Source organism: Achromobacter sp. (assembly GCF_036567245.1).
GTDB lineage: Bacteria > Pseudomonadota > Gammaproteobacteria > Burkholderiales > Burkholderiaceae_B > Achromobacter.
In genome coordinates this window covers 1-49,031 of record NZ_DATCUY010000200.1, presented here as the reverse complement: position 1 = coordinate 49,031, position 49,031 = coordinate 1, and the positions used below count along the sequence as shown (strand labels likewise).

Sequence of the window (49,031 nt, the reverse complement as noted above, 5' to 3'; positions counted from 1 at the left end):
CGCCTGCCTGGGGCGGTGTGCGGCGCAGCACGCGCGGCGGCGTAGAATATTCGGTTACCGAACCCCGAGAACACGCTGATCATGAATGCTCCCCTGCACGCTGAAACGTTGCGCCGCCCGGTGCCGGCCGCCTGTCTGGATGCCCTGCGCGCGCGCTTTGGCGACCGCCTGTCCGAGTCCTCCGCCGTGCGCGAACACCACGGGCGCGACGAGTCGCCGTATCCGCCCATGCTGCCCGACGCCGTCGTCTTCGCGCACACCACCGAAGAAGTGGCCGAGATCGCCAAGCTGTGCAACACGCATCATGTTCCGCTGATACCTTATGGCGCGGGCTCTTCGCTGGAAGGCCACGTGCTGGCGATCCAGGGCGGCATCAGCCTGGACCTGTCGCAAATGAACAAGGTGCTGGCGATCAACGCCGAAGACCTGACGGCCACGGTGCAGGCAGGCGTGTTGCGCAAGCAGCTGAACGAAGAGATCCGCAGCACGGGCCTGTTCTTCCCGATTGATCCGGGCGCCGACGCCAGCCTGGGCGGCATGGCCGCCACGCGCGCCTCGGGCACCAATGCCGTGCGCTACGGCACCATGCGCGAAAACGTCATGTCGCTGACGGTGGTGACCGCCGATGGCCGCATCATCCGCACCGCGGGCCGCGCGCGCAAATCGTCGGCGGGCTACGACCTGACGCGTATCTTCATCGGCAGCGAAGGCACGCTCGGCATCATCACGGAAGTGACGGTGCGCCTCTATCCGCAACCCGAGGCGGTGTCCGCGGCGGTCTGCAATTTCCCCACGCTGGACGATGCGGTCCAGAGCGTGATCGAGATCATCCAGATGGGCGTGCCCATCGCGCGCGTCGAGTTCATGGATGCCGCCAGCGTGCGTTCGGTCAACCAGTACAGCAAGCTGACCTTGCGTGAAACGCCGCTGTTGGTGTTTGAGTTCCACGGCAGCCCTGCCGGCGTGCAAGAGCAGGCCGAAACCGTGCAGGCGATCACGGCCGAGCATGGCGGCATGGATTTCGAATGGGCCGAGCGCCCCGAAGACCGTAGCCGCCTCTGGACCGCGCGCCACAACGCTTACTTTGCCGGCCTGCAATTGCGGCCCGGCTGCCGCGCCAGCACCACCGACGTTTGCGTGCCGATCTCGCGGTTGGCGGATTGCGTGCGCGATACCGTCGAGGAACTGGACCGCGCAAGCTTCCCGTACACCATCGTCGGCCACGTCGGCGACGGCAATTTCCACGTGCTGATGCTGCTGGATGCCGATAGCCCGAAGGAATGGGAAGAGTCCGAAACGATCAACCACAATCTGGTGCGCCGCGCGATCGCCGCGGATGGCACCTGCACGGGCGAACACGGCGTGGGCCTGCACAAGATGCAGTTCATGGCCGAAGAACACGGCGAGGACGCGCTGGACCTGATGCGCAGCCTGAAGCATGCGTTTGATCCGAACAACATCCTGAACCCGGGCAAGATCGTGTCTTGGTAAGCCCCGCGCGGCGACTGCCGCGCTTGCCTTTCCCCAAAGCCGACGGCATCGACCGTCGGTTTTTTTTTGGCTCGCGCGGTCGGAGCGCGTATCGATTTCCAGTGACACTCGTCCGTAAATCCTTTACGCTTATTTTTCGTAGACAAATGTCCACATTGTGGATATCTGAAAAATAGCCTCTGCGAAAAGCCAAGAAAACAGACGATGCCTCGGCAGAAGGCACGTCGTGAACCAAGGAGACAAGGATGTTGATGAGACAAGGTCTGATGGTGGCCGGCCTGCTTGTGGCTGGCCTGACGGCGACGCTGCCTGCGCACGCGCAGGCGGACAGCTATCCGAACCAGCCGGTCACGCTGGTGGTGCCGTTCCAGCCGGGGGGCGGCACGGACGCCGTCGCGCGCACGTTCGCGAAGGTGTCGGCACAGTACTTCCCCAAAGGGATGGTGGTGCTGAACAAGGCCGGCGCCGGTGGCGCGGTGGGCTGGAAATACGTCCTGAACAGCAAGAACGACGGCCACACGTTGACCGTCGTGACGGCGGAGTTCGTGATTCTGCCGCTGCTGGGCCTGTTCGACCACACCTATAAGGACTACACGCCGCTGGTGCAACTGAACGCCGACCCCGCCGCGATCGTGGTGCCGGCCAATTCGCCCTACAAGACCCTTGAGGAGTTCATGGCGGCCGCCAGGAAATCGCCGGCCACGCTGAACGTGGGCACCTCGGGTACCGGCTCCATCTACGACGTGGCGCTGAGCGCCTTCGAGGTCAAGTCGGATACGCGCTTCACGCACATTCCGTTTCCGGGTTCCGGGCCGGCCCTGCTGAACCTGCTGGGCGGCCAGCTGGATGCGGTGGCGACAAGTCCCGCCGAGGCATCCGAGTACGTGCGCGCCGGCAAGCTGCGCCTGCTGGTGCTGATGAGCGACAAGCGCGTGCCGGAATTCCCCGATGTGCCGACGGCCAAGGAGAAGGGGTTGGATGTGGCGTATGGCACCTGGCGTGGCATCGCCGGCCCGAAAGGCATGCCGCCTGCCACCGTGGCCAAGTTGAAGGAAGTGTTCGAGAAAGTGGCGCAGGACCCGCAGCTGATCTCTGCGATCAAGGCCCAGAACCTGGGTTACGTCTACGCCGATGGCGATGCCTTCGAAAAGAAAATGGCCGCCGAGACCGCCGATTACGCGCAAGTTCTGAAAACCCTGAGCATCAAGTGAGCCATGAGCCAGACAAACGCAGTGCCTACCCCCTACCGTTACCCCAACCCCAAGGAAGCGCTGCCCGACATCGTCGTGCCGCAAGCGGTTCCGCATGACGAACGCGTCTGGGTGCCGCAAGCCGAGCAAGTCTGGTTCCGGCCGCTTTGCCTGAACGTGTCGCAAGGGTATTGGATGAACCTGCTGCGCGTGCGCAGGTCCGGCGTGCTGAGCTGCCACCGCCATCCGCAGGCGGTGCACGGCTATGTCATCAAAGGGTCCTGGCGTTATCTGGAACACGACTGGGTCGCTCGCGAAGGCAGCTACGTGTTCGAACCGCCAGGTGAAACGCATACCCTGTATGTGCCGGAAGACGTGGAGGAAATGATCACGATGTTCCAGGTCAACGGCGTCATGTACTACTGTGACAGCGAAGGCCGGCACACGGGCTATGAAGACGTGTTCACCAAGCTGGACATGTGCCGCAAGCACTACGAAAGCGTGGGACTGGGTTCGGATTATGTCGACCAGTTCATCCGCTGAGGACGCCGCCATGAGCTTTCAGGCAGGACTGTTCGACAACAAGACCGCCGTCGTCACGGGCGGCACCCAAGGCTTGGGCCGAGGCGTCGCCGAGGCGCTGGCGCGTCTGGGCGCGCGCGTGATCGCGGTGGGCTTGCCCTCCCTAGAGGCGCCGCCCGCGGGCGTGGAGGTGGCCACGCTGGACGTCACGCAAGACGACGAAGTTGCGCGCTTCGCCGCCACGCTTGCGCACGTGGACATCCTGGTCAACTGCGCGGGCGTGATTTTCCGGCAAGAGGAATTCAAGCTGCCGGTGTTCGAGCGTGTGCTGGACATCAACCTGACGGGCACCATGCGCGTTTGCGAAGCACTGCGGCCGCAACTGGCGCGCGCCAAGGGATGCATTGTGAACACCGCGTCGATGCTGAGCTTCTTCGGGGGTGGCCTGGTGCCGGCGTATAGCGCCAGCAAGGGCGGGGTGGCGCAATTGACCAAGTCGCTTGCTATCGCCTATGCCGAGGCGGATATCCGGGTCAACGCGGTGGCGCCGGGGTGGATCGCCACGCCGTTGACGGAAGCCTTGCAGAAGGACCCGGCACGCGCCTCGCGCATTCTGGAGCGCACGCCGCTCAAGCGCTGGGGAACGCCGCATGACGTGGCGCAGGCGGTCATGTTCCTGTGCTCGCCAGCGTCGGCTTTCATGACCGGCGTGGTGATGCCGGTGGATGGCGGCTACATGGTAACCTGACCCGCGCGCCGGCTTGCCGGCGCGCTTTCTTCGTCACGGAAACCGTTCATGAAAGCCCCCCGCGTGAAGCTTCCCCGCGCCGCCCGGCCTGACGCCGCGCCGACCTCGTCGGCTGCGGTATCGGCGGCGCCTCCCGTCGCCGGCACCGCCTCGTTCTCCAAGTTCATGCGCGTGCTTGACGCGATCGCGTCGGGTGACGACACCGCCTGGACGGTGAACGCGCTGAGCACCAGGCTGGGTTATCCGCGCCCGACGATCTACCGCATCGTCGAGGCACTGATCGCCGAACAGTTGCTGGTGCCCAAGCGCAATGGGCAGTCGTTCGGGCTGGGGCCGCGGCTGGTCAGCCTGGCCAGCCGCGCGCTGGAAAGCTCCGACATCCGGCAGCTATGCAAAGACCACTTGTTCGACCTCAGGGCATTGACGCAAGAGACCGTGCATCTGGCCGTGCCCGACCGGTCCGAAATGACTTATATCGACAAGCTTGAAAGTCCCAAGGCCGTGCGCATGAATTCGCGGCTGGGCAGCCGCGTGACCCTGTACTCCAGTTCGGTCGGCAAGGCGTATCTGGCGCAGCTGCCTGTGCCCAAGCGCGACGCGCTGATCCAGGGGCTGGATTTCAAGGTGTTCACCGACGCGACGTTGCGCACGCCGCAAGCCTTGCGCGCAGAGCTGGAGCAGGTACGCCGGCAGGGCTACGCGGAGGACCGCGAGGAAAACGAGAAGGACATTTTCTGCTTTGGTTGCGCCATCACCGACAAGCAGGAAGCGCCGGTCGCCTGCGTCAGTTTGAGCATCCCCGCGTTCCGCATGAGCGCCGACCGGACGGCCAGTTATATCCGCCCGTTGGTCGAGACGTGCGCCGCCATTTCCAGAAAGCTGGCGTTGCTGGATTTCTCGGGCTGAACCTGCGGCTTTTCAACGACAATCGCCGTCTGGAATTACGGCTGGTTACGTGTGCGTAGCAGGGATCGTCGACAGGATGCGGGTAAATCCCGGCCTGTTTTAAGGGACTGGTCGCGCTATTGTTGCGCTCATGAATTCACTGGTCGAAACCGGCCTGGCACAAGTGCAGGCGCCTTATTCGTTGCAGCAGCTCATCGAGGCGTTGTCGGCCGCGTTGCCCGCGCACTGCGTATTATTCCGCGAAGAAGACACGCGTCCCTACGAGTGCGACGGCTTGTCGCTGTATCGCGCGCTGCCCGCCGTGGTGGCACTGCCCGAAACCGAAGAGCAGGTGCAGGCGGTCATGCGCATCTGCAAGCGCTTGAACGCCCCCATCGTTGCGCGCGGCGCCGGCACCGGCCTGTCCGGCGGCGCCATGCCGCACAGCCAGGGCGTGCTGCTGGGCCTGTCCAAGTTCAACCGCATCAAGCATATCGATCTGGCCAGCGCCACGGCAATCGTGCAGCCTGGCGTGCGCAACCTGGCCATCTCGGAGGCCGCTTCGCCTTACGGGCTGTACTACGCGCCCGACCCCTCTAGCCAGATCGCCTGTTCGATTGGCGGCAACGTCGCCGAGAATTCCGGCGGCGTGCATTGCCTGAAGTACGGGCTGACCGTGCACAACGTGCTGCGGGTGCGCGTGGTCACGATCGACGGCGACGTTGTCGAGCTGGGCTCCGAAGCGCCGGACGCGCCGGGCCTGGACCTGCTGTCCGTTTTCGTCGGGTCGGAAGGCATGCTGGGCGTGGTCACCGAAGTGACGGTCAAGCTGATTCCCAAGCCGGCTTGCGCGCAGGTCGTGATGGCCAGTTTTTCCAGCGTCGAGGCAGCCGGCAACGCGGTCACGCAAGTGATCGCCGCGGGCATGATCCCGGCAGGATTGGAAATGATGGACCGCCGCGCCACGCACATGGTCGAACCCTTCGTGCGCGCCGGTTACGACATGGATGCGCAAGCGATCCTGCTGTGCGAGTCCGACGGCACGCCCGAGGAAGTGGCGCACGAGATCGCCCGGATGGAAGCGGTATTCCGCGCCGCCGGCGCCACGCGTTGCCAGGTGTCCACGTCCGAGGCCGAGCGCCTGAAATTCTGGGCCGGCCGCAAGAACGCATTCCCGGCCGCGGGTCGCGTGTCGCCGGATTATTACTGCATGGACGGCACGATTCCGCGCCGCCATCTGGCGCGCGTGCTGGGCGCCATTGAACAGATGGAAGATGAATTCGGCTTGCGCTGCGCCAACGTGTTCCACGCGGGCGATGGCAATCTGCATCCGCTGATCCTGTTTGATTCGAACAAGCCGGACGAGGTGGAACGGGCAGAGAAGTTCGGCGCCGCCATTCTCGAGCTGTGCGTGCAGGTAGGAGGGACCGTGACCGGAGAACACGGTGTGGGTATGGAGAAAATAAATCAAATGTGCGTGCAATTCTCTCGCGAAGAACTCGACGCGTTCCTGGCGGTCAAGCGGGCGTTCGACCCCCCGTGCCTGCTGAATCCTGAAAAAGTCATTCCCACGCTGGCCCGCTGCGCCGAATACGGCAAGATGCACGTCCATGCGGGTGAGCTGCGCTTCCCCGATCTCGCCCGTTTCTAGGACGCATTCCTTATGGATTTTGTCCTGTCGGAATTGTGCGACCAGGTCATGACGGCCCGTGCCGGCCACAAGCCGCTGTTCGTGATGGGCGGAGGCAGCAAGGCGTTCTACGGCAATTACCGCCCGGTAACGCCGCAAGACGGCCACTGCTTGCTGGACATGACGTCGTATCGCGGCATCGTCAGCTACCACCCGTCCGAATTGGTGGTGACCGTTCGCGCGGGCACGCCGCTGGCCGAGCTGGAGGCGGCGCTGGCCGAAAACGGTCAGATGCTGGCATTCGAACCGCCGCATTTCGGCGCCTCGGCGACGGTGGGCGGCTGCGTGGCCGCAGGCCTGTCCGGTCCGCGCCGTATGAGCGCGGGCGCTTTGCGCGACTTCGTGCTGGGAACGCGCCTGCTGGATTCGGAGGGGCGCATCCTGGCGTTCGGCGGAGAAGTCATGAAGAACGTGGCCGGGTACGACGTGTCGCGCCTGCTGGCCGGTTCGCACGGCATTTTCGGCGCGCTGCTGGAGGTCTCGATGAAGGTTGTGCCGCGGCCGATGGAAGAGCTGACGCTGGTCTGCCCCGCCACCCAGGCCCAGGCGCTGACCAGCTTCGCGCTATGGCGCGGCAAGCCGCTGCCGATCTCGGCCACCAGTTGGACGGGCGCGGACGAGCACGGCGAGGGCGCGATGCACGTGCGCTTGTCGGGGGCGCCGCCTGCCATTGCCAGCGCACGCCACGTGATTGGCGGCGACGCCCTGGACCCCGGCGCCGCGGTGGCCTGGTGGCGCGCACTGCGCGAGCAGACGCACGCCTTCTTCACGCCTGGTCAGCCGCTATGGCGACTGGCCTTGCCGCCCACGGCCGCCGTGTTGGGCATGGGGCCGACACTGATCGAATGGGGCGGCGGGCAACGCTGGTTGTCCGGCGCGCGCGACGCCACCGAACTGCGCGAGGCCGCGGCGCGGCTGGGCGGGCATGCCACCCTGTTTCGCGCAGGCCATGGCAAGCCGCCGGCGGACGGCGTGTTCCATCCGCTGGCGCCCGGCATCGCGTCGATTACACGCCGCCTCAAGCAAGAGCTTGATCCGGCCGGCCTGTTCAACCCCGGCCGCCTGGTCCTGGAGCTATAGCGCATCATGCAAACCAACCTGGCATCCTGGGCGCGCGATACCGAACTGGGCAAAGAAGCCGACGCTATCCTGCGGCGTTGCGTGCACTGCGGCTTTTGCACGGCCACCTGTCCGACCTATCAGGTATTGGGCGACGAGCTGGACAGCCCGCGTGGGCGCATCTACCTGATCAAGCAAGTGCTGGAGGGCGCCGCGCCCACGCAGTCCACGCAGCAGCACCTGGACCGCTGCCTGACCTGCCGCAATTGCGAAACCACGTGCCCGTCCGGCGTTGAATATGGCCATCTGATCGATATTGGCCGCAAGATCGTGGACGAGCGCGTGCCGCGTTCCTGGACCGAAAAGGCCAAGCGCAATTTCCTGCGCCGCGCCATGCTGTCGCCGATGTTCGCACCGGCGATGCGGGTGGGGCAGGCCGTGCGGGGTTTCCTGCCGGAAGCCCTGAAGCGCAAGGTGCCCGAACGCCGCGACGCGGGCTTGCTACCCGCGGTGGCGGGTCATGCGCGACAAGTGCTGATGCTGGCGGGCTGCGTGCAACCCGCCATGATGCCCACCATCGACGCGGCCACCATCCGCGTGCTGGACGCCGTCGGCATTGGCGCGCGCATCGCGCCTGGCGCCGGTTGCTGCGGGGCGGTCAGCTTCCATCTGGACGCGCAGGACGCGGCGTTGGCGCAGATGCGCGCCAACGTCGACGCCTGGTGGCCATTGGTCCAGGACGGCGGCGTCGAGGCCATCGTCATGAACGCGTCCGGGTGCGGCGCGATGGTGAAGGAATACGCGCATCACCTGAAGCATGATCCGGCATACGCCCAAAAGGCCGCGGATATCGTCGCGCTGGTCAAGGACGTGGCCGAGATCGTGGCGCCGCATGCCGACCAACTGCGCGCGCGCTTGCCCGTCGGCACGCGCGCCGCGTTCCATCCGCCCTGCACCTTGCAGCACTGGCAAGGGCTGCGGCCGTTGTCGGAGCAGCTGTTGGTGGATCTAGGGTTCGAATTGCTGCCGTTCGCCGACAAGCACTTGTGTTGCGGGTCGGCGGGCGCTTATTCGGTGCTGAATCCGGAGATTGCGCTGGAACTGCGTGACCGCAAGCTGGGCGCCATTGCGGCGGGCGGGCCGGATGTGATCCTGTCCGCCAATATCGGCTGCATCGGCCACCTGCAAAGCGGCACCGACACGCCGGTTCGGCATTGGGTGGAAGTCGTGGACGAACAATTGCGCAAGACGGCTGCCGCATAGCGGCAGGGCGCGCCCACGAACGCCCGGTACGGGGCATTCGTGGGCGGGTGGCTACTCCACCGCCTTGACCATGTCTTCCAGCACTTTCTTCGCGTCGCCGAACACCATCATCGTGCGATCCATGTAGAAAAGCTCGTTGTCCAGGCCCGCATAGCCCGAGGCCATCGAGCGCTTGTTCACGATCACGGTGCGCGCCTTATAGGCTTCCAGGATGGGCATGCCGGCGATGGGCGACTTGGGGTCGTTCTTGGCGGCCGGGTTGACCACGTCGTTCGCACCCAACACCAGCACCACGTCGGTCTGGGCGAACTCGCTGTTGATGTCTTCCATTTCGAAGACCTGGTCGTAGGGCACTTCTGCTTCGGCCAGCAGCACGTTCATGTGGCCGGGCATGCGCCCGGCAACCGGATGGATGGCGTATTTGACCGTCACGCCGCGCTCGGTGAGTTTGGTCGCCAGTTCTTTCAGCGCGTGCTGCGCGCGTGCCACCGCCAGGCCGTAGCCCGGCACGATGGTCACGCTTTCGGCGTTGGTCATCAAGAAGGCGGCGTCGTCCGCGCTGCCTGATTTGACGCTGCGCTGCTGGCCCGCGCCGGCATCCGCGCCGCCGCCCGCCTGGCCGCCAAAGCCGCCCAGGATCACGTTGAAGAACGACCGGTTCATCGCCTTGCACATGATGTAGGACAGGATGGCGCCCGAAGAGCCCACCAGCGAGCCGGCGATGATCAACATCGGATTGTTCAGCGAGAAGCCGATGCCGGCCGCCGCCCAGCCCGAGTAGCTGTTCAGCATGGACACCACCACCGGCATGTCCGCGCCGCCGATCGGGATGATGATCAGCACGCCCAGCACGAAGGCGACCAGCGTCATGATGACGAAAGGCGTCCAGTCCTGGGTCAGCATGAACCACACGCCGCAGCCCAGCATCACGAGCGCCAGCGCCAGGTTCAGCATGTGCTGGCCGGGGAACACGACCGGGGCGCCCTGGAACAGCCGGAACTTGTACTTGCCCGACAACTTGCCGAAGGCAATGACCGAACCCGAGAACGTGATGGCGCCTACGAAGGTGCCGATGAACAGCTCGAAGCGGTTGCCGGTGGGGATCATCGCCCCGGCCGCGACGATGCCGAAGGCGTGTGGCTCGGCCACCACCGCGACGGCGATGGCCACCGCCGCCAGGCCGATCATGCTGTGCATGAAGGCCACCAGTTCCGGCATCTTCGTCATTTCGACGCGGCGGGCCATCAGCGTGCCGACGGATCCGCCGATCAGCAGGCCCAGCAGCACCCAGCCCAGGCCGATCGTGGCCGTGCCTGTACGCGCCAGGCCGACGATGAGCGCCGCCGTGGTCAGCACGGCGATCGCCATGCCGGCCATGCCGAAGGCGTTGCCCAGCCGCGACGTGGTGGGATGCGACAGACCCTTGAGCGCCTGGATGAAGCAGACCGAAGCAACCAGGTAGAGCAGGGTGACGAGGTTGAGCGAGATCATTTCGCTTCCTCCTTGCCCGGCTTGCGATCCTTTTTCTTGAACATCTCAAGCATGCGCCGCGTGACCAGGAAGCCGCCGAACACGTTCACCGCGGCAAGCGCCACCGCGAACACGCCCATGCCGCGGGCCAGTCCGCCTTCGGTCAGGGCCGCCGCCAGCATGGCGCCCACGATGATGATGGCCGAGATGGCGTTGGTGACCGCCATCAGCGGCGTGTGCAGGGCGGGGGTGACGTTCCACACGACGTGGTAGCCGACATAGATGGCCAGCACGAAGATGATGAGGTTCATCAGGGTGGGGTTGATCGCTTCCATGTTCAGGTCCTCCGCGTCACATTGCCGCCTTCGCACACCAGGCAGGCCGCCACGATTTCATCGTCGCGCTGGATTGCCAGCGCGCCGTCCGCATTGATGATGAGCTTCAGGAAGTCCTGGATGTTCCGCGCGTACAGCGCTGACGCATCCGTGGCCACCAGGCCGGGCAGGTTGGTCAGCCCGATAATCGTCACGCCATGCTTTTCCACGACCCGCCCTTTTTCGGACAAGGGGCAATTGCCGCCGCGTTCGACCGCCAGGTCGACCAGCACCGAGCCGGGCTTCATGGCCGCGACGGTTTCGGCGGACACCAGCGTGGGGGCGGGGCGGCCGGGAATCAGGGCGGTGGTGATGACGAGGTCTGCCTGCTTGCAGCGCTCGGACACCAGCGCCGCCTGCCGCGCCATCCAGCCGGGCGGCATGGCGCGCGCATAGCCGCCCGTGCCTTGGGCGATCTCGCGTTCCTCATCGGTTTCGAACGGCACGTCGATGAACTTGGCGCCCAGCGATTCCACCTGTTCGCGCGCGGCGGGGCGCACGTCGGAGGCCTCGACCACCGCACCCAGGCGCTTGGCCGTGGCGATGGCTTGCAAGCCGGCCACGCCGGTGCCCAGCACCACGGCGCGCGCGGCTTTCAGGGTCCCGGCGGCGGTCATCATCATCGGGATCAGGCGGCCGTAGTGATGCGCGGCCAGCAGCACGGCCTTGTAGCCCGCCAGGTTGGCCTGCGAAGACAGCACGTCAAGGCTTTGGGCGCGGGTGATGCGGGGCGCGGCCTCAAGGGCGAATCCGACCAGCCCCGCGGCGGCCATTTGCGCCAGGCCGTCGGCGTCGAACGGATCAAGCATGCCGATGACGACGGCGCCCGGTTTCATTTGCGGCAATTCGGCGGGGGAAGGGGCGCGTACCTTCAGAACGAGTTCGGCGCCCAAGGCATCCTGGGCGGAGCCGAGCGTGGCGCCCGCTGCCTCATAGGCGTCATCAAGATAGCGAGCGGCGGTGCCTGCGCCACGCTCCACGACAACGGTGTGTTTGCCGCCTACGTACTTCTTGACGGTTTCTGGTGTTGCTGCGACACGGGTTTCCCCGTCTCGGGTTTCTTTTGGTATCCCGATGTGCATCGACGCCTCTCCTGGAAGGTTCGCCGTAGTTATACACGGGAATGACAAAAAAAAGCCCCATGGCGAACCATGGGGCTCGGGTCTTTCAACCCACTTGCTCCGGCCAGTCTTACCACGCCGCTGGCCGGTTACCTGCGTGCAAACGTCCGGCGTCAGGCCGTTTGCGCGCGAGTCCAGTTGATCAGCGCGGCGGTGAGGTCGCGCAGATCGGCCTTCAGGCGGCCATAGTTTTCCGTGGGACGCAGCGTGGTTTCGTCCATATACAGCTTGCGGTTGATTTCAATCTGCAGGCTGTGGCGACCCTCTTCGGGGCGGCCGAAGGCGCGCACCAGTTCGACGCCCTTGTAGGGATCATTCACCGTGACGTCGTAGCCACGTTCGCGCAGCCAGGCCGCGATGAATTCGCGGAAGGCCGGGTCGCTGGTGCTGCCGTCGCGATCGCCCAGCACGAAGTCGGGATGGACCAGGCCGGGGCGGTCGGTGGCGAAGGCGCCGGCGACGCTGGGCATCGAGTGGCAGTTGATGTGCCAGACCTTGCCGAACTTCTTGTGGGCGGCGTCCAGCACCTGGCCCAGCGCGGCGTGATAGGGCTTCCAGCAGGCATCGATGCGGTGGCGGACTTCTTCGATCGTCAGCTTGCGGTCGTACAACGGGGTGCCGTCATCCAGCATGCGCCAGATCAGGCCCTTGCCCAGCTTGACCTTCGGCGAGGCGTTGATGGCGTCGGGCCAGGCGGCATCCAGCAGCAGTTCGTCGATCTCGTCGGGCGCGCGGTTGGCGTCGATGTAGGCGCGCGGAAAACCGGCGGCAATCATCGGCACGCCCATTTCCATGGCGTCGCCCCACAGATCGTCAACCCAGGTGTCTTCCGCAGTGCGCAGTGCGCCAAAGTCCACCGCGGCCGCGAAATCGGGAGGGTAGGCGGTGCCGCTGTGCGGAGAATCCAGCACAAGCGGGGCCGAGGTTTCCGAATCCGGATATTGCTGCGGAAGGTCGAGCCGGTAAGACAGGGGTTGGGTAATTCGCATATAGAGGTGTTGCGTTCGTGATTCGAAAGGCCCGCGCTGCCCGTGATGGCGCGGCGCGGGCCGAAGATCGCTTAGTCGATCTTCACGTTGGCTTCTTTGGCGATGCGCTTGTTCTTGGCGATTTCAGCGGCGATCTGCTTGCCGAAGTCGGCCGAGCTGTTGGCGGCGGGTTCGGCGCCCAGGGCTTCCAGGCGCGACTTCACGTCGGCGTCGGCGCTAACCTTCTGCACGGCGGCGTTCAGCTTGGCCAGGATGGGTTCCGGCAGCTTGGCCGGGGCAACCAGGCCAAACCAGGACGCATCGTTCACGGCCGGCAAGCCGACTTCGGCGAACGTGGGCACGTCAGGCAGGCTGGCCACGCGCTTGGGCGAGGCAACGGCCATGGCGATCAGGCGGCCGGATTGCACGTGCGGCAGAGTGGAGGGCAGGTTGTCATACATGACGTCGACCTGGCCGGCCAGCGCGTCGTTCAACGCCGGGCCCACGCCACGGTAGGGCACGTGCATCAGATCGGTGCCCGATGCCATCTTGAACAGTTCGCCCATCATGTGCGAAACCGAACCGTTGCCGGCCGATGCATACGTCAGCTTGCCCGGCTGGCTCTTGGCCAGCTTGATGAAGTCGGCGATGTTCTTGGCCGGAACCTTCGGGTTGATCGTCATGATGTTCGGCACGGCGGCCAGGTTCGAGATGGGCGTGAAGTCCTTCTCGCCATCGAACGGCAGGTTCGGGTAGATGGCCGGGTTGATGCCGTGGGTGCTGACGGTGGCGATGCCCAGCGTGTAGCCGTCAGGCGCGCTGCTGGCGACGAAGGCGCTGCCGATCGAGCCGCCGGCGCCGCCGCGGTTTTCCACCACCACGGTCTGGCCCAGTTCCTTGCCCAGCTTGTCCGCGAACAGGCGGCCGACGATGTCGGTGGTGCCTCCGGGCGGGAACGGAACGATCAGGCGGATGGGCTTGGTCGGATACGCGTCTTCGGCGTGCGCGATGCCCGAGGTCAGCGGCGCGGCCAGGGTCGCGGCGGCGACACACAGGCCCAGTACTACGTTACGGCGTTGCATGGATTCCCCTATGAATTGGAAAGCGGATGCGCAAAGGCAGACGCAAACGCAACGATTCTTTCCTGGCGGTCGGGTTTGCGCAAACGAAAGTTTCTCCGTAAGCTATGAGTTTTTTTCATGCCTCTTTTCGCGGCGGCCCGGAACAGGGCTGTTTCGACTGCGCGGCCTGAAACAATTTGCGTACCCCATCCATGCGGCGTTTCTGTCCTTCTCTTACGGATCTCCAGGCGTTTGAAGTCGCTGCGAGACATAGCAGTTTCACGCGCGCAGCCCAGGAGTTGTGTGTCACGCAGGGCGCAGTCAGTAAGCAGGTGAAACATTTGGAGGAGTTCGTCGGCATCGAACTATTCCTGCGGATCAGGCAAGGCCTGGTCCTGACCGAGGCGGGACGCAGCTATCTGACCAAGATCCAGGCCGGCCTGGGGCAGATCGAGGCCGCCACCGTGGAACTGATCGCGCACCAGGGGCAGGGCGGCACGCTCAATCTGACCTGTATGCCGACCTTCGGCGCGCGTTGGTTGATCCCGCGCCTGACCGCCTTCATGCGCCTGCGGCCGGACATCCACGTCGAATTCCTGCCTCACCGGCAGGGCTATGACTTTTCGACGCCCGAGCTGGACGCCGCCGTGCGTTTCGGCGAGGGCATCTGGCCGGGCAGCGGGGCGGACTACATCGTCGGCCGCGAAATCCTGCCGGTCTGCAGCCCGCGCCTGATTCCGGGCGGCTGTGCGGCGCCGGCCGACCTGCTGGCCTATCCGCTGCTGCACCACACCTCGGCGCTGGACGGCTGGCGCGACTGGTTCGAGCAGGCCGGCTGCGATACCCGGCGCAGCCTGGAAGGCGCGCGCTTCGACCAGTACGCGCTGCTGTCGCAGGCGGCCGCGGCCGGCTTCGGCGTGGCGCTGATTCCGCGCTGCCTGATCGAGGACGAGCTGCGCGACGGCAAACTGGCCGTCGCGATCCAGCTGCCGATCCGGGCGCGCATGGGCTACTACCTGTGCTACCCGGAGCAGAAAGCCAATCTGCCCACCTTGCAGGCGTTCCGCACCTGGCTGATGGAAGTGTCACGGGCGGCCGAGCCGCAGCCGCGGGAAGATGCCCTGTCCGATTTAAAATAAATCCATCATGAGTCAAACATCCACCAAGAAGGGCCGCGTCGTCGTCGGCATGTCCGGCGGGGTCGATTCTTCGGTCACCGCCTGGCTGCTCAAGCAGCAAGGCTACGAGGTCGTCGGCCTGTTCATGAAGAACTGGGAAGACGACGACGATTCCGAATACTGTTCCACCCGCCAGGATCTGCTGGACGCCGCCAGCGTCGCGGACCTGGTCGGCGTCGAGTTCGAGTTCGTCAATTTCGCCGCCGAATACAAGGACCGCGTGTTCGCGGAGTTCCTGCGCGAGTACTCCGCGGGCCGCACGCCCAATCCGGACGTGCTGTGCAACGCCGAGATCAAGTTCAAGGCCTTTCTCGACCACGCCATGGCGCTGGGCGCCGAGCATATCGCCACCGGCCATTACGCTCGGGTGCGCGAGGTGCCGGCCGAGGGCGGCGGCACGCAGTTCCAGCTGCTCAAGGCGCTGGACGCGTCCAAGGACCAGAGCTACTTCCTGCATCGCCTGAACCAGGCGCAGTTGTCGCGCACCCTGTTCCCGCTGGGCGAGATCCACAAGACCGAAGTGCGGCGCATTGCCCACGAGATCGGCCTGCACAACGCTGCCAAGAAGGATTCCACCGGCATCTGCTTCATCGGCGAGCGGCCGTTCCGGGAGTTCCTGAATCGCTATCTGCCGACCGAGCCGGGTCCGATCATGACGCCGGAAGGGCAGAAGGTCGGCCGCCACGAAGGGCTGTCGTTCTACACGCTGGGCCAGCGCAAGGGCCTGGGCGTGGGCGGGGTGAAGGGACGTCAGCGCGAGGACGGCACGGCCGAAGCCTGGTACGTGGCGCGCAAGGACCTGGAACGCAATGTGCTCTACGTGGTGCAGGGACACGACCACCCCTGGCTGCTGTCGGGCGAATTGCGGGCGCAGGACGCCAGCTGGGTCGCCGGCCACGCGCCGGCCGCCGGTGCGTACGGCGCCAAGACGCGTTACCGGCAGGCCGATGCGGCCTGCAAATTGGACGGTGCTGCCGACGGTACTTTCAGCCTCAGCTTTACCGAGCCGCAGTGGGCGGTTACCCCCGGACAGTCCGCCGTGCTTTACGATGGCGAGGTTTGCCTGGGCGGCGGCATCATCCTGTAGGCGTTGCGCCGGCATCCGCCGTGCGGCGTGCGCAGACTTCAATCAAAGCCCCTCGGGCGCGGCCCGTGGGGCTTTGTTCATTACCAAGAAGAAAGAGGAGACAGTTGTGGATGTAACGATGGTGATTTGCCTGCTGGTGCTGGGCGGCGTGGTGGGTTTTGCCGCGGGCCTGCTGGGCATAGGCGGGGGCATGCTGCTGGTGCCTTTCCTGACGATGCTGTTCGCGTGGAAGGGCATGCCTGCCGATCTGGTGGTGCACGCTGCCATCGCCACGTCGATGACGTCGATCCTGTTCACTTCCATTTCCAGTGTCCGGGCGCACCAGCAGCGCGGCACGATCAAATGGAACATCGTCTGGGCCATGGCGCCTGGCATCATCATCGGTGGCCTGCTGTCCGGCGGCGCGGTGTTCGCCGCGCTCAGCACGCTGTGGCTGTCGCTGTTCTTCGCGCTGTTCGTCGGCTATTCCGGCTGGAGCATGCTGCAGAACAAGAAGCCCAAGCCCAGCCGCCAGATGCCGGGCGTAGTGGGCACCAGCGCGGCGGGGGCGGGCATCGGCTTTCTGTCAGGCCTGGTGGGCGCGGGCGGCGGCTTCCTGTCGGTGCCCTTCATGGTCTGGTGCAACGTGGCCTTGCACAACGCGGTGTCGACCTCGGCGGCGCTGGGCTTTCCCATCGCGCTGGCCAATAGCGTGGGTTACGTGGTGTCGGGGTTGAACTCGGGCGAATCGCGTCCCGGCATGCTGGGCTACATCTACTGGCCGGCGTTGATTGCGCTGGTGTGCACCAGCGTGCTGACGGCGCCGCTGGGCGCGCGCATGGCGCACCGCCTGCCGGTGCAGACTCTGAAGCGCGTGTTCGCCTGCCTGCTGTTCGCGCTGGCCGCGTACATGCTGTTCAAGGCCTGGCAGACGTTTACTGCTTAAGCCGGGCAGGGCTGTGTCGATGGAATGGCGCAGCCAACGCAGAAGCGCCGCCGATGCAGAAGCACAGGCGGCGCGGAAGCAAAGGTAAAACAGAAACGCAGGCGGAGCAGAAATGCAGCCAAGCAGAAGCGGGGCCGCACGGATCCGGCTCCGCCGGTCCGTAGCGGCGCACCCTGGGGGGAGGCGCGCAGCGCCTCGGGGGGGGCTACACCCGCGGTGCTGTGTCGACGAAGGACTGGCGTTGCGACAGCTTGTCGTACAGGCGGGCCAGGTTCTGGTGGTTGGTGCGCCAGTCGAGAGAGGCGAAGCGCAGGTCCAGGTAGCCCAGCGCGCAGCCGACGGCGATGTCGGCCAGGCTGTAATTGATGCCCATGCAGTGGGCGTTGTCGCCCAGGCTCTTGTTCATCGCGTCGAGGCTGGCGTGGATCTTGGAGTACTGGCGTTCGATCCATTCGGGGCTGCGCTGGGCCTCGGGACGCTGGTTTTCCTTGACGATGGTCACGCAGGCGTCGAGCAGGCCGTCAGCGATGGCTTCCCAGCACTTGACGGCCGCACGGTCGCGCCCCGGCTGAGGAATCAGGCGGGCGACAGGAGACAGGGTGTCGACGTATTCGACGATGACGCGCGAATCGAAGAGGGCGCCGCCATCTTCCATGACCAGGCAAGGTACCTTGCCCAGCGGGTTGTACGTTTGGATCTGCGTGTCGGCGGACCAGACGTTTTCGAGTTCAAGCCGGTAGTCCAGCTTTTTCTCGGCCATGACGATACGCACTTTGCGCACGTAAGGACTGGTAAGCGAGCCGATCAGTTTCATGGAGTCACAAGCGGAGTCGGAAAGCGGCCGAAGTATAGCAGGCCGCATGACGGCAGACGGCCAAGAGGCCGGAATCTTCGTCAGTTTGCCACAATGTTGCGTGCTTCCGGATGATAAAATCGCCGGATTCGCTCATTCCCCGCTTTTTCTCCTCCACACCATGCAAATCGCCGATCAGCTCAGCCAACTCAACGCCCTTTCGCCATTGGATGGCCGGTACGCTTCCCGGGGCGACGCGCTGCGCGGCCTGCTCTCCGAAGCCGGCTTCATGGCCCACCGCGTCGAAGTCGAGGTGGCCTGGCTGATCGCGCTGTCCGACGCCGGCCTGCCGGAACTGCCGGCCTTCTCCGAAGCTGCCCGCGCCCGCCTGCAACAGTTGGTGCGCGACTTCTCGGAAGCGGACGCCGCCCGCATCAAGGACATCGAACGCGTCACCAACCATGACGTCAAGGCCGTCGAGTACTGGCTGAAGGAAAAGGTGGCCGACGACGCCGAGCTGGCCCGCGCCGCCGAGTTCATCCACTTCGCCTGCACCTCCGAGGACATCAACAACACCTCGCACGCGCTGATGCTGACCCGCGCCCGCAACGAAGTCGTGGTGCCGCGCCTGCGCGAACTGGCCGCCAAGCTGAACGACATGGCCGTGGCCCAGGCCGACCAGCCCATGCTGTCGCGCACGCACGGCCAGCCGGCCAGCCCGACGACCCTGGGCAAGGAATTCGCCAACGTGGCCGCGCGCCTGAACCGCGCGATCGCCGCCGTCGAGGCCGTCGAACCGCTGGCCAAGCTGAACGGCGCTACCGGCAACTACAACGCCCACCTCTCGGCCTACCCCGAGATCGACTGGCCCGCCTTCAGCCAGCGCGTGCTGGCCGGCCTGGGCCTGACCCAGAACCGCCACACCATCCAGATCGAACCCCACGACTGGATGTCGGCCCTGTTCGACGCCATCACGCGCGCCAACATCATCGTGCTGGACCTGGACCGCGACATCTGGGGCTACGTGGCGCTGGGCTATTTCAAGCAGCGCCTGAAAGAAGGCGAGGTCGGCTCCTCCACCATGCCGCACAAGGTCAATCCGATCGACTTCGAAAACTCCGAAGGCAATCTGGGCCTGGCCAACGCCGTGCTGCGCCACCTGGCCGACAAGCTGCCTATCTCCCGCTGGCAGCGCGACCTGACCGACTCCACCGTGCTGCGCAACCTCGGCGTGGGCCTGGGCTACTGCCTGGTGGCCTGGGATGCCTGCATGCGCGGCCTGGGCAAGCTGGAAGTCAACACCGCCGCCATCGACGCCGACATCGACGCCTGCTGGGAAGTGCTGGCTGAACCGGTGCAGACCGTCATGCGCCGCTATGGCCTGCCGCAGCCGTACGAACAGCTCAAGGCTTTGACGCGCGGCAAGGGCATTACCGAGGAACGTCTGCGAGAATTCATCCAGGGCCTGGCCCTGCCCGAAGAGCCCAAGGCGCGCCTGCTGGCGATGACCCCGCGCTCCTATATCGGGCTGGCCGCCGACTTGGCCCGGGCGGTATAGTCGCCTTGCCGCGCGCCTGGGGCGCGCGGCCTCTGTTGACCTTACGGGAGATTGCAATGAAGAAGTTGTCCACGCTCGCCGCGTTGGCCTGTATGACGGTTGGGCCGCTGCTGGCGACGAGCGCGTCCGCGCAGTTCGCCAAGCCCGAGGACGCGGTCAAGTACCGCCAGTCGGCGCTGACGCTGATGGCTTCCCATTTCGGCCGCATGGCGCCGGTGGTCAAGGGCCAGCAGCCCTACGACGCCGCGCAGATCAAGGCCAATGTGGAAGTGCTGAAGACCTTGTCGGCCTTGCCGTGGACGGCTTTCGGCGCGGGCACCGAGGGCGGCGATGCGCGTCCTGAAGTCTGGAGCGACGCCGCGGGCTTCAAGCAGAAGCAGCAAGCCTTCCAGGACAACATCGTCAAGCTCTCGGCCGCCGCCGATGCCGGCGATCTGGACAAGCTGCGCGCCGCGTTCGGCGATGTCGGCGCAAGCTGCAAGGCCTGCCACGACTCGTACCGCAAGAAGAAATAAAGCGCCGGCCGTCCGCGGGCGGCATGTGGGCAAAGAGGCGCCAGCGGAATCGTTGGCGCTTTTTTTCGTCATGGCAGGGTGTGGCCGCGGTCCTCGGACCGTGGGCGCGTCCGGTTCAGGGGAGATCGAATGAAGTCCTTTGAAAATCTGGTGGCCGAGGCCGAAGCTGCCGACGTGAGCGGTTGGGGCTTCGACTGGCTCTCGGGAAGAGCCTCCGAGGAACGCCCGCCTTGGGGCTATGCCAGGCGGCTGGCGCAGCGCCTGGCCAACGTGCAGTCGGCGCTGGACCTGGACACGGGCGGTGGCGAGGTGCTGGCCGAGGCGACCAGGTTTCCGCCGGTAATGCATGCGACCGAAGCCTGGTCGCCCAATGCCAGGAAAGCGCATCAGCGCCTGGCCCCGCGTGGCGTGCAGGTGGTGCAGACCGAGCACGGCGCTGCGTTGCCGTTCGCCGACGCCTCGTTCGAATTGGTGACGTCCAGGCATCCCGTGAGTCCGGACTGGGCGGAGATCCATCGCGTACTCAAGCCGGGCGGATCTTATTTTGCACAGCACGTGGGGCCGGCTTCAGCCTTCGAGCTGATCGAGTATTTTCTCGGGCCATTGCCGCAGGAACGGCGCCTGCGCGATCCGCAGGATGAAGCCGCCGACGCCGCGGCGGCAGGCCTGACCGTGATGGACTTGCGCACGGCGCGCTGCCGGATGGTGTTCCATGACGTGGGCGCCGTGGTCTGGATTCTGCGCAAGTGCGTGTGGTGGGTGCCGGGCTTTTCGGCGTGGAAGTACCGTGATTCGCTGCTGGCGCTGGATGAAAGCATGCGCCGGGGAGAGCCGTTCGTGGCGCATTCGGCCAGGCACTTGATCGAAGCGCGGCGTGGGGCGGGTCCGGTCCGCGAGCAGTGATGCTGCCTGCGGACCGGGGATGATTCAATCACGCTTGCCGGCGCAGGACAGGCAGAGTACCGCTGCGGCGAGGCTCAGGCCATAGGCGATGATGGGCCAACTGGTCCCGCTCGGAAAGAGCGTGATGGCGAGGGTTCCAAGACCACCCAGTATCAGCCCGCCCAGGCAGAAGTAGACCGCAGTGACGGTTCCCGCCATCTGGTCGAAACCCTGAAGTGCGCCGTTCGGCGCCACTGAGACTGCCGAGGCGATGCCGGCGCCGACCAGCCACATCGGGGCGATCAGGCCCAGCGCCGAATTGGGCGCCCACAGCTCGGTGAGGGTGAGGGCGAGGGCTCCCGAGATCAGGCAGCCCATTCCCATCCTCAGCGTTTTCAGGCTCCCCCAGCGGGGGATCAGCCGGCCCATGAGTCGCGCCGTCACCATCATTGCAATCGCTACGGTCGCGAACAGCAGGCTGAAGCCAAGCTGTGACAGCCCTTGGCGGCCCATCATCAGCCAGGGCGCGGTCGAGAAAAAGACAAAGAAGCTGCCCATCCCGGCGCTGTAGCACAGCGTGTAGAGCCAGAAGCTCCGGCGTCTGAGGGGCGAAAGGAGTCGCGACCACTGTGGATCTGCGTCTCCTTGCCGTCTGGTCTCGGGCCATAGCAGCCAGGCCGCGATGATCGCTCCGGTCATTGCTATTCCCAGCAGGCCGAAGATGGCGCGCCATCCCAGCCAGGCGCTGACCAGCGCGCCCAGTAGCGGGCCCGCCGCAGGCACCATCGCCAGCATGGACCCGAGCAAACCGTAGATGACGTGGCTTTCCTTGCGGCCCGAGTAAACGTCGCGCACGGTGGCGAAGGTGGCGACGAGGCATGCCGCGGCCCCGCAGGCTTGGAGGATGCGCAGGCCCAGGAACAGGTCTGGGGACGAGGCGGCGGCGAGGCCGAACGAGGCGGCGATGTAGGCCAGGCCGCCGCCGAGCAAGACAGGGCGGCGGCCCAGCCGGTCCGACAGCGGGCCGAAGACAAGCTGGCCGGCTCCAAGCAGAACCAGGTAAGCCGTCAAGGTCCATTGGACCGTCGCGGCGCCGGTGCCGAGCGCATCGGCCATGAAGGGCACCACGGGCAAGTACATGTCCATGCCCAGAGATGCCAGCAGATCGAACGGCGACAGCAGGAAGAGCGTGGCGGCAAGGGAGAGCCGCCAGGAAGAATCATTTGAGCGCACGAAACCATCTCCTTCAGGAAGGATCAGGCGGCGCTCTTCTTGAGCGGATGGAGTCTCGAGAACGCCGCAACAACCGAAAAAAGCGAGTTGTTGCGGCTTACTTGTCTGCTTGCTTGGCGGTGCTCATGTGCGTCAGGAAAAAGACATATCGGCCGCCACTTCCAGCGACCGGATCCACAGTACCAGGCCCGTGACACAGGCGCCCAGCACCAGGGCGCGCAGCCAGACGGCAAAGCCGTCCTGCGTGGGCGGCGTGCCAGCGGGCACGTCCTTGGCGTCGACCTTGCCCGTGATGATGGCGCGCACCAGGCGCTTGCGGCGCACCAGCGCGTACCAGAGCACCGCGGCGAGATGGAGGGCGACCAGGGTCAGGATGACCCACTCATTGAGCTTGTGCCAGGAGGTCATGGCGGCGGCAACGGTTTCGCTGACGTGCCCGAACAGCGGACCCTGCGTCATGATGTCGTCGGTGGTGAACAGGCCGCTGACCGCCTGGGAGCCGATGACCAGCAGCAGCGCCAACACCGATAGCGCGCCCAGCGGATTATGGCCGGCGGGCGCTGCTGCGCCCTTCAGGTACCGGGCCACGGCGGCCGGCCCGCGTACGAACTGTGTGAAGCGGGCGTAGCGGGGGCCGAAGAATCCCCACAGCAGGCGGAACAGGATCAGGCCCAGCGCCGTGCAGCCGAAGCGCACATGCCAATCCATGTACAGACCGCCCAGCTTGACGCTGACGAATGCGCCGACGATACAGGCGACCAGCGCCCAGTGGAATAGACGGGTGGGGAGGTCCCAGATATGGACCGCGAGACGATTATTCTGCATGGGGGGATCGCCAGGACTGTATTGCCGGGGACTTTATCACGCACAAATTGCCCCGTTGCGGGAGCAACGGGGCGGGGTACTGCTTCAGTGGGTATTGCGGCGCGCGGGCACGATGCGATGCACGTGCTCATGGCGGAAGCGGATGCGTTGGCCAGGAGCCTCTTGCGCAGGCGCTCCGCAGGGCACGACTTCGGTCGTGTAGGTCGTCGTGCCGTTGATCGGCGCGTTGTAGATGACCTTGGCGCGGATTTCCGGGCCATTCGCGGGTTGCAGGTAAACGATGTCGCCGATATGGATCGGCGTGTTGTCCAGCATGGTGTGGGCCGGACGTCGGATCAGGTCCGAGGTAGTGAAACGAGTATTCATGGTGTTTGTTCTCTTGGTTTCTAGTTATGTGAAAAGCCGCGTCAGGCCACGTGACGCGCGGCAATCTTGCCGCATGCCGCTGCCAGCCGTATCGAGTCGGGCGGGCGTGTGGTGACACTAACGCATATCTGCCGCCGTCCCTTTGCGCATTCTCATGTTTTTGCGCGCACGGGCTGACGGCGCGACGCTGTCCATCAGTCCGGGACGGCATCATTTCGGGCTGTGCGATGCGCAAGGCATCCAGGGGTCCGAGGATTCATGCAGGGCATGCAGGCCCTGGCGATTGCGGCGCGTTTACTAGTACTAGTCGCTTGCGCGTGTTGTGGGCGCCGCTGATTGTCTGGTTGCTTCTTGCCAAGCCGGACTGGCGGTTTGGTGAAGGCGTTTTGTTCCAGGCCACGATCCGGATTTGCGTTCTTCGCAAACGGGATGGAATGCTCGGGCTTGGGTGTTTTGTTGAGGGTCTGCCTAGTGTTTGGGGGAGGGCTGATGCTCAGCCTTCAGGACCCGCGCCGTTTTATTTTCGAATGGAAATTGGCGCAAACCGCAGAACTCAACCGCTGATGATACTGGCGGTCAACGCTTTTTGCAAGCGTTTTGTGATAGGGGAGGAAGATATCTCCCCTTATCTGTCCCTTAATGTGCAGTCGGGCGGGCCTGGCGCTGGGCTTCGATGATGAGGCCTTCCAGGCGCGCGGACATGCGCAAGGCGACCTGCGCGCTGGTCTGGCCGTCGGGCTGGGTCTCGGTCTCCAGCGCAAGTTCGATTCGCTCGTTGTCGAAGGCTTCGGGGGCGGCCTGGATTTCCACGTAGCGGGCCAGCAAGGCGTCGACCGCCTTTTGCGCGTCAGTCAGCGCTTCATCGGACAACTGGCCCGGGCTCAGATACTGGTTGACCACCCGCGCCAGGTCGTTCATGAAGAACAGCAGGGCGGCCGCGCCGCGGCAATCGGGATGGGCAAAGCCCCAGGTATCGGAAGTGGCGGTTTGAGTCATGGTTTGGGGCTAGCCTGTGTTGCGGGGGCCGTCGTGGCCGAAGACGCCATTTTATGGGATCGGGCAGCGGGGCCGCATGAGGCATACTGCCATGCCTATGATCAGACTCGCTCGACCTTCAGACTTGGCCAGCCTGGCCGATATCGAACGTTCCGCCGCGCGGCGGTTCCTGGACACGCACATGGCCTGGGCCGCCGGCGATGATACGGCGCCGCAGGCCGAGCTGGCGCAGGCGCTGGCGGCCGGCCTGCTGTGGGTCGCGGAGTCGGAGGGTCTGCCCGCGGGCTTTGCGCTGACCCGGCCCATGGACGGCGATCTCTACCTGGCCGAGATGGCGGTCGCCTTGCCGTGGCAGGGGCGCGGCCTGGGACGGGCGCTGCTCGGTGCCGTGTGCGCCCACGCCCGCGCTGCTGGCCGCTATCGGTCCGTGGTGCTGACCACCGACCGCGAATTGTCGTGGAACCGGCCGTTTTACCTGCGGCAAGGCTTTGTAGAAATGCCGGCGGCGGACCTTACGCCGGGGCTGCAGGCGCGTTTGCGCCACGAGGCGGCCATCGGCTTTGACCCCGCGCGGCGCTGCGCGATGACGTATTCCCTGGCGCCATGATGGGGGCGGCGGACCCTGTGTCAACACGCTTCGATAGCAACAAAATCCGCCCGCTGGAGGCGGCGGGAAGCGCCTTCGGGATAATCTGCCGGAGGGCGGCCGCCCTGATGGTGGGCGGCGGCGGTTTTGCGAACCCGCATGCAAGGAGGATGGGCATGGCACTGCTGCGAGCTTGCCTGCTGGGCCTGGTGACGGCGTCGATGCTGTTTTTGTCCGCGTGCGTCAATAAGGAGCCCCAGGAGCGGGTTGCGTTCATCCAGCTGCTGCAAAACCGGATGAGCAGCGCGTCGCTGTTGCCCATAGGTATCCTGAGCGAGCCGGAAAAGGAAGCCGTAGGCGGCTATGCCGATGCCTACGGCGTGATCACCGATTTCCAGGAGACCATGGCGCAGGCGGCCCTGTCCATGCGCGATGTACTGGAAATCGAGACCATCCGCTCGGTTGCCGAGATCGTGGAACGGCGGGCCCGCTTCGAGGCGGCGCGCAAAACGCTGGCCGAGCAGGCCGCCGAAGTCCAGCAGGCCCAGGCCAAGGCGGACAAGGCGCGGGCAGCGCTGGCGCTACCGGCCGATCTCGCGCCCGTCTATGACGGTGTCTATGACGAAGCCGTGACGGCGCCGGGGGCCGAACTGCTGGATGCCGCGGCCGCCATGGACGCGGTGGCGCGCGATGCGCTGGGCGTCGCGGATTTCGTGGCCGCCCATGAGCAGGACATCCAGCTGGCGGACGGGCAGGCGCGCGTCGCGACGCTCACGCTGCAGCAGGAGCTGAACCTGCGCCTGCAGGGCTTGAACGCGCAATCGGACGTCCTGGAGCGCGCGCGCGCCGTCTTGCTGCAGGTGGCCGGGCAAGCGCCGGACGCCCGCTGAGCGGCGCTTTGTACAATGCGGGTCTCGCGGCGTCAGCCGAGCCTGGGACGGAATATGAGCCAATCTTCCAGCGTGCACTACAGAACCTTTCTGCTCCTGCTGGTGGTGGTCACCATCGCATTCGGCTGGTTGTTGTGGCCCTTTTACGGCGCTGTGTTTTGGGGCGCCGTTCTTGCCATCATCTTTGCGCCGCTGCAGCGCCGGCTGGTGCAGCGCATCGGCGGACGGCGCAATCTGGCCGCGCTGATCACCTTGCTGCTGGTGCTGCTGTTGGTGATCCTGCCGCTCATCGTCATCAGCGGATCGCTGGTGCGTGAAGGGGCGAATCTCTATCAGAGCGTCAAGTCCGGGCAGATCAACTTCGGCGCCTATTTCCAGCAGGCCATGGCGGCCCTGCCGCCGTCCGTGCATGATCTGCTTGCGCGCTTCGACCTGACCGACATACCGAGCCTGCAGGAAAAGCTCAGCGCCGGCGCAATGCAGGCCAGCCAATTCCTGGCGACCCAGGCCTTGAATATCGGACAGGACACGTTCCAGTTCGTGATCAGCTTCGGCATCATGCTGTATTTGCTGTTCTTCCTGTTGCGCGACGGCCCGCTGCTGTCGGCCCGGCTCAAGCGCGCCATGCCGCTGAGCGACACGCACAAGCAGCATCTGCTGCGCAAGTTCACAACCGTCGTGCGCGCCACCGTCAAGGGCAACGTTGCCGTGGCGGCGGCGCAGGGTGCGCTGGGCGGCATCATCTTTTCGATCCTGTCGATCCAGGGCGCGCTGCTGTGGGGCGTGATCATGGGCTTTCTGTCCTTGCTGCCCGCAGTGGGTGCGGCGCTGATCTGGGCGCCGGTCGCGATCTACTTCCTCTTGACCGGCGCCACGGTCAAGGGCGTCGGGCTGATACTTTTCGGCGTGCTGGTCATCGGCATGGTGGACAACGTGCTGCGGCCCATCCTGGTCGGCAAGGACACCAAGATGCCTGACTATGTGGTGCTGATCTCCACGCTGGGTGGCATGGCCTTGTTCGGCCTGAACGGTTTTGTGATCGGCCCGCTGATCGCCGCATTGTTCATGGCCAGTTGGGACCTGTTTGCGCCGCCGGTGGACGGATTGGCGGACAGCGCCGAGGACAAACCGCGCGTTGAGAAGTAAGCGCTGAGGGCCGCCCGATGGCCCGCTCCTACCCGGCGGGTGTATGGTGTAGCAGCGTCGGCCCCCATCGGGGACCGGCCTTTCGTATCAACCTCGACTATTCGGGAGCGCGTTGGATATGGAATGGAAACTGCATCGATCGGGCTGGATCGAAGAACGCAACTTCGACATCGAATTCGCCGAGACCCCTGAGGGCTATCACGCCCGGGTGCGGGTCTTCGGATTTCCGGTGCTGGAAGATACCAAGCACGTATTCCCCAATGAGGCGCTGGCCGAGAAGGGGGCGCTGACACTGATCAAGACCCAGTTCACCGGTACCCCGGATCTGGAAGACCAGTAGGCGGCAGGCGCCGCGCGTCCGCAATAAATTGGGGACGCGCTATTTCCACCACATCTGTATCGACGCGGCGAGGGGATTCCCATGGCGCGGATTGTGCGATTGCGAACTTCTGCAATAATTTCTGACGTTCGTTCGTCCTCTGGCCGTGGGCCGAGTGGAACGTATCGGGAGGCGCATGGGTCCAGAGGTGTGGTTTCGATCGGCAGGCCGACGCTTGCGGACTTCGCAGGGCGAGGTTCCCGTGGCTGACGCCGAAAGCCTGGCCGGCACGCGGGTGCGCCGGCCGCGCCGCTATTCCATGCGCACAGGACTGCTGACGCTGGTATTCGCCTGTATCACGCCCGCTTTGATCATGGCTTCGGTGGCGGTCTACGAAAGCTACGTCATCCAGAAAGAGCGGATCTTCCGCGACACGATTTTCCTGGCGCGCAATCTCACCGCGATCCTCGACCGCGAACTCACCGGCGTCGAGGCCGGCTTGCAGATGCTGGCCTCGTCCCCGGATCTGGTGGCTGGCGACCTGGCCGGTTTCCACCGGCGGGCGCGCGAATCCGTGCGCTTCCAGATCATCGACAGCTATGCGCTGACGGATAAGGACGGCCGTCAATTGATCAACACGTCCGTGCCGTTCGGCAACGCCTTGCCGCTGACCGGCGCGTCCACTCAACTGGCCGAGGTATTCCAGACGCGTGCGGCGGTCTTGACGGGCCTCTTCACCAGCAAGGTCAACCCGGGTCCGCTCATTGCGCTGGGCGTGCCGGTGATGCGCAACGGCGAGGTCGTCTACAGTCTCAACGTCGGCATCCTGCCCGAGCGCATCGGCAACCTGCTGGGCAGGCGGGCCTTGCCGGACGGTTGGGTGGCCGCCGTGCTGGACGACAGCGGCACCATCCTGGCGCGCACGCGCGATACCTCGAAATTCGTGGGCCAGAAGGCCGTTCCCGAGTTGGCGCGGGCGGTGCAGCAGGAAAGCGAGGGCTCGCTGGAAACCGTGACCAAGGAAGGCACACCCGTCTATACCGCCTTCAGCCGTTCGTCCTTGTCCGGCTGGACGGTCGCGGCCGGCGCGCCGATGAGTTTGCTGACCACCGACCTGTACCGCTCGATCGCCTGGATCGCTCTGGGTACTTTGCTGGCCTTCGGACTGGGCCTGCTATTGGCCTTGCGGCTTGCCAGCCGCCTGACGTCGGCCGTGCAGAGTCTGGTTGCGCCCGCGCTCGCGCTGGGCAAGGGGCACGCGGTGACGGTGCCTGGCACGCGCGTCAAGGAGGTTGCGGAAGTGGGCGGCGCGCTGGTGCAGGCCTCGCGCATGCTGGCGCATGCCCAGCATCTGGCTCACTACGATCCGCTGACCGGCCTGTGCAATCGCGTGCTCTTCAACGAACTGGTGTTGCGCGAGCTGGCGGTGGCACAGCGCAGCGGTGAATCCTTCGCCATCCTGGCGATCGACCTGGACGGCTTCAAGGCGGTCAACGACCTGCACGGCCATGCGACCGGCGACGCGGTGCTACAGGAAGCGGCGGAGCGCATGGCCGACGCCATTCGCGTATCGGACGTGGCGGCGCGGCTCGGGGGTGACGAATTCGCGGTGTTGTTGCTGGGCGCGGGCGCGGACGACGCGCGCCGTGTTGCGCAGGCGCTGGTGGAAAGCCTGTCCTTGCCGTATCCCGAGGTCAGCGTCTCGGTTTCCGCCAGCGTGGGCATCGCCGTGTATCCGCAGTCCGGCGTCGCCGTGCGCGAGCTGCTGGAACGCGCCGACATGGCGCTCTACAAGGCCAAGGGCCAGGGCAAGCGCAGGGTGGAGGTGGATCAGTGACCCGGCCCTCCGTACACCGTCAGACGTCGTGTCGCGGTGGCGCCAAGGCGGTAAGTACTTCGCCCGATTTCAGCCTGTACCGGTTCCGATCCAACGGCAACACGCGCTCCCCCTCCGTGGTGCGGAGTATGTAGCGGGCCGCGTCAGGCCGCGCCGCGTCAGGCCGGGCCGCGTCAGGCCGGGCCGCGTCAGGCCGGGGCTCGGCTCCCGGCTCTTCCGCCTTCAGGAACACTTCAATCCGGTAGAGCCGGCCCGATTCCGTGCTGGCCAGCACGTCGCTCAATCTGCGTGTGGAGATGGTCATGCGGCGCTTGCTCCTTGTTCTGCATTGTTCTGGCGGGCATTCCGGGGTGGGGCGCCGACGCTGCCGATGCCGGAGGCTGGCCGCGGCTCGCGCAGGTTTTCGCTAAACTGCCCGGCTTGGCGCCCCGAAGCGGGCAATCGGAATCGGTAATGCAACTTTCCCTGAGCCGGAACACGGCGACTTCACTGGGCTTGCTGGCGGTGCTCCTGTGGGGCACTGTCGTCGGCCTGATCCGCGGTGTCAGCGAAAGCTTCGGCCCGGTGGGCGGCGCTGCGCTGATCTATACGACGGGTTCCGCGTTCCTGGTGCTGCTGTTGGGCTTCCCGAAGCTGCGGACCTTTCCGCGCTCCTATCTCATCGTTGGCAGCCTGCTGTTCGTCGCCTACGAGATCTGCCTGTCGCTCTCTTTGGGCTACGCCGCCAATCGCGGGCAGGCGATCGAATTGGGCATCGTCAACTATCTCTGGCCCTGCTTCACCGTGATTCTCGCCATGGTCATCAATGGCCAGCGGGCCAGCGCATGGGTGGTGCCGGGCATACTGTTGTCGCTGTGCGGCATCGTCTGGGTCTTGGGTGGATCCGGCGGACTGTCCTGGGATCGCACCATCGCCAATGTCTCCAGCAATCCCCTCAGCTACGGACTGGCCTTCAGCGGCGCCATCATTTGGGCCGTCTATTGCAACGTGACCACGAGATTCGCCGACGGCAAGAATGGCGTCGCCTTGTTTTTCATGCTGACCGCGGTCGCACTTTGGATCAAGTTCCTGCTGGGCGCTGAGCCTGCCTTGACCTACACCTGGCCCGCCACGTTGGAGCTGCTGGTGACTGGCGGCGCCATGGCGGCAGGCTATGCGCTATGGAACGTGGGAATACTCAGGGGCAATCTGACCTTGCTGGCCACCGCGTCCTACTTCACTCCGGTATTTTCGACATTCTTTGCCGCCGTGTGGCTGTCGACCCGGCTGACCGCGTCGTTCTGGCAGGGCGTGGCCATGGTGACCGCGGGCTCGCTCTTGTGCTGGGCAGCGACCCGCGGCAAAGCCGCCCGGGGCGCATAGCCCCAGGCGTGTGTGCCGTAATAGAGGAGTTATTCGATCAGCACGGTCTGAGCGACCGCGTATCCGAGCGGAATCAACAAGAGTGAAGCAAATAAGGAACTGACGATCGCCGCCGAGATTTTCAGCCAGGGTTCGGACCCTGCGCTTCGAACCGTTTGAATCACCAACGCGACGATGCCCACAACCATCAAACAGCTGATTACCACTGCTACATAAGTCATGTTGTCTCCGTCCTCGCCTGATTAAAGGGGTGCGGCTGCCGCTGGGCGGTCTAGATGTTTGTATTGATTGTGCGCCTGTATTTGAGTAATAGGCCCTAGGGTTTTCCTGACGGGATATTTGGTTTGTGGCGTTTTTGCCGCGGGGTGTGCAGCATGAATTCTTGTGCGGACGCAGCATTTTCGCCCGTGTTTGCACCGACGCGTTTGCGTCGGCGCGTTTGCGCTACGATGGCGGCGTCGAACCACGCTAAAGGCCGTCCTATGCCGCAACTGCGCCCAGGCACGCGCGCCACGTTGCAAGTCAGGCAACTGATGCCGGGAGAATTCGCCTGGATCATCACCCTGTTCGATCCGGAAAGCGGCAATGTGCGCAGCACCAATTATTCGCCCAGGCGCTACGCCAGCCAGGACGAAGCTTCCATGGCGGGCAAGGCCGCCGTGATTGAATTCCTCGGTAGCGGCGGCCAGAAGGCCGCTGAACCGGGCAAGGACGTCAAGAACAAGTCCTGACCGCACCCGGTCGCGCACGCCAGCAAGCCCTCGCAAGAGGGTTTTTTTACGTCCTCGGGAACGCCGCTTGCTGGTGGGGTGGGCGGCGCATTTGGCGCCGCTCGAGGAGAAAACCATGTCCCAATCCATGCATCGGGAGCCCGGCGGGGGCGACAAGCCTGAGCCCGACGATCCCGCCTTCCCGAATAATCCGCCGCCTGACGACCCGCCGCTGGACCCGAATCGGCCTCGCAACGATCCCGACGCCATTGATCCCGTGCCGCCGCCGAACCCTCGCGCGCCGGGCACGATCGATCTGGCCTGAACGCTGCGCAAGGCGCAGGACATCATTCAAGGAGGTTTTATGCGTTCCATTTTGTTGTGGCTGCTTGGCGTGCCCATTCCCATCATTATCTTGCTGGCGCTTTTCTGGCATTGACTGCGAGATTTTCCTGCCGCGGCGGCGGATGTCGACGCGGTCGCGATGAACCATGAACAAGGAACCTATCCATGGAAAACGCATCTTCATTGAGTCAGCCGTACGCGGGTGGCGTGCCGCCGAGAGAATCCGCCGTGTCCGCTGTGTCTTGGGCCGCCGTGATCGCCGGCGCGGTCATTGCCGCAGCGCTTTCGCTGGCGCTGTTTGCCGGCGGCACGGGTCTGGGCTTCCTTTCGGTTTCGCCCTGGAGCGGCGAGGGCGTGTCGGCGCCTGCGATAGGCGTCGGCCTCATCGTGTGGCTGCTGGTGACGCAGATTGTCGCCTATGGCATAGGTGGCTACGTCACGGGGCGGCTGCGCACCAAATGGGTCGACGTGCATTCGGACGAGGTCTATTTCCGCGACACGGCGCACGGCTTTCTGGTGTGGGCGTTGAGCGCGGTCGTCAGTGCGGTGCTGTTGGGCGCGTCCATCGCGACCCTGGCTTCCGGCGTGGCGAAGGCGGGTGCTTCCGTTGCGGCGGGGGCCGGTACGGCCGCGACGGCCGCGGCTGCGGCAGGCGGGGGCGATGGAATGGCGCAGGTCCGTGGCTACTTCTCGGATGCCTTGTTGCGTCCGGAACGGCCCGATGCCGGCGCTGATCGCGGCGGAGCGAGGGATGAGGTGGCCCGCATCGTGGCGATGAGCGTGGCGCGCGGCTCCATGACGGGCGATGACCGCGACTATGTCGTGAAGGTGGTGGCTGCGCAGACCGGCATGGAGCCGGCAGCGGCGCAGCGCCGCGTCGATCAGGCCGTGCAGAACGTGAAGCAGGCCGCCGACGACGCCAGGCAAAAGGCCAAGGAGGCCGCGGACCAGGCGCGCAAGGCCGCGGCCGCATTCGCGCTGTGGGGATTCGCCTCAATGTTGATCGGCGCCTTCGTGGCCAGCCTGGCGGCGACCTGGGGCGGCAGGCGGCGTGATGCGGTGCGCTTGCCTTGATGCTGGGATGGATTGGTCAGCGCGCCCGAGCCGCAAAGCAAAAGGCCCTCGCCGAAGCGAGGGCCTTTCTTGATTCTGGTGGCGTATCCAGGACGCGGACAATGGAGCTATTGATCTGCTTTCGTGCAGGTCCAATCGGGTTGAGCGATCCGTTCAGGCTGGCGTTGCGTGTAGCCGCAGGCCCAACGCCCGCGACACCTTCAGGATGGTCGAGAAACCGGGATCACGATCCCCTGAAAGCGCCTTATAGAGGCTCTCGCGCGACAGGCCCGCATCCTTGGCCACCTGAGTCATGCCCTTGGCGCGCGCGATGTCGCCCAAGGCCTTGGCAATGAACGCGGCGTCGCCTTCGCTTTCCTCGATGCAGGCGTCAAGGTAGAGGGCCATTTCCTCTGGCGTACGCAGCCGCTCGGCGACATCGTACTCACGTGTGTTGAGTTTCATGGCGTATTGCTCCAGTGGATTCGCGTAAGCGGTCACGTTCGGCGGCAGAGGGAGCCTACTGCTGAACGTCACCACATTTGCAGCTGCTCTGCCAACGCGTAGGCAAGGTCTATATCCCGCTGTTGGTTGGATTTGTCACCCCCAACCAACAAGATGATGATTGTGCAGTCTTCGCGCTCCGTGTAGTAGACCCGATAGCCGGGTCCGACATCGATGCGCATCTCAGACACCCCTTTCTTCAGATTGCGGTGGTCACCGGGGTTACCGCGGGCCAGGCGCTGGATGCGCGCTTGAATTCGGGCGCGTCCGGATAAGTCCTTCAGCGACGATTCGAAATCGTCGTAGTTGACTGTGGTGCGAATAGCTTTCATGCGGAGCATCCATAGATCCTCACGCGAAGCTTCGGGCTGTCACTAGTGTAGCCAATGGGCTACGCTCTTTCAATCGGTATGTAAAAGCCAGCGTGATCCTCGATGGGTACGTGCATCGACCTACTGCAATCGTCATTTCTGTCAGTGCATGAGGGGGGGGCTCGAGTGCACAGAGATATGCAGGCGCCAGAACGAAAAAGCCCGGAACCACCTAGGTGGTTCCGGGCTTTGAATTCCTGGTGGCGCATCCCTGATTCGAACAGGGGACCTGCGGATTATGATTCCGCTTCCAACGTGTGCTTTATTGATGCTTTTTCTTAGCAATCAATGGCTTATCTTGAATTGGATGCGCTTTAGGTGCGCATAGCCTAGCTATGCCGTTGACACTTGGTTGACGGCTTTGCGAAGACGCTAGTTGAACAAAGCTTGGCGGCCCGCACATTGGAGGATTAGGAACCTTCCTTTAACCCTCGCCAATTCTTCATCGCTTCGAGGCGTTGTTCCAACGCTTCGACAGCAATCCCCGAGGCTATTAGGGGCCAAATGGTGCCACCATCCTCCCGCTTCCCCGCCACGAATGCGACCCACGCATCTGAGTACGCCTGCCACCTCTCATGTGAAACGTTGAAGCAGGCGAGGTCAGCATCGTCCAAGCGCAGCCTTATTGCTGTTGCAATGTCATCAACTCGAGCTTTAGCATCTGCAATCGCTTGTGCTGCTACGTCATTCATCTGAAGCTGCGTTAAAGGCGCGCCAGGCTGAAGCGTTTCAGAGATCAATTCATCAGCGGCCTTCAAGAAAGATACGCAGCTTTCTAGGCATCGCCCCACTTCTTCAAAGCCAATTTCATAGGCCGACGCCATCTCGTGACAGATGATGTGTCTAAGCTCAAACGTTCGCGCCATGTCTAGGTAGACTTGATCGGGATCCTTGAGAATAGGGAGCGTCGGCTTACCCATGACTTCATGAGCAAAGCGATCCGTGACTTTTCGTAATTCGTGTAGGAACCCGAAGCCAAGCAGGTTAGACATGATGCTATCGATGTGATCAAGCCTACTCAACGAGACGCCATGGGCCACTAACTCTCCAACGGTTATGGTTTTGCCATGGACTGCCCTGATGATTGAAAAATCAAGCTTTATTGAAGCGGCGGGCTTCTCCGCGTTGCTGAGGTACGGTTCGCCAGCATCAATAAGATCCTTGACCGCCAGTCTGAAGTACCCCTCCACGCAAGCAATTAGCGCGACTGGGAAATATCGAATAAGTTCGTGCTGCGAAGGATCGTGCTGAGAGAATGCTTGTTCGAGGGAAAACAGTCGGAGAGGTAACTCAGACATTGCAGAGCCAAAGCGCCGACGTTTTCGAACGTCTGCTATCTCTTGGATCATGTCTCGCGTGCGGCTCATGACGGGCGGGCCTATTGGTTGCGTCGAAACTGCGATATTCGCCGATGGCCTTGCCACAATCAATGGTGGATGCGCTGTTGTTCAGCGAATTTACTTCGCATTTGCTACTAGGGATGGCATTCGGCTACGCTCGCACGGTTGCCATTGTTGGTAAATTCCAATGAAACCTCGACGTTCCTTTGTAGCTAGATCTTTTCCCACTCGAGGGGACGTTACCCAAGAGATACGACCCTCGGGCCGAGCGGACGTATCTTCTTATTTGTCCTATGCACTTTTGATCCTGTATGTGCTTGCCAGTGTATCGGCTACCAAGGACCAGATGTTGTTGGTCCCGAACAATGGGGTCCAACTCCCCTTGGTTGGTGTCACCGTTTCTGTTGTTGGTTTTTATCTACTGAGCCCACTGATTGTTCTGGTGGGTCATCTGGTAACGCTGCGAAAAATTCCTCAAACATTTCCGAACATTACCCTTGTCCGGGTTCGTTCGAAATACGAGCAGCTTAACCGTAGTAGTGACTACATCATGTGTATCAGCCTGCTCTTTGCCGGGCCGATCACTCTTTTCTTCATTACCTACAGATTTGCCGCCTATCAAAGCCCGCTTCTTTTTCTTCTTCAGGTAGCTGCCCTGGTTTACGCATGCTACGCATCTGCGGTGCGCTATCAAGAGATTCTGCATAAGAATCGTCCAGTAGGTGCAATCGTTCGATGGACGTTCTGTATAGCAAGTGTCCTCTTGAGCGCGTGGGTCCTTCTCGCCGCTGACGTGATCCTCGCGCCCGCTAAGTACTCCATAACTCTTTGGCTCAAGGCGCGTACAGCTTGGTTGAGCGATGCGGACGGTGGGGCTGCACCATGGATACCGCATATTCGCATCGACCGCGCAACGCCCATCTGGACGGGAAGCGTTAAAGGCGATGACAGTCTTGCGCAGTACAGTGGAAGCGTTGACTCAGATGATCTGTTTATGACGCGTGGGGTAGCTTTGGATTTGCGTTCCAGAAATCTCAGATTCCTGGATCTCAGCCAGCAAGTCATTCCTAGAATTTGGGCTCACGGTGCCGATCTGTCAGGAGCCAACCTTTCATTTACGCGGTTGTATGGATCTGTCTTTGTTGACACTAACCTTCGCGGAGCCAATTTTGATATGGCGTCGCTGGACGGCTCGTCGTTCATGCATATGACGATCGATGGGGCGAGTTTCCGACATTCGCGATTGAGGGGCACCATCTGGGATAGCGTCGTAATCAACGACGCGGCTTTCGAGTTCGCCGAGCTTTCTCTCGCATCGCTGTATGGTGTAGAGCTCAACCGTGTCCTTATCAAGGGTTCAAACCTTACCGCCATTTCGTTTTTTGAAACCAAGGCTGAAGAACTTGCGATTGGCTACCGCGAGCCATACAAAATTGTCATGGCACGCGAGTCAGATTCGCTGATGCGGGATACTGCGCCAATTTTCGATGTGTCTCCTCAAGCTGCTTTGGCCGAAATCGCAAAGCCTTTGTGTCGGCCGAACATTGATGTTGGTTGGTCATATGCGTGGCTCAACTTTGAGCGGCTCAAAAGCATGACCCAAGATGTAGAGCCCGAGGTGGCATCCGCGTTGCGATGGCTGTTAAAGCAAGAACAATGTAAAGACCTGCCACGTCGTGAATGGCGCATTTCGGCTGATGAGGATGCTGGAGCAGGTCAATAGCCAGGGAAGGAAGGGGGTGCGCTGCCTACTAGGGTGCTAGCGGGTTCAAGCTCTTTGCTGTTTCAAGATGGTCGGGCGCCAGGTGCGCATATCGCATCGTGGTCTTTAGGTCTTGGTGACCGAGTATTCGTTGCAAGGTAAGAATATTGCCCCCTTTGATCATGAAATGGCTGGCGAACGTATGGCGGAGGACATGGGTAAGCTGTCCCATCGGCAACAGGATGTTTGCCCGCTCGACTGCTTCCTTGAATGCGCCGGTGCAACTCGTGAAGATCCCCGCTACGCTAGGGTGTCTCGCTTGATGCGCAGAAATTTCATCTTCTAGTGTTCTGACGATAGGGACTGCCCGGGCCTTTCCTGTCTTCGTACGCGCAAACTGAATCAAACCATTGCGGACCTGCTGAGGCCTTAGACCTTCCGCTTCGCTCCATCGTGCACCGGTTGACAAGCAGATCCGAGACACCAAGGCGACATGCAGATTCGTAGACCTATCAAGTTCACTGAGGAGCGTCGAGATTTGACCCGAGGTCAGATATGACAGCTCATTTTCCTGAACTTTGAACTGTCGCAGCTCTTTGAGCGGGTTGTCCCGCTTCCAGGCTCCGAGTCGGATCAGCTCGTTGAACATGGCTCGCATGTAGGCGTGCTCTCGATTCATCGTGTTCAAGGCGACGCCCGAATCTAGACGTTGAGTGCGGTACGCAGCAAACGCCTGCGCATCGAATTCACTAACGATGGGGTTCTTCAGGGACGCTATGGCTGCGCAGATTCGTTTGTACGTATCCTCTCCTGCTCGAAGCTCTTTGCCATGGTGATCGAACCAAAATCTCGCAAGCTCATCCAGCCTGCGCAAGTCCCTTTTTTCGGGCATCCATTCGGCGTCGTTGTTGGAATTTGACTTGACCCACGTCTCCCAATTTTTGGCTTCTGCCTGGGTGCGAAAAGTCTTTCGTAATCGTTTTGCACCTCTGCCGCCCGGCTGAATGTCGACCTGCCACCCTGCGTTAGTCCTCTTAATCGCCATCTGCGTATCCTAGTTTCGGGCCTTGATGGAGGACTTTGATACACGCTGAGGCGCCATCGACTTTTCCACTTCTTCTTCCATGGCGAGCTCTTCCGCACGCTGTCGGTCAATGATCTCGTCCGTATCACGGTGGTATACGCGTAGGCGTAACACGGACTCTTCCACGTGGGACCGCTGGTGCCGAAGCAATTTCTGCATCAACTGAGTGTGAGCTTCTTTGCCAAGCATCTTTGGCAGTAGGTCGCAACGAATCCATTGACCAAGCCCCATTTCGGCTTCAGCCAACTCAACGCTGGTCACTTCGCCGCCTTTCTTTTCTTGAGCATTGGCAACCATTTCATCCCAGGCGATGGTGGCTGCTTGCTGGCAGGCTTTGAAGTAATTAGCGGTGGCCTCCTGCTCATTGGTCGGCAATTCGCCCTTTGGAAGTCGACCCGGATAAGACAGGCCAGCAGGGGCTAGGTGGCCAGCATCTTCGTCGCTAATGCCTGTTACGAGCCAGAAGGCGTACTGAGGATAGGTAGTACATAGCGCTTCCAGCATTTCCAGTGTCGGGTTCTTCAGACCAGAGACAAATTGGCGCCACTTAACTGCTTTGGTGCCGGTCAGTTCTTCCAGTCGTGTCCAATGCGGCCGTCCCCTCAAAACGGCGCGGATTAGCTGACGCATCCTAAGTTCGATGTCGTACTTGACATGGCTTTTCATTGATCGTAGCATCCTAAAAAGTGTACTAAAAGTACACATAAGCGTACCGTTAGTACGTATTTTGGGCCACATAAGTGGTGGTGATGCGGATTATAGGGTTGGCAATTGATGTTGGATAGCACGCTGCAGGTGGGGATTTCTGTGTTGGCACCGCTGATGGCCGTAGACGCCTTTGCAGCGTTGATCGGCCTAGAAGCGTCGGTTGTTCGCGCTCAGGTGCATCGAGGCTATTGGCCCACGGTCAAGGTTGGAAAGCGTTTGCTGGTCAATGTAGAGGCCGTTCGGCTTAAAGCCGCTGAGCGCGGTGCGGAGTACGCGCTATGACTTGGCAAACGGTCGCTGAGGTTTTGGGCTTGAGCACTGTTTTCTCTCTGTCTGGGTCGAGCGTGGCCGGCGCTCTCGCGCCTGCTCCTTGTGGCCTTGACCGGGCTGCGAGGGATGTCTGTTCGCACGGGCAGGCGCTGAGTGACGCAGCCGCAGCCCCCGGAGCGGAGCGAGGAGGTGCGGCAGAGGCGCGAAGCGCCGCTGCCTCTTACGTACCAGTTACACGTAAAGTTGGTCTCACGGCTGAGAAAAACAACGAGAAAGCCCAGGTCTTCGCGCATGGTTCCCATCTTTATTGACTGGGTGACGATGAGACAAGATTGGCCGGAAGGAGGCTTACCCGTCCTAAATGGCGGCCATGTCGTTCGCATCGACCCTGACGGCGCGGTTGAGTGGCGAGTCGATCAGCGCCTCGAATTAGAAGGTTCATACGACAGCCAGGTGGCAATCCGATGTGATGGCCATCGTGTGGAGTTCAGCGGGAATATTTCTCGCTATAACCGCAGAGATAACCTTTTTGGCTATCAATGGCGGGAGACGATTGATCGAATTAATAATTTGCTCAATCTTTACTCAATACCGCCATTTACCAGAGGGAAATTATTCCGCTTTGCCGACACGGGCTGGACTTGGACCGGAGCACGGGCGTCTAGGATCGACGTAACTATGAACTATGCAACATTTTCATCTGAGTCGGCTCAAGCGGTTATGTCGTCGTTGGCGGGGCATCACATTGGACGGCAGAAAGGCATCTTGCGACCAGATGGGGCCACCATCGAATATGGTGCAGGAAGTAAATACGTGTACGGGAAGATATACGTGAAGGCCGTAGAGTTTGAGCGTCATGCGAATCGGAAGTCAGGCTCTCACGTCGATTCAGAGGTGGTGGATTTTTGTAGGAATTACGGAGTGCTGCGTGAGGAATTCGGGCTGAAAAGTCGATTCTTGACGCAGCGTGGACTAGCTTATTTGGGCGCTATCAATCAAGAGGAATTGAATAACGTATTTTTGGAGCTTTCTCAATTTCGGAGATTTGAAAACGTGGAATAAGAGAGTTTTGATGACTTGCCCCGCCATTTGCGCGCTACCTATGTGAGTTGGCAGCATGGGTTTCCACAAGGGCTTTCAAGAGCGACCTTTTATAGGCACCGAAGTCAACTTCTCAAGTATGGAATTGACATCTCTGTTCCCTCAAACGTGTCACGTCTACCTATTCGGGTAAAGACCGTCGAAGTTGCGGCGCTAGAAGCGCCAGACTGGTATCGACGAAAGTACGGTTAATTTTTTTCGCGCCGGAAGTCGCCAATCCGGGGTTCGCGTAAATAGGCGATAAGGATGAATTGAAATGGCCGTTGAAAAATGCAAGATCATGGGTGTCAAGTTCTTCGCCGGAAATATCGATGGGAAAAACATTGACTCCGGAAAAGTATATATCGAAGAAGCACTTGATTTCACAAAGGGCCGCGCCAAAGGCTATGCGAGTCAGGAATACAGCTTGGGTAACGCAGAAGCCGCCCAGGCCATCATGCACAACGAGTTTCCGTTCGTCGGGGAAGTCGAGTTTATGCGAGTCACGAACGGAGATGTCACAAAGAATATTGTGATGCACATCCGTCCAACTGAACGCGTTGTGGACGGAAAAAGCGCAAAGGCATGAGCTCGCGGATAACGAGGAGCGTCTTGTATGGCTGGTGAGTTTGCTTCTGTGATTATCTGCGTGCCAGCCGCGACGGGGGTGCGCGGACCATGTCCAGAGGGGCTTGTTCAGTCAGTGCAGGAAGTGTTCTTAATACCTGCGTCCGAGGCCGGTGCCATTCAAGCCTTTCTACAGCCTTTTGATGCATCGGTGGCAGGCGGATTCTTCATGTCGTCGATGGCAATCACGGTGGCGATCTGGTTCGCGGCATGGGGTGTAGGCAATGTAGTGCAAGCAGTTCGTCGTTTTTAGGCCAACCGGGGGGCCTTTTTACCCCGTTTTTTTGAGGTTCGTATGAAGATTTTCTCGAAGATTGTTGGGACGGTAGTTGCAGTGACGGCTTCGAGCGCTGCGCTGGCGCAAGAGGCCTCGACGCCTCTCGATTTTACGTCGCTGACCAGCAGCATTGATGTTAGTTCGGTGGTGAGCGCCATTATGGCCGTTGCGGCGGTCATGGTCGGTGTGCACCTCGCCTGGAAGGGCGTGCAGTTCATCATGCGCGCCGTCAAGGGGGCTTGACGAGCCGGGTAGTAGAGAAGCGGGGGGCAATTTGCCCCTCTTTTTTTATGAAATTGAATAGTTCGCATATGAGCCGAGGAAAATGATGACTCTATGGAACATGATCTTTTTCGTCTGGGGGATTGTATGCGGCTCGCTTATTGTCGTTGGATTGCGGGGCTAGCGGCGCTGATATCCGCCGCATCAGTGAGTGCACAAACTTCCGTAGTTCCATATACAGGTGGAGTCAATCTCGCCGTCAACGACGCCTTTACTTATGTCCTCAATAAACGAGGGTATGGGTCCAAAGACCCGCGAGCGTATATGACCAAGAGAAATGTGGAAAGACGGCTTACGGCGGTTGCGAATGCGACTACGGTTGGAGCCAAAATACCTTGGCTGAAACTGGCAGGGCGCTTGGCGACTCCGCTGATGGTTGGAAAGGCTGTCTGGGAATTGTGGGATGACTATCGTTGGTCAGATTTGAAAGACGACGAAAGCGGTCAGCGTTCAGTCACGGTGTCTTATCGTATCGGTAATGAAAATGGCCCTATTGGCGTCTATCCAGGAAATGCTGCGCTTTTTGAAATGGCGCCGGGCTCATACAACTTTCAACAACCAACTTCTCCATACACGATAATGACTTATCGGCGTGCAGATTTTCCTTGTCCGGAGACTGGATACTGCTCGGTTACAGGCAATGCCCCTGCATATTTCGATAGAACAATGACTACTCCGTTGGGCAATGATCAATTGCCGGTCGACAAAAAATACTGGGGAAAAGTGGCTGCGCAGAATGCGGGAGATATTCCTGATCGGTTTACCAAGGCAATTTATCGCTGGTACGGAGGCGAGCCGATTGATCTCAGTGAGCAGGTTACGCAGATTGTGGAGCTAGAGAGGGCCATTGATGATCTTCGGGAGCAGATGAGCGCTCTTGCGAAATCGAATGAGGCGATTCCGGATCATGTCTTAGCTTCTTTGATCAATCAACTTTGGATGGAAGTTTCGAGTATGGACGGCTCGTTGCCATATTCTCGTGCCAATCCCGTTCTCGCTTCCGATATTAGGGCTGCACGCGACTCTGGGTCTGGGGTTCAGCCGAAGATGGAGGACCTATTCTCAGATCCTCTAAATGATGGTTTGGTCAAGATTATTCCCGACGCTGAGGTGGGTGGTGGCGATGGTGGGGGATTGGATCCTACACCAGGTGGAGGGGTTGAAGTTGATTTTGGGCCAGATCCAAATGTGCCTGCCCCGGAATTGGAGAAAATACCCACTGCTCAAATGATTATGCAGCCAATGTTGGACTTATGGCCGGAGTTAAGAGAGGGGAAGTTTGCGACCGACCCAGGGCAATGTCCGGTAGGCAGTTTCCTACTGTTTGGGAAAGAGCACGTGATGAGCCAGCATTGCGTTCTTTTTGAAGAAAACCGAGGCTTGATAGCGGTAGCTATGGTCGCTATGTGGTCTGTCCTCTCCCTGGTGATCGTGTTGCGTGCTTGACCAAGCTGCTAGGAGGTAATCATGTTCGGCATATTGGTGTCAGCCTTATTCTCCATTTTGGGATGGCTGGTTCGGTCAATCCTGGTGAAATTTGTACTATTTTTTGGCTTGTTTTTTGTGACGACGGAGTTTATGGCAGTGTTGATTCCAAGTCTGCCGGGTTCTGACGATCTGTTTGGTGCCATCGGCTCTTTGCCGCCTTCAATGAACTATTTTATGAGTGTGTTTCAAGTGCCATTTGGGCTGTCGGTGTGCTTCAGCGCGTTGGTGACACGATTCGTTGTTCGCCGCATTCCCTTAATCGGTTAAAAGATATGGCGATTAACGCGTATACGGGGCTTATGGGTACAGGGAAGTCATATGAGGTGACTCTCAACGTGGTTCTGCCTGCAATTCTAAACGGACGTCGCGTAGTGACGAATATCGATGGGGTCGATGAAGAAAAAATACACGATTATTTGAAATCAAAAAACCCGAAGCATGAGGGTGAGTTTGGAAAGATCGTTCATATTCGGAATGAAGATGTTGAGCGACCGGGCTTCTTTCCAAGAGAGGATGGCGATTCAATAGTGCATCCTGGTGATTTGGTGGTGATTGATGAGGCTTGGATTTTTTGGGCGACAGGGAAGAAATTAAGTCATGAGCACATGAGTTTTTTTCGTCTCCATAGACATTACGCGCACGCTGAGAGTGGAGTGACGTGCGACTTAGTGGTGATTTTTCAAGCCATAAGTGATGTGCATCGTTCATTGCGAAATGTTGTGGAAGTGAATTTTCGAACGACGAAGCTTAAAACACTGGGTCTTGCTCGGTCCTACCGGATTGAGTGGTGGGACGGCGGTAAGCAGACGAAGGCGGCGTCCTTGGGTTTTAGAGTTACTCGCTACGTGCCTGCCGTGTTTCCGCTCTATAACAGCTATAACGGTTCGGCTGGTATCGAGTTATCAGTCGATTCGCGACAGAATATTTTCAATAATCCTAGATTGTGGATGTATGCCGTTGGGCTGTTCATAGTTGCTGGATACTCGGTATGGTGGCTATGGACTTTTTTTCATCCGAAACCGGATGGGCCTAAGGGTACTGAGCCTTCGTCTTCTGTTGTCTCTGGACGTCAGGTGAAGGAAGGCTCATTTACGAAGGATGTCAGTTCAACCGTGACGGAGCGTCGCATTGGAGGAGCAGTGACGTTGCCCGGTGAGAAATTGATCGTGGTTGTAGATCGCTTAGGGAGGTTTAGTTATGACACCACCTACGAATATAGTGGGACAGGTATTTTTTTGGTGGGACAGCATAAGGCCAAAAGAATTGATGCCTCTCCCTTCGCAGACTGATGTTCTTGAAAGATGAGTTCGCTATGAAACTCTGGTTCGTAATAATTATTGCCTTGCTGTGCGGTCCTGCGTGGACTCAGCCTCTTCCTGGCGTTGATCCAAAGGTTGGCCCCATTGCAGGGAGGGTCTACGTTGATCCAGAGCGTTGGAATACGGCAAGGTCAGCTCAGTTTGAGAATGTTGATCAGCTATTAGGCTCTCTCGATTCTAAGACGAATAATTTTCCCGGTGTGGGATTCGATCTGACATCCGTGCCGCTGTCGGAAGTGATCCAACTGTACTTTTCGGAGGTTGCTCGGGCACCATATGTCATCTGCTCAGAGGTTCTTTCTGACAAACGATTCGTAAGCCTGCGTGCGACTGGAAAAGCCTTGGATAGAGCGATGATGATTGCTCTCTTGGACACGAATGGATTGGCGTTAAACACCGTTGCTGGAATTGCTACCGTCTGCCTGAAACCACCCCAGTTGACTGAAGAACAGAAGGCGGCGAGAAATGGTAAGGTCTTCAGCTATCAGCCTAAGTATCGTTCAGTGGCCGATCTGATTAGAGTGGCGACGCCGTTGGTTGTGGGCGTCTTTGCAAACGGAAACACCGGAGAAGGAAATTCCCTGTCAATGTTGGGAGGGCGTAGTTCGTCTGCGACTACAACGCTTCCCACCCGCGAGATCGATGAGGTCTTGGTCTTTAGTGGGAATGAAAGGCAGATCGCAAGGTTGAAGGAGATTATGGCTGCCTTGGATGTTCCGTCTTCTTCGGTCATAGTTAGAGCCGTGCTCTACGAAGTGTCCGATTCAGCTATGGAGGCCTCGGCACTAAAAGTCATTGCAGACTTGGTGAATGGTAAGGTGGGTGTTTCGATCGGTGGTGCGGGGCTTTCTGGAAATAGCTTATCCATCTCGTCAACGAGTCTCGACTTCGTGGCGTCGATGATTTCAGAAGACTCTCGGTTCAAGATCTTGACCAGGCCATTCTTGCGTGTTCAGAATGGCAAGTCAGCGCGATTTCAAGTTGGCCAGGATGTGCCAGTTGTGGGGGAAATCTTGTTCAACCCAAACGGGCAGTCAGCCCAGAGCTTCAAGTATGTGAGTTCGGGAGTAATTTTTGAGGTCGCCGCCCATATTAGAGAAAACGCTATCAGTTTGGATATTGTCCAGACAGTTTCGAACTTCGTGAAGACCACGGTTGGAAATTCTGAGAACCCTACGGCGAACAAAAGGGAGATTTCAACATCGTTGACCCTGGGCGATGGGGAGATTGTGATCCTGGGGGGATTGAGCGATGAGCAGCGCGAACGCTCGGCACAAGGACTGTTTGGATGGAATTTCGCGAAATCGGAGGGTACGCGCAATAGTCAACTGGTCCTGGTATTACAGGCACAACGGGTGTGAGCGGCTAAGGATTGTGCGAACGCATTACCGATTGCACAATGTGGTCTGGTCAGCTCCCTGACAAGACTCCTGAAGGAGAGGGATATGAATTGGACGTTGGTTTTTGCCTGCGCGCTGTTGTTGCTGTGCGCTCTGATAGTTGCGACGCCAGCGGTCTATCGCACATTGCGCGAGGTGGTGGCAAAGGGCGAATGGCCGCAGCGCTCCGCACTTCCTGGGCCAAGGGGGCGTCGCGGCAGGATTCGCATGTCTAAAGCTGATCAGGAGGCGTTCGCACGGGCGCTTATCGATCCCCCCGAGCCTAACGCAGCGCTAAAAAGGGCATTCAAACGCCGTAACGAGCTTTTGAAGCGCTCAAATGGATCTGATAGCTAAGTCCGGTGAATTGCCTAAGCCATCGCATGCGCCACGGCTTTGATGGCATGCTAAGTTAGGATCTGATCAGCGCATGCTGAACAACGCATCAGACTGGGGCGCGAACAAGAGGGTGATCGAAGTTCAACGGAAGGGGGGTATCAATTCCCCGACATCGTTCAAGATACCTGCCCGCTTCGCAATTTCGACAGCTTTTTCCCGGGAACGAGTCAGGTATGGATTGGCTGGCTTAACGATCACGAGAGCGGTATAGGTGCCGACTTTCGACTTCGCCTTTTCTTTCATCGGCTCGGTAGCTGGCTGGTCGTGATCGGTTTTTGTAGTGCGATCTCGGCTCGCTTCGACGTTCGCGGGCGGCTCGCCTTTGGGTCTAGTAGGGCGCGTATCGATCACAAAGCGAATGATCTTTGCTCCGTCCGGACGGGTGGAGGTTCGTTTGCGTATCGTGGCCATGCATTGATTTTCGCACCAGCAGAGATTGACCGATAGTGCTGAGAGCCGACCCTGCAATGGGGCTCTGCCTATTGAGGTCTATGTAGTGGGCATGGCATGACTTAGGACGACCATTAGAACCGCCGTTGACACTTCGTCGACAGTCTTCCGGCAAAAACAAAAACGCCACCTTGGTGGGTGGCGTTAATGCCCTGATTTAACAGGAGAATTCTGGTGGCGCATCCCTGATTCGAACAGGGGACCTGCGGATTATGATTCCGTCGCTCTAACCGGCTGAGCTAATGCGCCATTTCGATCAATCTCTGAATTTGCGTCACATCTGTGTCGCAATCAGTGATCAACGAAGAACGAAATTCTAGCATGAAATTTTTGGCGTGCGCAAGCGGCCAGGACTCGAATTTCAAGCAAACACTTCAGGCATCCCGCGCCAGCCGGATCCCGGAGAACTGCCAGCGGGCTTCGGGCGGGAAAAAATTGCGGTAGCTGGGGCGGATATGGTCCCTGGGCGTGGCGCAGGAGCCGCCCCGCAACACATACTGATTGCACATGAACTTGCCGTTGTATTCGCCCACCGCGCCGCTGTCGGGCTTGAAGCCGGGGTAAGCGTCGTAGGCGCTGGAAGTCCATTCCCAGGCATCGCCGAACAGTTGCACGGGGCCGCCCGACCCATTGCGCGCGGGGGCGGGACGCGTGTCCAGGTGGCCGTTTTCCAGCATGTTGGCGCGTGTGGTCAGCGCGCCTTCGGGCAGTTGGCGGGCGGCATGTTCCCATTCCGCTTCGCGCGGCAGCCGCACGCGCGCCCAGCGCGCGTAGGCATCGGCTTCGAAGTAGCTGATGTGCGTCACCGGGGCCTGCAGCTCCAGTTCCTGCATGCCGCGCAGCGTGAAGACGCGCCAGTCGTCGCGCTGTCCTTCCCAGTAGAGCGGCGCGCGCCAGCCTTCGGCGCAGGCCAGGTCCCAACCCAGCGACAGCCAGAGCTCGGGGCGCTTGTAGCCGCCGTCGCGGATGAAGGCCAGGTACTCGTGCTGGGTCACCAGCCGGTCGGCCAGATGGAACGGGGCCAGCAGCACGTCATGGGCGGGGCCTTCGTTGTCGAAACCGAAGCCGTTGCCATCATGGCCGATGCGGGCGATGCCGCCGGCGTAGCGGGTCCAGCCGGCGGGCGTGGCAGGCGGCAGCGCAGGCGTGCCGGGCGCCACGTAGACGGGCTTGAGCGGATTGGCCGACAGCATGTGCTTCAGGTCGGTCAGGATCAGTTCCTGGTGCTGCTGCTCGTGATTCAGGCCCAGTTCCAGCAAGGCGTCGAAGGCGGGGTCGTTGCCGCCCAGGCGCGAGATCAGCTCATGCATGGCGCCGTCCACATGGCGGCGGTAATGCTGCACCTCCGTCAGCGCGGGACGCGACAGCAGGCCGCGGCGCGGACGCGGATGCTTGGCGCCGACGGCGTTGTAGTAGGAGTTGAACAGCATGCGGTACTGCGGATGGAAGACTGAATAGGACGGATGAAAGCGCGCCAGCAGAAAGGTCTCGAAGAACCAGGTCGTGTGGGCCAGATGCCATTTGACCGGGCTGCAGTCCGGCATGGATTGCACCTGGCAATCCTCGGGGCTCAGGGGGGCGGCCAGGGCCGTGCTGGTCGAGCGCACGGCGTCGTAGCGGTCGTGCTGCCCCGCCTGGCCGGCAGCGTAAGGTCCGGTGGCGGGGTGAGTCAGCAGGCACGCAGGTTCCATGGCGATCCTCCAGTGGCGTTGAGGGTGGGCCGCGCTTTACGCGCGGGCGCTGAAAATCGAAAACCAGCCGCGGGAATCCGACCAGTGCGCGACGTCGCGGTAGCCGGCGCTTTGCAGCAGGTCGGCGAACGCTGGCGGGGTGAACTTGTAGGAGTTTTCGGTGTGGATGCGTTCGCCGGCGCTGAATGCGCGCGCGCCGCCGGGCCAGGCCACGCGCACCGCGCGCCGCGCTTCCAGGTGCATTTCGATGCGCGAGCTGGCGCTGTTGAACAGCGCCACGTGGCGCCAGTCGTCCACCTCGAAATCGGCGTCCAGCACGCTGTTCACGTGCCGCAGCAGGTTCAGGTTGAAGGCCGCGGTCAGGTGCAGCGCGTCGTCGTAGGCGGGCTCCAGCACCTGCTTGGGCTTGACACGGTCCACCCCCACCAGCAGCCCGCCGCCCGCACATTGTTCGCGGATCCGCCGCAGCATGGCATGCGCGTCCTCGGGACTGAGATTGCCGATGCTGGAGCCGGGGTAGAAGAACAGCCGCTGTTCGGCCGGCACGCTGGCGGGCAGGGCCAGCGCGTGGGTGAAGTCCTGGCCGATGGCGGTGATCTGCAGATCGGGATACGACAGCTGCAGGCGGCGCACCGCGGCTTGCAGGTAATCGGCCGAGATGTCGATGGGCACGTAATGGCGCGGGCGCAGGCTGGGGAACAGGCGTTCGGCCTTGACGCAATCGCCCGCGCCCAGGTCTATCATCGACAGCACCGGGCCGATGTGGCGCGCGATGTCGGCGCCGTGGCGCTGGAAGATCTCCGACTCGCAGCGCGTCGGATAGTACTCCGGCAACTGCGTGATGGCGGTGAAGAGCGCCGAGCCCAGCGCGTCATAGAGGAACTTGGGATCGATGTGCGCGTGACGCGCCAGCAAGCCATCGCGCAATTCGACTTGCTCGGCGCTGGCAGGCTGCGGTTCTTGCGCGATGAACTTCGGCGCGGCGGGGGCAAACAGTGCGGAAGGCGAGACCATGCGTCCTGTTCCTTTTCTGTCGCCGGGCCACCCCTGGCGGACACGTCCCCAATGGGACGGCAAGCGCTTGGGATGCACGGCGTTGGGAGGCCCAGACCAGGCGGTTCTGGCGCATTGCAAAGGTCTATTGTGGCCGCCAGGGCAGGGCCGGTGTCAAGCGCCAAGCCGCTGAATGCAATGGACTTTTACGAATTCGAAATAGGAGTGAGAATGCCTGCGCCTACGTCCGGGCGTGGTCGTCCGACACGTTTGCTTGCATTGAAATATCGGTTTACGGCTGGTTGCCAAAGCTCTGGCGGGGGCGGCAGATGATGGTCACAATGGGGCCACGCAATGCGCAGCCCCGTCCGGGAACGCGGCATGCTGCATTGCGTCAGGCGGCCCGACTCCGCGAGGCCCACAACGACAAGGAGCGACGATGAACCGTAAGCACCAACGCGCCGAAATGGCCCTGCACCGTGAACGGGTGAGCGACAGCTTCCATGAACTGCTCGCCGGTACGGAAGACCTCCTGCGGTCGACGGCTACGTACACAGGCTCCGAGATCGAGGCGGCACGCGCGCGCCTGAAGCGCCAGGTGGCCGAGGCGCGCGAGTCC

General features: G+C 61.7%; 54 protein-coding genes, 1 tRNA gene and 2 pseudogenes. 36 read left to right on the top strand and 21 right to left on the bottom strand.

Annotated features, from left to right (window positions below; translation table 11 throughout):
* Positions 1–81: 81 nt before the first annotated feature.
* The 8 genes from VIR09_RS08670 (at position 82) to glcF (ending at position 8,848) form a co-directional block, all read left to right on the top strand.
* Positions 82–1,491 carry an FAD-binding oxidoreductase gene (locus VIR09_RS08670; RefSeq protein ID WP_105558443.1) on the top strand — a complete coding sequence of 470 codons (1,410 nt, stop codon included), beginning with the start codon at positions 82–84 and terminating at the stop codon, positions 1,489–1,491.
* Between the two features lie 245 nt (positions 1,492–1,736).
* Positions 1,737–2,702, top strand: a complete 966-nt coding sequence (locus VIR09_RS08665; RefSeq protein ID WP_105558444.1) for a Bug family tripartite tricarboxylate transporter substrate binding protein — start codon at positions 1,737–1,739, stop codon at positions 2,700–2,702.
* Between the two features lie 3 nt (positions 2,703–2,705).
* The gene (locus VIR09_RS08660) at positions 2,706–3,224 is read left to right on the top strand and encodes a 2,4'-dihydroxyacetophenone dioxygenase family protein (protein ID WP_332012496.1); all 519 of its coding nucleotides are present in this window, start codon (positions 2,706–2,708) and stop codon (positions 3,222–3,224) included.
* A gap of 10 nt (positions 3,225–3,234) precedes the next feature.
* Complete coding sequence (locus VIR09_RS08655) at positions 3,235–3,951, top strand: SDR family NAD(P)-dependent oxidoreductase (protein ID WP_310032494.1); 717 nt, start codon at positions 3,235–3,237, stop codon at positions 3,949–3,951.
* 48 nt (positions 3,952–3,999) lie between these two features.
* Positions 4,000–4,857, top strand: a complete 858-nt coding sequence (locus tag VIR09_RS08650) for an IclR family transcriptional regulator (RefSeq protein WP_332012495.1) — start codon at positions 4,000–4,002, stop codon at positions 4,855–4,857.
* 130 nt (positions 4,858–4,987) lie between these two features.
* Positions 4,988–6,487, top strand: a complete 1,500-nt coding sequence (locus VIR09_RS08645) for an FAD-linked oxidase C-terminal domain-containing protein (protein ID WP_105558448.1) — start codon at positions 4,988–4,990, stop codon at positions 6,485–6,487.
* A 12-nt stretch (positions 6,488–6,499) separates the two neighbouring features.
* Positions 6,500–7,606, top strand: a complete 1,107-nt coding sequence (gene glcE, locus VIR09_RS08640) for a glycolate oxidase subunit GlcE (protein WP_310032489.1) — start codon at positions 6,500–6,502, stop codon at positions 7,604–7,606.
* A 6-nt stretch (positions 7,607–7,612) separates the two neighbouring features.
* The gene (gene glcF / locus VIR09_RS08635) at positions 7,613–8,848 is read left to right on the top strand and encodes a glycolate oxidase subunit GlcF (protein WP_105558450.1); all 1,236 of its coding nucleotides are present in this window, start codon (positions 7,613–7,615) and stop codon (positions 8,846–8,848) included.
* Positions 8,849–8,899: 51 nt separating this feature from the next.
* Here the strand turns inward: glcF and VIR09_RS08630 are convergent, their stop codons facing one another.
* The 5 genes from VIR09_RS08630 to VIR09_RS08610 form a co-directional block, all read right to left on the bottom strand.
* A complete protein-coding gene (locus VIR09_RS08630) occupies positions 8,900–10,339 on the bottom strand; it encodes an NAD(P)(+) transhydrogenase (Re/Si-specific) subunit beta (RefSeq protein WP_105558451.1) in 1,440 nt (479 codons plus the stop codon).
* Positions 10,336–10,653 carry an NAD(P) transhydrogenase subunit alpha gene (locus VIR09_RS08625; protein WP_006224972.1) on the bottom strand — a complete coding sequence of 106 codons (318 nt, stop codon included), beginning with the start codon at positions 10,651–10,653 and terminating at the stop codon, positions 10,336–10,338. The genes VIR09_RS08630 and VIR09_RS08625 overlap by 4 nt, the downstream gene beginning before the upstream one ends.
* Before the next feature lie 2 nt (positions 10,654–10,655).
* The gene (locus VIR09_RS08620) at positions 10,656–11,774 is read right to left on the bottom strand and encodes a Re/Si-specific NAD(P)(+) transhydrogenase subunit alpha (protein ID WP_332012494.1); all 1,119 of its coding nucleotides are present in this window, start codon (positions 11,772–11,774) and stop codon (positions 10,656–10,658) included.
* Positions 11,775–11,926: 152 nt separating this feature from the next.
* Entirely contained in the window at positions 11,927–12,802 is an 876-nt protein-coding gene (locus tag VIR09_RS08615; protein WP_310032478.1) for an N-formylglutamate amidohydrolase, read from the bottom strand.
* A 71-nt stretch (positions 12,803–12,873) separates the two neighbouring features.
* On the bottom strand, positions 12,874–13,863 hold the full coding sequence (locus VIR09_RS08610) for a tripartite tricarboxylate transporter substrate binding protein (RefSeq protein WP_332012493.1): 990 nt from the start codon (positions 13,861–13,863) through the stop codon (positions 12,874–12,876).
* Between the two features lie 191 nt (positions 13,864–14,054).
* Here VIR09_RS08610 and gcvA point away from each other — a divergent pair, with 191 nt between their 5' ends.
* The 3 genes from gcvA to VIR09_RS08595 all read left to right on the top strand — a co-directional run bounded on the left by gcvA (position 14,055) and on the right by VIR09_RS08595 (position 17,032).
* Positions 14,055–14,981 carry a transcriptional regulator GcvA gene (gene gcvA, locus VIR09_RS08605; RefSeq protein ID WP_332012497.1) on the top strand — a complete coding sequence of 309 codons (927 nt, stop codon included), beginning with the start codon at positions 14,055–14,057 and terminating at the stop codon, positions 14,979–14,981.
* 7 nt (positions 14,982–14,988) lie between these two features.
* Positions 14,989–16,107 carry a tRNA 2-thiouridine(34) synthase MnmA gene (mnmA, locus tag VIR09_RS08600; RefSeq protein ID WP_332012492.1) on the top strand — a complete coding sequence of 373 codons (1,119 nt, stop codon included), beginning with the start codon at positions 14,989–14,991 and terminating at the stop codon, positions 16,105–16,107.
* Positions 16,108–16,213: 106 nt separating this feature from the next.
* Complete coding sequence (locus tag VIR09_RS08595) at positions 16,214–17,032, top strand: sulfite exporter TauE/SafE family protein (RefSeq protein ID WP_332012491.1); 819 nt, start codon at positions 16,214–16,216, stop codon at positions 17,030–17,032.
* 205 nt (positions 17,033–17,237) lie between these two features.
* Here the strand turns inward: VIR09_RS08595 and VIR09_RS08590 are convergent, their stop codons facing one another.
* Positions 17,238–17,846: a glutathione S-transferase gene (locus VIR09_RS08590; RefSeq protein ID WP_332012490.1), complete on the bottom strand. Its 609-nt coding sequence runs from the start codon at positions 17,844–17,846 to the stop codon at positions 17,238–17,240.
* Positions 17,847–18,006: 160 nt separating this feature from the next.
* On the opposite strand from VIR09_RS08590, the gene purB reads away from it, so the two are divergent.
* The 3 genes from purB to VIR09_RS08575 all read left to right on the top strand — a co-directional run bounded on the left by purB (position 18,007) and on the right by VIR09_RS08575 (position 20,801).
* Positions 18,007–19,383, top strand: coding sequence for an adenylosuccinate lyase (purB, locus tag VIR09_RS08585; protein ID WP_332012489.1), 1,377 nt, complete (start codon positions 18,007–18,009; stop codon positions 19,381–19,383).
* A gap of 56 nt (positions 19,384–19,439) precedes the next feature.
* Complete coding sequence (locus VIR09_RS08580; protein WP_013392590.1) at positions 19,440–19,898, top strand: c-type cytochrome; 459 nt, start codon at positions 19,440–19,442, stop codon at positions 19,896–19,898.
* A gap of 129 nt (positions 19,899–20,027) precedes the next feature.
* Positions 20,028–20,801: a class I SAM-dependent methyltransferase gene (locus tag VIR09_RS08575; RefSeq protein WP_332012488.1), complete on the top strand. Its 774-nt coding sequence runs from the start codon at positions 20,028–20,030 to the stop codon at positions 20,799–20,801.
* 42 nt (positions 20,802–20,843) lie between these two features.
* Here VIR09_RS08575 and cml read toward each other — a convergent pair.
* From cml to VIR09_RS08555, 4 genes and pseudogenes are all read right to left on the bottom strand, one after another.
* Positions 20,844–22,013, bottom strand: a pseudogene (cml, locus tag VIR09_RS08570) (CmlA/FloR family chloramphenicol efflux MFS transporter); the annotation flags it as partial.
* A gap of 132 nt (positions 22,014–22,145) precedes the next feature.
* On the bottom strand, positions 22,146–22,838 hold the full coding sequence (locus tag VIR09_RS08565) for a cytochrome b/b6 domain-containing protein (RefSeq protein ID WP_332012487.1): 693 nt from the start codon (positions 22,836–22,838) through the stop codon (positions 22,146–22,148).
* Between the two features lie 84 nt (positions 22,839–22,922).
* The gene (locus VIR09_RS08560; RefSeq protein ID WP_332012486.1) at positions 22,923–23,204 is read right to left on the bottom strand and encodes a hypothetical protein; all 282 of its coding nucleotides are present in this window, start codon (positions 23,202–23,204) and stop codon (positions 22,923–22,925) included.
* Between the two features lie 636 nt (positions 23,205–23,840).
* Positions 23,841–24,200 carry a hypothetical protein gene (locus tag VIR09_RS08555; RefSeq protein WP_332012485.1) on the bottom strand — a complete coding sequence of 120 codons (360 nt, stop codon included), beginning with the start codon at positions 24,198–24,200 and terminating at the stop codon, positions 23,841–23,843.
* 91 nt (positions 24,201–24,291) lie between these two features.
* On the opposite strand from VIR09_RS08555, the gene VIR09_RS08550 reads away from it, so the two are divergent.
* The 5 genes from VIR09_RS08550 (at position 24,292) to VIR09_RS08530 (ending at position 28,978) form a co-directional block, all read left to right on the top strand.
* Positions 24,292–24,807: a GNAT family N-acetyltransferase gene (locus VIR09_RS08550; protein ID WP_332012484.1), complete on the top strand. Its 516-nt coding sequence runs from the start codon at positions 24,292–24,294 to the stop codon at positions 24,805–24,807.
* Between the two features lie 155 nt (positions 24,808–24,962).
* The gene (locus tag VIR09_RS08545; RefSeq protein WP_332012483.1) at positions 24,963–25,676 is read left to right on the top strand and encodes a DUF3053 family protein; all 714 of its coding nucleotides are present in this window, start codon (positions 24,963–24,965) and stop codon (positions 25,674–25,676) included.
* Between the two features lie 54 nt (positions 25,677–25,730).
* The gene (locus tag VIR09_RS08540) at positions 25,731–26,822 is read left to right on the top strand and encodes an AI-2E family transporter (protein ID WP_332012482.1); all 1,092 of its coding nucleotides are present in this window, start codon (positions 25,731–25,733) and stop codon (positions 26,820–26,822) included.
* Positions 26,823–26,940: 118 nt separating this feature from the next.
* On the top strand, positions 26,941–27,162 hold the full coding sequence (locus VIR09_RS08535) for a hypothetical protein (protein ID WP_332012481.1): 222 nt from the start codon (positions 26,941–26,943) through the stop codon (positions 27,160–27,162).
* A gap of 241 nt (positions 27,163–27,403) precedes the next feature.
* A complete protein-coding gene (locus tag VIR09_RS08530; protein ID WP_332012480.1) occupies positions 27,404–28,978 on the top strand; it encodes a sensor domain-containing diguanylate cyclase in 1,575 nt (524 codons plus the stop codon).
* Between the two features lie 19 nt (positions 28,979–28,997).
* Here the strand turns inward: VIR09_RS08530 and VIR09_RS08525 are convergent, their stop codons facing one another.
* Entirely contained in the window at positions 28,998–29,282 is a 285-nt protein-coding gene (locus VIR09_RS08525) for a 6-phosphofructokinase (protein WP_332012479.1), read from the bottom strand.
* A gap of 149 nt (positions 29,283–29,431) precedes the next feature.
* Between VIR09_RS08525 and yddG the strand changes: the two genes are divergently transcribed.
* Positions 29,432–30,340, top strand: coding sequence for an aromatic amino acid DMT transporter YddG (gene yddG, locus VIR09_RS08520; RefSeq protein WP_332012478.1), 909 nt, complete (start codon positions 29,432–29,434; stop codon positions 30,338–30,340).
* Positions 30,341–30,369: 29 nt separating this feature from the next.
* On the opposite strand, the gene VIR09_RS08515 is transcribed toward yddG, so the two are convergent.
* Entirely contained in the window at positions 30,370–30,561 is a 192-nt protein-coding gene (locus VIR09_RS08515) for a hypothetical protein (protein WP_175208265.1), read from the bottom strand.
* A gap of 261 nt (positions 30,562–30,822) precedes the next feature.
* On the opposite strand from VIR09_RS08515, the gene VIR09_RS08510 reads away from it, so the two are divergent.
* The 3 genes from VIR09_RS08510 to VIR09_RS08500 all read left to right on the top strand — a co-directional run bounded on the left by VIR09_RS08510 (position 30,823) and on the right by VIR09_RS08500 (position 32,469).
* Positions 30,823–31,071 carry a hypothetical protein gene (locus VIR09_RS08510; protein ID WP_332012477.1) on the top strand — a complete coding sequence of 83 codons (249 nt, stop codon included), beginning with the start codon at positions 30,823–30,825 and terminating at the stop codon, positions 31,069–31,071.
* 115 nt (positions 31,072–31,186) lie between these two features.
* Positions 31,187–31,375, top strand: a complete 189-nt coding sequence (locus tag VIR09_RS08505) for a hypothetical protein (RefSeq protein WP_332012476.1) — start codon at positions 31,187–31,189, stop codon at positions 31,373–31,375.
* Between the two features lie 185 nt (positions 31,376–31,560).
* Positions 31,561–32,469 (top strand): hypothetical protein, encoded by a 909-nt coding sequence (locus VIR09_RS08500; RefSeq protein WP_332012475.1) that lies wholly within the window; start codon positions 31,561–31,563, stop codon positions 32,467–32,469.
* Between the two features lie 153 nt (positions 32,470–32,622).
* On the opposite strand, the gene VIR09_RS08495 is transcribed toward VIR09_RS08500, so the two are convergent.
* The 3 genes from VIR09_RS08495 to VIR09_RS08485 form a co-directional block, all read right to left on the bottom strand.
* Positions 32,623–32,913 carry an addiction module antidote protein gene (locus VIR09_RS08495; RefSeq protein ID WP_332012474.1) on the bottom strand — a complete coding sequence of 97 codons (291 nt, stop codon included), beginning with the start codon at positions 32,911–32,913 and terminating at the stop codon, positions 32,623–32,625.
* A 68-nt stretch (positions 32,914–32,981) separates the two neighbouring features.
* Positions 32,982–33,284, bottom strand: a complete 303-nt coding sequence (locus VIR09_RS08490; RefSeq protein ID WP_332012473.1) for a type II toxin-antitoxin system RelE/ParE family toxin — start codon at positions 33,282–33,284, stop codon at positions 32,982–32,984.
* Between the two features lie 449 nt (positions 33,285–33,733).
* On the bottom strand, positions 33,734–34,672 hold the full coding sequence (locus VIR09_RS08485; RefSeq protein ID WP_332012472.1) for a lysozyme inhibitor LprI family protein: 939 nt from the start codon (positions 34,670–34,672) through the stop codon (positions 33,734–33,736).
* Positions 34,673–34,949: 277 nt separating this feature from the next.
* Here VIR09_RS08485 and VIR09_RS08480 point away from each other — a divergent pair, with 277 nt between their 5' ends.
* On the top strand, positions 34,950–36,386 hold the full coding sequence (locus VIR09_RS08480) for a pentapeptide repeat-containing protein (protein ID WP_332012471.1): 1,437 nt from the start codon (positions 34,950–34,952) through the stop codon (positions 36,384–36,386).
* A 28-nt stretch (positions 36,387–36,414) separates the two neighbouring features.
* On the opposite strand, the gene VIR09_RS08475 is transcribed toward VIR09_RS08480, so the two are convergent.
* Together VIR09_RS08475 and VIR09_RS08470 are read right to left on the bottom strand one after the other, a co-directional pair.
* Positions 36,415–37,410 carry a phage integrase gene (locus VIR09_RS08475; protein ID WP_332012470.1) on the bottom strand — a complete coding sequence of 332 codons (996 nt, stop codon included), beginning with the start codon at positions 37,408–37,410 and terminating at the stop codon, positions 36,415–36,417.
* A 9-nt stretch (positions 37,411–37,419) separates the two neighbouring features.
* Positions 37,420–38,115, bottom strand: coding sequence for a hypothetical protein (locus VIR09_RS08470; RefSeq protein ID WP_332012469.1), 696 nt, complete (start codon positions 38,113–38,115; stop codon positions 37,420–37,422).
* A 108-nt stretch (positions 38,116–38,223) separates the two neighbouring features.
* Between VIR09_RS08470 and VIR09_RS08465 the strand changes: the two genes are divergently transcribed.
* From VIR09_RS08465 to VIR09_RS08420, 11 genes are all read left to right on the top strand, one after another.
* Positions 38,224–38,439, top strand: coding sequence for a hypothetical protein (locus tag VIR09_RS08465; protein ID WP_088148933.1), 216 nt, complete (start codon positions 38,224–38,226; stop codon positions 38,437–38,439).
* Between the two features lie 279 nt (positions 38,440–38,718).
* Positions 38,719–39,489: a phage/plasmid replication domain-containing protein gene (locus tag VIR09_RS08460; protein WP_332012468.1), complete on the top strand. Its 771-nt coding sequence runs from the start codon at positions 38,719–38,721 to the stop codon at positions 39,487–39,489.
* A gap of 42 nt (positions 39,490–39,531) precedes the next feature.
* Positions 39,532–39,720 carry a phage/plasmid replication domain-containing protein gene (locus VIR09_RS31580; protein WP_414639405.1) on the top strand — a complete coding sequence of 63 codons (189 nt, stop codon included), beginning with the start codon at positions 39,532–39,534 and terminating at the stop codon, positions 39,718–39,720.
* A 64-nt stretch (positions 39,721–39,784) separates the two neighbouring features.
* Complete coding sequence (locus tag VIR09_RS08455) at positions 39,785–40,096, top strand: hypothetical protein (RefSeq protein ID WP_332012467.1); 312 nt, start codon at positions 39,785–39,787, stop codon at positions 40,094–40,096.
* Between the two features lie 27 nt (positions 40,097–40,123).
* Positions 40,124–40,387, top strand: a complete 264-nt coding sequence (locus tag VIR09_RS08450; protein WP_332012466.1) for a hypothetical protein — start codon at positions 40,124–40,126, stop codon at positions 40,385–40,387.
* 42 nt (positions 40,388–40,429) lie between these two features.
* On the top strand, positions 40,430–40,654 hold the full coding sequence (locus VIR09_RS08445) for a hypothetical protein (protein ID WP_332012465.1): 225 nt from the start codon (positions 40,430–40,432) through the stop codon (positions 40,652–40,654).
* A gap of 93 nt (positions 40,655–40,747) precedes the next feature.
* Complete coding sequence (locus tag VIR09_RS08440) at positions 40,748–42,139, top strand: hypothetical protein (RefSeq protein WP_332012464.1); 1,392 nt, start codon at positions 40,748–40,750, stop codon at positions 42,137–42,139.
* Between the two features lie 21 nt (positions 42,140–42,160).
* Positions 42,161–42,448, top strand: a complete 288-nt coding sequence (locus VIR09_RS08435) for a DUF2523 family protein (protein ID WP_332012463.1) — start codon at positions 42,161–42,163, stop codon at positions 42,446–42,448.
* Positions 42,449–42,453: 5 nt separating this feature from the next.
* Complete coding sequence (locus tag VIR09_RS08430; RefSeq protein WP_332012462.1) at positions 42,454–43,470, top strand: zonular occludens toxin domain-containing protein; 1,017 nt, start codon at positions 42,454–42,456, stop codon at positions 43,468–43,470.
* A gap of 23 nt (positions 43,471–43,493) precedes the next feature.
* Positions 43,494–44,861 (top strand): hypothetical protein, encoded by a 1,368-nt coding sequence (locus VIR09_RS08425; protein ID WP_332012461.1) that lies wholly within the window; start codon positions 43,494–43,496, stop codon positions 44,859–44,861.
* Positions 44,862–44,945: 84 nt separating this feature from the next.
* Entirely contained in the window at positions 44,946–45,236 is a 291-nt protein-coding gene (locus VIR09_RS08420) for a DUF1778 domain-containing protein (RefSeq protein ID WP_332012460.1), read from the top strand.
* 123 nt (positions 45,237–45,359) lie between these two features.
* Here VIR09_RS08420 and VIR09_RS08415 read toward each other — a convergent pair whose 3' ends face one another.
* From VIR09_RS08415 to egtD, 4 genes are all read right to left on the bottom strand, one after another.
* Positions 45,360–45,689, bottom strand: a complete 330-nt coding sequence (locus VIR09_RS08415; protein WP_332012459.1) for a hypothetical protein — start codon at positions 45,687–45,689, stop codon at positions 45,360–45,362.
* Between the two features lie 211 nt (positions 45,690–45,900).
* Positions 45,901–45,977 (bottom strand) — tRNA-Met (locus VIR09_RS08410).
* 125 nt (positions 45,978–46,102) lie between these two features.
* The gene (egtB, locus tag VIR09_RS08405) at positions 46,103–47,419 is read right to left on the bottom strand and encodes an ergothioneine biosynthesis protein EgtB (RefSeq protein WP_332012458.1); all 1,317 of its coding nucleotides are present in this window, start codon (positions 47,417–47,419) and stop codon (positions 46,103–46,105) included.
* 36 nt (positions 47,420–47,455) lie between these two features.
* A complete protein-coding gene (gene egtD / locus VIR09_RS08400; RefSeq protein WP_332012457.1) occupies positions 47,456–48,433 on the bottom strand; it encodes an L-histidine N(alpha)-methyltransferase in 978 nt (325 codons plus the stop codon).
* Positions 48,434–48,851: 418 nt separating this feature from the next.
* Between egtD and VIR09_RS08395 the strand changes: the two are divergent.
* A pseudogene (locus VIR09_RS08395) lies at positions 48,852–49,031 on the top strand (DUF883 family protein); the annotation flags it as partial.

What these genes read in the sequence shown, in the direction of transcription:
- VIR09_RS08510 (WP_332012477.1), top strand. Translation starts at nt 30,823, where the DNA reads ATGCCGCAACTGCGCCCAGGCACGCGCGCCACGTTGCAAGTCAGGCAA.
- VIR09_RS08615 (WP_310032478.1), bottom strand. Translation starts at nt 12,802, where the DNA reads ATGCGAATTACCCAACCCCTGTCTTACCGGCTCGACCTTCCGCAGCAA.
- VIR09_RS08650 (WP_332012495.1), top strand. Translation starts at nt 4,000, where the DNA reads ATGAAAGCCCCCCGCGTGAAGCTTCCCCGCGCCGCCCGGCCTGACGCC.
- glcE (WP_310032489.1), top strand. Translation starts at nt 6,500, where the DNA reads ATGGATTTTGTCCTGTCGGAATTGTGCGACCAGGTCATGACGGCCCGT.
- VIR09_RS08455 (WP_332012467.1), top strand. Translation starts at nt 39,785, where the DNA reads ATGGCCGTTGAAAAATGCAAGATCATGGGTGTCAAGTTCTTCGCCGGA.
- VIR09_RS08565 (WP_332012487.1), bottom strand. Translation starts at nt 22,838, where the DNA reads ATGCAGAATAATCGTCTCGCGGTCCATATCTGGGACCTCCCCACCCGT.
- VIR09_RS08575 (WP_332012488.1), top strand. Translation starts at nt 20,028, where the DNA reads ATGAAGTCCTTTGAAAATCTGGTGGCCGAGGCCGAAGCTGCCGACGTG.
- VIR09_RS08515 (WP_175208265.1), bottom strand. Translation starts at nt 30,561, where the DNA reads ATGACTTATGTAGCAGTGGTAATCAGCTGTTTGATGGTTGTGGGCATC.
- VIR09_RS08655 (WP_310032494.1), top strand. Translation starts at nt 3,235, where the DNA reads ATGAGCTTTCAGGCAGGACTGTTCGACAACAAGACCGCCGTCGTCACG.
- VIR09_RS08555 (WP_332012485.1), bottom strand. Translation starts at nt 24,200, where the DNA reads ATGACTCAAACCGCCACTTCCGATACCTGGGGCTTTGCCCATCCCGAT.
- VIR09_RS08440 (WP_332012464.1), top strand. Translation starts at nt 40,748, where the DNA reads ATGGAACATGATCTTTTTCGTCTGGGGGATTGTATGCGGCTCGCTTAT.
- yddG (WP_332012478.1), top strand. Translation starts at nt 29,432, where the DNA reads ATGCAACTTTCCCTGAGCCGGAACACGGCGACTTCACTGGGCTTGCTG.
- VIR09_RS08590 (WP_332012490.1), bottom strand. Translation starts at nt 17,846, where the DNA reads ATGAAACTGATCGGCTCGCTTACCAGTCCTTACGTGCGCAAAGTGCGT.
- VIR09_RS08620 (WP_332012494.1), bottom strand. Translation starts at nt 11,774, where the DNA reads ATGCACATCGGGATACCAAAAGAAACCCGAGACGGGGAAACCCGTGTC.
- VIR09_RS08435 (WP_332012463.1), top strand. Translation starts at nt 42,161, where the DNA reads ATGTTCGGCATATTGGTGTCAGCCTTATTCTCCATTTTGGGATGGCTG.
- purB (WP_332012489.1), top strand. Translation starts at nt 18,007, where the DNA reads ATGCAAATCGCCGATCAGCTCAGCCAACTCAACGCCCTTTCGCCATTG.
- VIR09_RS08625 (WP_006224972.1), bottom strand. Translation starts at nt 10,653, where the DNA reads ATGGAAGCGATCAACCCCACCCTGATGAACCTCATCATCTTCGTGCTG.
- VIR09_RS08525 (WP_332012479.1), bottom strand. Translation starts at nt 29,282, where the DNA reads ATGACCATCTCCACACGCAGATTGAGCGACGTGCTGGCCAGCACGGAA.
- VIR09_RS08415 (WP_332012459.1), bottom strand. Translation starts at nt 45,689, where the DNA reads ATGGCCACGATACGCAAACGAACCTCCACCCGTCCGGACGGAGCAAAG.
- VIR09_RS08660 (WP_332012496.1), top strand. Translation starts at nt 2,706, where the DNA reads ATGAGCCAGACAAACGCAGTGCCTACCCCCTACCGTTACCCCAACCCC.
- VIR09_RS08425 (WP_332012461.1), top strand. Translation starts at nt 43,494, where the DNA reads ATGAAACTCTGGTTCGTAATAATTATTGCCTTGCTGTGCGGTCCTGCG.
- VIR09_RS08445 (WP_332012465.1), top strand. Translation starts at nt 40,430, where the DNA reads ATGAAGATTTTCTCGAAGATTGTTGGGACGGTAGTTGCAGTGACGGCT.
- VIR09_RS08495 (WP_332012474.1), bottom strand. Translation starts at nt 32,913, where the DNA reads ATGAAACTCAACACACGTGAGTACGATGTCGCCGAGCGGCTGCGTACG.
- VIR09_RS08645 (WP_105558448.1), top strand. Translation starts at nt 4,988, where the DNA reads ATGAATTCACTGGTCGAAACCGGCCTGGCACAAGTGCAGGCGCCTTAT.
- VIR09_RS08670 (WP_105558443.1), top strand. Translation starts at nt 82, where the DNA reads ATGAATGCTCCCCTGCACGCTGAAACGTTGCGCCGCCCGGTGCCGGCC.
- VIR09_RS08545 (WP_332012483.1), top strand. Translation starts at nt 24,963, where the DNA reads ATGGCACTGCTGCGAGCTTGCCTGCTGGGCCTGGTGACGGCGTCGATG.
- VIR09_RS08475 (WP_332012470.1), bottom strand. Translation starts at nt 37,410, where the DNA reads ATGGCGATTAAGAGGACTAACGCAGGGTGGCAGGTCGACATTCAGCCG.
- VIR09_RS08630 (WP_105558451.1), bottom strand. Translation starts at nt 10,339, where the DNA reads ATGATCTCGCTCAACCTCGTCACCCTGCTCTACCTGGTTGCTTCGGTC.
- VIR09_RS08460 (WP_332012468.1), top strand. Translation starts at nt 38,719, where the DNA reads ATGGTTCCCATCTTTATTGACTGGGTGACGATGAGACAAGATTGGCCG.
- VIR09_RS08540 (WP_332012482.1), top strand. Translation starts at nt 25,731, where the DNA reads ATGAGCCAATCTTCCAGCGTGCACTACAGAACCTTTCTGCTCCTGCTG.
- glcF (WP_105558450.1), top strand. Translation starts at nt 7,613, where the DNA reads ATGCAAACCAACCTGGCATCCTGGGCGCGCGATACCGAACTGGGCAAA.
- VIR09_RS08485 (WP_332012472.1), bottom strand. Translation starts at nt 34,672, where the DNA reads ATGATCCAAGAGATAGCAGACGTTCGAAAACGTCGGCGCTTTGGCTCT.
- VIR09_RS08505 (WP_332012476.1), top strand. Translation starts at nt 31,187, where the DNA reads ATGTCCCAATCCATGCATCGGGAGCCCGGCGGGGGCGACAAGCCTGAG.
- VIR09_RS08610 (WP_332012493.1), bottom strand. Translation starts at nt 13,863, where the DNA reads ATGCAACGCCGTAACGTAGTACTGGGCCTGTGTGTCGCCGCCGCGACC.
- VIR09_RS08560 (WP_332012486.1), bottom strand. Translation starts at nt 23,204, where the DNA reads ATGAATACTCGTTTCACTACCTCGGACCTGATCCGACGTCCGGCCCAC.
- VIR09_RS08490 (WP_332012473.1), bottom strand. Translation starts at nt 33,284, where the DNA reads ATGAAAGCTATTCGCACCACAGTCAACTACGACGATTTCGAATCGTCG.
- mnmA (WP_332012492.1), top strand. Translation starts at nt 14,989, where the DNA reads ATGAGTCAAACATCCACCAAGAAGGGCCGCGTCGTCGTCGGCATGTCC.
- egtB (WP_332012458.1), bottom strand. Translation starts at nt 47,419, where the DNA reads ATGGAACCTGCGTGCCTGCTGACTCACCCCGCCACCGGACCTTACGCT.
- VIR09_RS08450 (WP_332012466.1), top strand. Translation starts at nt 40,124, where the DNA reads ATGGCTGGTGAGTTTGCTTCTGTGATTATCTGCGTGCCAGCCGCGACG.
- VIR09_RS08500 (WP_332012475.1), top strand. Translation starts at nt 31,561, where the DNA reads ATGGAAAACGCATCTTCATTGAGTCAGCCGTACGCGGGTGGCGTGCCG.
- egtD (WP_332012457.1), bottom strand. Translation starts at nt 48,433, where the DNA reads ATGGTCTCGCCTTCCGCACTGTTTGCCCCCGCCGCGCCGAAGTTCATC.
- VIR09_RS08580 (WP_013392590.1), top strand. Translation starts at nt 19,440, where the DNA reads ATGAAGAAGTTGTCCACGCTCGCCGCGTTGGCCTGTATGACGGTTGGG.
- gcvA (WP_332012497.1), top strand. Translation starts at nt 14,055, where the DNA reads ATGCGGCGTTTCTGTCCTTCTCTTACGGATCTCCAGGCGTTTGAAGTC.
- VIR09_RS08470 (WP_332012469.1), bottom strand. Translation starts at nt 38,115, where the DNA reads ATGAAAAGCCATGTCAAGTACGACATCGAACTTAGGATGCGTCAGCTA.
- VIR09_RS08420 (WP_332012460.1), top strand. Translation starts at nt 44,946, where the DNA reads ATGAATTGGACGTTGGTTTTTGCCTGCGCGCTGTTGTTGCTGTGCGCT.
- VIR09_RS08430 (WP_332012462.1), top strand. Translation starts at nt 42,454, where the DNA reads ATGGCGATTAACGCGTATACGGGGCTTATGGGTACAGGGAAGTCATAT.
- VIR09_RS08550 (WP_332012484.1), top strand. Translation starts at nt 24,292, where the DNA reads ATGCCTATGATCAGACTCGCTCGACCTTCAGACTTGGCCAGCCTGGCC.
- VIR09_RS08665 (WP_105558444.1), top strand. Translation starts at nt 1,737, where the DNA reads ATGTTGATGAGACAAGGTCTGATGGTGGCCGGCCTGCTTGTGGCTGGC.
- VIR09_RS08465 (WP_088148933.1), top strand. Translation starts at nt 38,224, where the DNA reads ATGTTGGATAGCACGCTGCAGGTGGGGATTTCTGTGTTGGCACCGCTG.
- VIR09_RS08535 (WP_332012481.1), top strand. Translation starts at nt 26,941, where the DNA reads ATGGAATGGAAACTGCATCGATCGGGCTGGATCGAAGAACGCAACTTC.